The organism is Pseudonocardia spirodelae (assembly GCF_037727765.1).
GTDB lineage: Bacteria > Actinomycetota > Actinomycetes > Mycobacteriales > Pseudonocardiaceae > Pseudonocardia > Pseudonocardia spirodelae.
Map to the genome: position 1 here is coordinate 57343 of NZ_JBBJUP010000018.1, position 56460 is coordinate 113802.

Sequence of the window (56460 nt, forward strand, 5' to 3'; positions counted from 1 at the left end):
CGCGGGTGCATGCCCCCGGCGCCGCCGACCGGCAGAGTGGGGGCATGAGCACCGCCGCCCCGTCGTCGTCGCCGCTCCCGCTGCGCCCGCCCGCGAACCGGGTGGACCCGCGGGCGATCTGGTGGTGGCGGCTGTCCGCGCTGCCGGTCCCGGTGGTGCTGCTCGCCGGGCAGGTCGTGGCCTGGTTCCTGCTCCCGGCGACGCCGTGGCACGGCGTGCTCGTCGCGACGGGCGCGCTGACGGTGCTGTGGCTGCTGGCCGGGACGCTCGTCGTGCCCCCGCTGCGCTACCGGCTGCACCGCTGGGAGGTCACCGACGACGCGGTGTGGACCCGCTCGGGCTGGCTGGTGCGCGAGTGGCGCATCGCCCCGATCCCGCGGGTGCAGACCGTCGACACCGAGCACGGCCCGCTGCAGCAGGCGCTGCGGCTGGCCACGGTGACGGTCACGACGGCGTCCGCGCGCGGCCCCGTCCGCATCGCCGGCCTCGACGCCGCGCAGGCCGCGGAGCTGGCCCGCCGGCTCACCGAGACCACCGGCCGCCACGCCGGGGACGCGACGTGAGCGACCCGGCTCCGGTCACGGCGACCGGCCCCGCCCCGGCCCCGGATCCCGCCACCGACGGCTGGCGGCGCCTGCCGGGCCGGATGCTGCTGGTCGCCCCGGCCACCGCGCTGCTCCGGCTGGCCCCGGCGCTGGTCGTGCTCGTGCTGTTCGGCGCGGGCAGCGGCAACCGGACCCAGGTCCTGATCGCCGGGGCGGCCGTGGTCCTCGCCGTCGCCGCCGGGGTCGTGCGGTGGCGCACCACCCGCTACCGGATCACCGACGAGCGCGTCGAGCTGCACAGCGGCCTGCTGAACCGCCAGCGGCGCTCGGTGCCGCGCGACCGGATCCGCACCGTCGACCTCACCGCCCCGCTGCTGCACCGGCTGGTGGGGGTGTCGGTGGTGAAGGTCGGCTCGGGCCAGCACGGCTCGGACTCCGGCCTCGACCTCGACGCCGTCGCCACCGAGGAGGCCGAACGGCTGCGCCGCGAGCTCCTCGCCCGCCCCACCCCCGCGGCGGACGCGGCACCGCACCCGCCCGGGCACGCCCCGCACGACGTCACCGACGCCGCCGGGGAGGGCGCCGGTCGGGCGGCGGGCACCGAGCTCGACCGGCTCGACTGGTACTCCCTGCGCTTCGCGCCGCTGACCATCAGCTCGCTGGCCGCGATCGGCGCGCTCGCCGGCGCCTCCTGGAACGTGCTCAACGAGACCGGGGTCGACCCCCGCCGGCTGCCCGGCGCCGACACCGTCGCCGGGGAGCTGTCGGCGGCGCCGATCTGGGCGTCGGTGCTGGTCGCGGTGGGTGTGCTGCTGCTGGTGATGGTGGCGGGCAGCGTCGTGCTGTTCGTCGAGCGCTGGTGGGACTACCGCCTCACCCGCGAGCCCGACGGGACGCTGCGGGTGCGGCGCGGGCTGCTCACCAAGCGGTCGCTGTCGGTGTCGGAGCAGCGGCTGCGCGGCGTCACCGTGGCCGAGCCGCTGCTCGTGCGGGCCCTGGGCCGCGGCGCGCAGGCGGGGGCGCTGACCGTCGGGCCGGCCGGGGAGAGCGGCGGCTCCGGGGGCGGGGCGCTCGGACCGCCGGTGCGCCGCGCGCACGCGCACGCCGTCGCCGCGACGGCCGCCCGCGCCGACGGTCCGGTGACCGCGGGCCCGCTGCGGGCGCACCCGCCCCGGGCGCGGACGCGGCGGCTGGTGCGGGCGGCCGGGCCCGCGCTGGTGCTCCTGGCCGGGGCGGGCGCCGGGGTCGCGGCGGGCGGACCGGTGTGGACGGTCGTCGTCGCGGCCGTGCTCGTGCTGCTCGCCGTGCCGCTGGGGCTGGACCGCTACCGCGCACTCGGGCACCGCCTCGACGACCGCTACCTGCTGTCGCGGCACGGCTCGCTGCTGCGCACGACGACCGCGCTGCGCCGCGACGGCGTGATCGGCTGGCGGGTCCGCCAGAGCCTGTTCCAGCGTCGCGCCGGGGTCCTGACGCTGGAGGCGACGACCGCCGCCGGCGGCGGCGCGGTGCAGGTGCTCGACCTGTCCCCCGCCGACGCCGTGGCCCTCATGGCGGCCGTGACCCCCGAGGCGGTCGCGGACCTGCGGTCCTGACCCGGCGCGGGCCGCCGGGCCGCACCGGGCTCAGCGACGGCGGCGGGTGCCGAACAGGCTGCGGGTGATCTCGCGGGTCACGGTGTTGGTGATCTGCCGCCCGGTCGGCGACTGCAGGAACGCGCCGACCTTGGACAGGAAACCGCCGCCGCTGTCGTCCTGCGGCTGCGGCGGGGGCGGCGGGGCCTGCCCCGGCTCCGGCGCGGGGGCGGGCGCACCGACCGGCGTCGCCTCGCCGCCCGGCCCGGCCGCGATGCTCGCGGTCAGCTTCTCGTAGGCCGACTCGCGGTCCACCATCTGCCCGTACTTCGCCTGTAGCGCCGACGCGGCGGCCTCGGCCCGGACGTCGTCGACCGACAGGGCCGCCATCAGCGAGCGCGGGGCGCGCAGCCGGGTCCACGCCACCGGCGTCGGGGCGCCCCGCTCGGACAGCACCGTCACCACGGCCTCGCCGGTGCCCAGCGACGTCAGCGCCGACTCCAGGTCGTAGACCTGCGACTTCGGGTAGGTCCGCACGGTGCGGGCGAGCGCCTTCTGGTCGTCGGGGGTGAACGCGCGCAGGGCGTGCTGGATCCGGGCACCGAGCTGGGACAGCACCTCGTTCGGCACGTCGGTGGGCAGCTGGGTGCAGAAGAACACCCCGACGCCCTTGGACCGGATCAGCTTCACGGTCTGCTCGATGCGGTCGAGGAACGCCGTGGACGCGTCGGTGAACAGCAGGTGCGCCTCGTCGAAGAAGAACACCAGCTTCGGCCGGTCCAGGTCGCCGGCCTCGGGCAGCTCCTCGTAGAGCTCGGCCAGCAGCCACATCAGGAACGTGGAGAACAGCACCGGGTTCGCGGCGCGCTCGGCCAGCTCCAGCAGGGTGACGACGCCCTTGCCGTCGATCTGGTTCATCAGGTCCGCCGGCTCGAACTCCGGCTCCCCGAAGAAGGTGTCGCCGCCCTGGGCCTCCAGGTTCACCAGCGACCGCAGGATCACCCCGGCCGTGGCGGGCGAGACGCCGCCGATGCCCTTGAGGTCGGCCTTGCCCTCGTCGGAGGTCAGGTGGGTGATGACCGCGCGCAGGTCCTTGGTGTCGAGCAGCGGCAGCCCGCGCTGGTCGGCCCAGTGGAAGATCAGGCCGAGGGTGGACTCCTGGGTGGCGTTGAGCCCGAGGACCTTGGCCAGCAGGATCGGGCCGAACTGGGTGATCGTCGCCCGCACCGGGACGGCGACGCCGCCGTCGCCCAGCGACAGGAACTGCACCGGGTACGCCGTCGGCGTCCAGTCGTCCCCGGTGTCCGCGGCGCGCGCGGTGACCTTGTCGTTCGGCTCGCCGGGCCGCGCCATCCCGGACAGGTCGCCCTTGACGTCGGCGAGCAGGACGGGCACCCCGGCGTCGGACAGCTGCCCGGCCAGCGCCTGCAGCGTCTTCGTCTTGCCGGTACCGGTGGCGCCCGCGACCAGGCCGTGCCGGTTCAGGGTGGCCAGGGGGATGCGGACCCGCGCCTGCGGGTCGCACGTCCCGTCCACCAGGACGGTGCCGAGCTCGAGCGCGGCCCCGTCGGTGGCGTATCCGGCGGCGATGGTGCGGGCGGGTGTGTCGTCAGCCACGGGCGCGAGCCTAGGCCACTCCCCCGGCCGTGGCGGTGCAGCCACGCGCCGGGCCCGCGAGCGTCACCTAGGCTGGGGGGATGAGTGACCGGCTGGTGTGGATCGACTGCGAGATGACCGGGCTCGACCTGGGTTCCGACGCCCTCATCGAGATCGCGGCCCTGGTCACCGACGGCGACCTCAACATCCTGGGCGAGGGCGTCGACGTGGTGATCGCCTGCGACGACGCGAAGCTCGACGCCATGCCCGACGTCGTGCGCGACATGCACGCCCGCTCCGGTCTGACCGAGGAGGTCCGACGGGCCACCGTCACCCTCGAGCAGGCCGAGAAGATGGTGCTCGACTACGTCCGCGCGCACGTGCCCGACGCCCGCACCGCGCCGCTGGCCGGCAACTCGATCGCCACCGACCGCGGCTTCATCGCCCGCGACATGACCGAGCTCGACGGCTACCTGCACTACCGGATGATCGACGTCAGCTCGGTGAAGGAGCTGGCCCGGCGCTGGTTCCCGCGGGTGTTCTACGCCAAGCCCGAGAAGGGTCTCGCGCACCGCGCGCTGGCCGACATCCGCGAGTCCATCCGGGAGCTCGCCTACTACCGCCAGGCCCTGTTCGTCGCCCCGCCCGGCCCGACGACCGAGCAGGCGCAGGCCGCCGCGGCCGCGGTCGCGCACGTCGCGGCACCCCCGGACGGCGGTACGACCCCCGCCTGACACCGTCCGGAACGGGCGGGCTACAGTAGTCCAGCGCTTCCGGGAGTGCCCGGGAGAACGCATGGTGGGTGTAGCTCAGTTGGTAGAGCACCTGGTTGTGGTCCAGGGGGCCGCGGGTTCAAGTCCCGTCACTCACCCGGTCGCCGTCCCTGCAGCAGCAGAGGTGTGCGACGGACAAGTACACATGCGCCGTTAGCTCAATTGGCAGAGCAGCTGGCTCTTAACCAGCGGGTTCGGGGTTCGAGTCCCTGACGGCGCACGCACGACCACAACTGAAGACCTGCGCCGTTAGCTCAATTGGCAGAGCAGCTGGCTCTTAACCAGCGGGTTCGGGGTTCGAGTCCCTGACGGCGCACCACCACTGACCTGGCCGTTCTCCCCCTCGGGAGAGCGGCCGGAGTCGTCTCCGGCCCCGGCGGGGTCGGGCGTCCCCCGCGTGATCCGACCGTCGACCTCGAGGCTGTGGGCGCGAGCGCGATCGTCGTCCGGCGTCATCCGCCCACGCGGGCGCCACGGGCCGAGCGGGACGGGCGGGCGACCCCGGGCGCCGTGCGCGCACGGGCGACCAGCACCGCGACCAGGCCGACCGCGGAGAGCACCGGGAGGTCGACGACCCCGGACGCGTGGAGCCCGGTGTCGACCAGAGGCAGGCCGACCATCATCGCGAAGACCCACGTCGGGGCGGTCGGCAGCCGCCCCGAGGCCCGCCGCCCCCACCGTGTCCGGCCCCCCGGCTTGGCGACCGACAGCCAGACCTGCACGGCCAGGCCCGTCGCGACGAGCCCGAGACCGACGGCCACGGGGAGGGCGACCCCGTGGGCGCCCCGGCCGGCGTCCTCGGCGACTCCCGGCAGGGCCCGGCCGAGCACCGCGGTCCCGAGAGCGATCTGCCCGAGGGTGAGGACCACCTTCGCCGACACCCACCGGTGCTGGAACCACCCCCAGGCGGTGGCGGTGGACAACGCGAAGCCGCTCAGCGCCGCGATCATGGCGGAGAAGCCGAGCACGGTGACGTCGAGTTCGTGTGCCATCGCAGCCGCGGCGGTCCGGGTCCCGCCCGGCGGGGAGGAGAGACTCAGCCCGAGCAGGGCGACGAGTGCGACGGCCAGACCGAGCCAGCACACGGACGCGATGACGTGGATCGAGACGAGCAGCGATCGCCAGGACCGGGTCGACGGGAAGGACGGCGCGCGCAGGAATCCCATGCCGCGGACTACCCGGATAGCTAAGTTGTTTAACTACATTGCCCGTGACCGGAGGCCGACATGACCGACGAGGCGACTCCCCTGGACGCAGCGCTCGCCGCCCTCGACGACACCACGCTCGCGGTCCGCGACCTCATCAGCGCCTCGCAGGACCTCACCGCGCGGATGGCCCGGCGCATGGGGATGAACGTCAGCGACATGACCGCGATCCTGATGCTCTCCGAGCGCGGACCCATGGGCGGCACCGAGCTCGCCCGCCTGCTCGAGATCTCGACCGCGGCGGTCACGATCCTCGTCGACCGGCTCCAGCGCTCCGGCCACGTCGAGCGGTCCCGCGACCCCGGCGACGGGCGCCGGGTGCGGGTCTCGGGAACCACGGCCGCCCGCACCGCCGCCCTCCGCGCCTGGATGCCGGCGATCCAGGACCTCGACGAGGTCTGCCGATCGCTCTCCCCCTCCGAGCGCGCCGTGGCCCAGGACGTCCTCGGCCGCCTCCGCGCCGCGATGGCGCGAGGCGCACAGGCGTGACCGCGGTCTATCGTCGACCCCACTTCGTTAGCTCGGAACAAGGAGATGTCGTGGGGAACGACGTCGTCGTGCCGCCCGGTCCCGCGGGCCGGCGGCACCGGCTGCTGATCCTGGCCGTGCTGTGCACCAGCATCCTGGTCGTCTCGATGGACGTGACGATCATCAACGTGGCGCTGCCCGCGCTGGTCACCGACCTGCAGGCCTCGATCACCGAGCTGCAGTGGACCGTCGACGCCTACACCGTGGTGCTGGCCTGCTTCCTCATGCTCGCGGGCGCCACCGCGGACCGGATCGGACGGCGCCGGGTCTTCCGGGCCGGGCTCGTCCTGTTCGGCACCGGGTCGCTGCTGTGCAGCCTCGCCCCGACGGTCGGCTGGCTGATCGGGGCGCGGGTGGTGCAGGCGCTCGGCGGCGCGATGCTCAACCCGGTCGCCATGTCGATCATCACCAACGTCTTCACCGACCTGCGCGAGCGGGCGCGCGCGATCGGCGTCTGGGGCGCGATGGTCGGCATCTCCCTCGGCGTCGGGCCGGTGCTCGGCGGGCTGCTCGTGGACACCGTGGGCTGGCGGTCGGTCTTCTGGGTCAACGTGCCGGTCGTGGCCGTCGCGTGGGTGCTGACGACCCGGCTCGTCCCCGAGTCCCGCGCGGCCCGGCCGCGGCGCGCCGACCCGGTGGGGCAGCTGCTGGTGGTGGCCCTGCTCGGGTCGACGGTGGCCGCCGTGATCGAGGGGCCGCGGCTGGGCTGGACCTCGGGCGCCGTCACCGGGCTGGCGGTGACGGCGGTCGTCGCGCTCGCCGGCCTGCTCGTCTGGGAACGCCGCCACCCCGAGCCGCTGGTGGAGCTGCGGTTCTTCGGGAGCGTCCCCTTCACCTCGGCGACGGTGATCGCGGTCTGCGCGTTCGCCTCGTTCGGCTCGCTGCTGTTCCTGGCCGCGCTCTACCTGCAGGACGTGCGCGGGCTCAGCGCCCTGCAGGCCGGGCTGATGCTGCTGCCCGCCGCCGTCGCGACGACGGTCGTCGCGCCGCTGGCCGGGCGGATGGTCGCCACCCGCGGGGCGCGGCTGCCGCTCGTGCTGGGCGGGACGGCGATGGTGGCGGTCGCGCTGACCTTCTCCCAGCTCTCGGCCGGCACCCCGCTGTGGGTCGTCCTCGTCGCGCACGGGGTGTTCGGCTGCGGGTTCGCGCTGCTCAACCCGCCGATCACGAACACCGCGGTGAACGGCATGCCGCCCGAGCGCGCCGGGGTCGCCGCCGCGGTGGCCTCGACGAGCCGGCAGGCCGGGCAGTCCTTCGGCGTGGCGGTCAGCGGGACCGTGGTGGCGACGGCGGCGGGCACCGTGGCCGGGGTCGCGACGGCGTGGGCGGTGGTGGTGCCGCTGACCGTCGCCGTCGTGGTGCTGGGGCTGCTCGGGACGACCGCGCGGGCGCACGCCTCCGCGGCCCGGGTCGCGGCATCGTTCCCGCCCGCGGCGTCCCCCGCCCGCGCGGGCTGAGCGGGCCGTCGACGGAGGCACAGGGGGCCACGAACAGTCCGCCCTCGGCCATCGGCCGGGACGTGCCGGATGTCGGGCAGCCCGGCACGGAGGTCGGGAGCCGCGGTGAAATGCGCGGAGCCGACCCGCACGCGGGCGGCATCGGGCCGATGACCCCGGCCGCGGACCCGTCCACCGGACGGGCCGCGACGGCGTACGGGTCAGACGGCGAAGAGCTGCTCGGGGTCGGCGAAGGCCTTGAACTCGAGCGCGTTGCCCGCGGGGTCGAGGAAGAACATCGTCCACTGCTCGCCCGGCTCGCCCTCGAACCGCACGTACGGCTCGATGACGAACCGCGTGCCGGCGGCGGTGAGCCGCTCGGCCAGTGCCCGGAACTCGGGCACGGTCAGGACGAGACCGAAGTGCGGGACGGGCACGTCGTGGCCGTCGACGGGGTTGGTGCCGGCGACGCCCGCGCGCGGGGCGTCCGAGGGCTCGCCGACCTGGTGGGTGACGACCTGGTGGCCGGCGACGTTCCAGTCGGTCCAGCGCTCGGCGGAGCGCCCGCGGGAGAAGCCGAGCAGCGTGCCGTAGAACTCGCGGGCCGCCTCGATGTCGTCCACCGGGATCGCCAGGTGGAACGGCGGGCGCACGGAGGTGACGATCGCGGCGGATTCCGTGGTCGGTGCGGACACAGGGGTACCTCTCATCCTTCGGTGTCGCGCCCGGACGGGATGACGCCCGGACGCACGGGTCCCCGGGCCGGAGCCGGCCGAGGAGGTCGATGTCGGCGTCGGCGATCGAGCGGACGGGTCCACGATCCATCCTCGGGCGACGGCGGTCTCGGCGGGGTCCCGACAGGGGGCGTGGGCCCGACCGCCACTCCGCTCGCAGCACGTTCGTCGCGGGTGCGGTGCACGACGCCGGGGGCCAACGGCTCGGGGCCGCATGTGACGGCGGCCCCGAGCGCGATCACCGCGCGTCCCGCCCGGCCCAGAACGCCGACAGCTCGCCGCGGTCGGCCGACCAGGCGGCGTGCAGCCCGTCCTGCCCGCCGTCGATGTGGGCGAGCACGAGGCGGCGGAGCTCGTCGGCGTCGCCGTCGGCCAGCGCCTGGACCATCCCGCGGTGCTCGTCCTGCACACGGTCGTAGGCGCCGGTGCCGTGCACGTAGAAGCGCGAGTACGGCTCGAGCCGGTGGTAGAGCTGCGAGATCAGCTCGTAGCGCAGCGGCAGCCGGGCGAGCCGGTACATGTCCAGGTGGAACGCGAGGTTGGTGCGCGACCAGGCGGCGGCGCCGGTGTCGGCGACCCGGTCCATCTCGCCGGCCATGTCGTCGAACCGGGCGACGTCGCGGCGCGACACCCGCTCGGCGACGTGCGGGGCGAAGCTGGGCTCGACCATCCGGCGCAGGTCGTAGATCTCGTCGATCTCGGCCAGGTCCAGCTCGGTGACGAAGGTGCCCCGTCCGGCCTCGCTGCGCAGCAGGCCCTCGCCCACCAGGGTGCGCAGGGCCTCCCGCAACGGGATGCGGCTCACGCCGTAGCGGTCCGCCAGCTCCTCCTGCACCAGCCGGTGGCCCGGCGGGTACACGCCCTCCACGATCGCGCGACGCAGAGCGTCGACCAGCGCGTCATCCGATGCCATGGGTTCTGTATACGGTGGATACAGCGTGTACGGAACCCCCCACCGACGCGGTTTACCGGAATGACACCGGCGCACACACGGCCGTCGCCCGCCCCCCGGGGCGTGACCCCGGTCGCCCGGACAGGACCGATCGGACCCGACCCGCCACGATGGTCGGCATGGGCCGACCCGACCACGCCGTCTTCCTCAAGCGCTCGTTCTCGAAGATGGACCAGCTCGCCACCCCGTTCCTCACCGGACGCCGGCTCTGCCGCCAGCTCGCCGGGGTCGTTCCCCGCGGCACGAACGGCGTCGTCGTCGAGCTGGGTGCCGGGCCGGGGGTGCTGGCCGAGCCGATCCGCGAGCGCCTCGGACCGCACGCGCGCTACCTCGCGATCGAGATCGACGAGGAGCTGGTGGCACACCTGCGCCGGCACAAGCCGTGGCTGGAGGTCGTGCAGGGCGACGTCGCCGACCTCGACCGCATCCTCGACGACGCCGGCATCACCGAGGTCGACGCCTTCGTCTCCACCCTGCCGTGGGCGGTGTTCCCGCAGACCCTGCGCCTGTCGGTGATGGGCACGATCGCGCGCCGGCTCGTCCCGGGCGGCGTGATGAGCATGATCATCACCTGGATGGCGCTGCCGAACCGGGTCCGCGACCTGCGCGACCTGCTCGACACCCACTTCGACGAGGTCGTGGAGACCGCGACCGAGTGGCGCAACCCGCCGCCCGCGCGCACCTTCCTGTGCCGCCGCCCGCTCCCCCAGTTCAACTCCCTCGATGAGCGAGACACTCGCTCGGCGAGCTAATATGGCGGGGTGACCGAGGAACGGACGATCGTCGCGGGCGGCGGCCCCGGCGGCATGCTGCTCGCCTACCTGCTCGCGCGCGCCGGCCTGCCGGTGACGCTGCTGGAGAAGCACCAGGACTTCGACCGCGACTTCCGCGGCGACTCCCTGCACCCGTGGACCCTGGAGCTGCTGGACCGGCTCGGCCTGGCCGGGCGGCTGCTGGAGCTGCCGCACGTCCCGGCCCGCCAGTTCCGCTTCCGCACGCCGCGGGGCGTGGTCACGACCACCGACTACGGCCTGCTCGACACGCCCTACGACTACGTCGCCCTCATGCCGCAGGCCCGGTTCCTCGACTTCCTCGCCGCCGAGGCCGCCCGGTTGCCGTCCTTCGAGCTGCGCACCGGGGCGGCGGTGAACGGGCTGCTGGGCGCGGGCACCGAGGACGACCCCGTCCGCGGGGTGACGCTGCGCTCCGGGGAGACGCTGGAGGCCGGGCTCGTCGTCGCCGCCGACGGCCGGTTCTCCCGGGTCCGCGCCCTCGCCGGGCTGACCGCGGAGTCCCAGGGCGCGACCACCGACCTGCTGTGGTTCGCGCTCCCGCACCGCGACACCGACCCGGCCGACGCCGACGTCGACCTGTTCCTCGGCACCCGGCACTACGTCGGGCTGCTCGGCGGCCCCGGCCGCTGGCAGGTCGGGCTCTCGCTGCCCAAGGGCGGCTTCCCCGCGCTGCGCGAGGCCGGCGTCGGGTACGTCCGGCGCGAGGTCGCCGAGCGCGTCCCGTGGCTGGCCGACCGGGTCGGCCTGCTCACCGACCTCAACGAGGCCACCCTGCTCTCGGTGGACATCTCCCGCGTCCCGGCCTGGCACCGGCCGGGCCTGCTGCTCATCGGCGACGCGGCGCACGTCATCTCCCCGGTCGGCGGCAACGGCATCCTGATGGCGCTGCAGGACGCGCTGGCCGCGGCGAACCACCTGGTCCCGGCGCTGCGCGCGGGCGGGGTCCGCGACGCGGTGCTCGCCGCCGTGCAGGCCGAGCGGGAGCCCGCGATCGTCGCGGTGCAGCGCCAGCAGGTACGCATCGAGCGCTCGGTCGCCCGCGCCCGCGAGCGGGGCCGCACGATCGCCCCGCCCGCGTTCGTCCGGCTGCTGATGCGCCTGCCCGCGGTGCGGCGCCGCTCGGCCCGCGGCAACGCCTACGGGCCGGTCCCGGTGCGTCCGACCCCGGAGCTGGAACGCGCGCTGGCGCTCGGGCCCGCGCCGGTCGACGCCTGAGCCGGGCGGGGTCCGCCCCGGTGCGGGCGGGCCGCCCGACGTAGCGTCGGCGCGTGAGCACCCCCGCATCCGGGACCCGCGCGGCCACCGCCGCCGTCCCACCCGTCCTGGCCGCCACCGTCCCGCTCGCCGCCGTCGAGCGCGAGGGCACCGTCGAGTCGGTCCACCTCGGGACCCTCGCCGTGCGCGACGCCGCCGGCCCGGTTCCCGGCGCGGGCGACCCGGACGTGGCCTTCCTGCCCCGCTCCGCGCTCAAGCCGGTGCAGGCGGTCGCGATGGTGCGGGCCGGCCTCGACCTCGACGGGGAGCTGCTCGCGCTGGCCTGCGCCTCGCACTCGGGCGAGCCCGCGCACGTCGACGGGGTCCGCCGGATCCTCGCCGGGGCCGGGCTGACCGGGGCCGACCTGGACAACACCCCCGACCTGCCGCTCGACGACGCCGCCGCGGCCGCCGTCCGCGCCGCCGGGGACGGGCCGTCGCCGCTGCTGCAGAACTGCTCGGGCAAGCACGCCGCCATGCTCGCCACCTGCGTCGCCGCCGGCTGGCCGACGGCGGGCTACCGCGACCCCGGCCACCCGCTGCAGCGCGCGATCGCCGGCACCGTCGCGGAGCTGACCGGGGTCCCGGTCGGCGTCACGACCGTCGACGGCTGCGGCGCCCCGCTGTTCGGGTCCACCCCGGCCGGGCTGGCGCGCGCGTTCGCGGTGCTCGCCACGGCCGCGCCGGGCAGCCCGGAGGGCCGGGTCGCCGCCGCCGTGCGGGCCCACCCGTGGTGGGTCGGCGGCACCGGCCGGGCGGTGACCCGGCTGGCCGGGGCGGTGCCCGGGCTCATCGCGAAGGACGGCGCCGAGGGCGTGCTCGCCGCCGCGCTGCCGGACGGGCGGGCGTTCGCCGCGACCGTGCTGGACGGCTCGGCCCGGCCGCTGCCCGTCATCGCGCGGGTGGTGCTGGAACGCCTCGGCGCCGGGTCCGGCGCGCTGGACGCGGCGACCCGCACCGACGTGCTCGGCCACGGACGTCCGGTCGGCGCGGTCCGCGCGCTGTTCTGACCCCCCGCTCCGGACCCGGCCCGCCGCGCCTACCCGGCCGGGCGGGACCGGTCCGCCGCGCGCCCGAGCCGGGCGGCGACCGCGTCGAGGTGCCCGACCAGCTCGGGCGGCTCCACCACCTCGAAGTCGACGCCGAAGAAGCACAGCCACACCGCCAGCGACTCCAGCGTCCACGCGCCCGCGGCGAGCTCGCAGCGGCCGTCGCCGAGGTCGGTGACGATCCCCGACGCCGGGGTGACGTGCTCCGCGATCCGCTCGGCCGGGGCGTGGAACACGATCCGCGCCCGGTACGGGTAGGCGCCGGAGGAGATGCCGCGCTGGGCGAACGCGGCGATCCCGCCCTCGGGCTCCGGGCGCGGGACGAACCGCGGGCCGGCCGGCAGCTTCGGGCGCATCCGGTCCACCCGGAACGTGCGCCGGTCGTCGCGGCCGGTGTCCCACGCGACGAGGTACCAGCGGCGCCCGGTGTGCACGAGGCCCTCCGGCTCGGCGACGCGGCGGGTCTCGGTCCCGTCGGCGGCGACGTAGTCGAAGCGCAGCACCTCGTGGTCGCGGCAGGCCGCGGCGAGCGCGGACAGCACGTCGGCGTCCACGGTCGGGCCGCGCGCGGCGAGCGTCGAGGTGGCGGTGCCGAGCGCGGCGACGCGGCGGCGCAGCCGGTTCGGCAGGACCTGCTCCAGCTTCGCCAGTGCCCGGACCGAGGTCTCCTCGATCCCGGAGACGGAGCCGCCCGCGGCGGTCCGCAGCCCGACCGCGACGGCGACGGCCTCGTCGTCCTCGAGCAGCAGGGGTGGCAGGGCGGCGCCGGCGCCGAGCCGGTAGCCCCCGGTCACCCCGGGTGTGGAGTGCACCGGGTAGCCCAGGGTGCGCAGCTTGTCGACGTCGCGCCGGACGGTGCGCACGTCGACGTCGAGCCGCTCGGCCAGCGCCGGGCCGGTCCAGTCGCGCGGCACCTGCAGCAGCCCGAGCAGGCGCAGCAGCCGCGCCGAGGTCCCCATCACGACGGCCAGTGTGCCCGCCGTCGCGGACATCTCCGGTCCTGGATGCGGTCCGGGACCGCCCGGTCGAGCCGGACGGCGCCGCGCCGTCTACGGTCGCCGCCGTGGACACGAGCGAGCGGGTCGGCCGGTACGTGCGGATGGTGGCCGTCGAGGGGCAGGGCCCGGAGCTGGCGGGCGCGCTGCTGCGGGTCGCCGACGACATGGCCGCCCAGCCCGGCTGCCTCGCCTACGTCGTCAACGCCACCCCCGACGAGCCCGACGCGGTGTGGGTCACCGAGATGTGGACCGACGCCGCCTCCTCCGAGGCGGCGCTGAGCCGCGACATCGGCGAGAGCGGCCTCGGTGAGGTGCTGGCGCTGCTCACCGCCCCGCCGGACTACATCGAGGTCACCCCGCTCGGCGGTCCCGGCCTGCCCGCCTGACGGGCGGCCGGGCCCGCGGCGGGCTCAGTCGCGCTGCTCCGAGCGCTCCTTGCGGGCGCGCAGCGAGCCGGCGTGCGCGGTCATCGTCGGGTCGCCCTTGGTCTTGATCAGGCTGGCGACGGTGACGACCGCGAGGATCCCCAGGATCACCACGAGGCTGGCCATCGTCGGGATCTCCGGGACCGCCGGGTCGATGTCCACGTGCGCCCAGTGCAGCACCAGCTTCACGCCGATGAAGCCGAGGATGATCGCGAGCCCGGTCGACAGGTAGACCAGGCGGTCGAGCAGGCCCTTCACCAGGAAGAACAGCGCCCGCAGGCCGAGCAGGGCGAACGCGTTCGCCGCGAAGACGATGTAGGCCTCCTGCGTGACGCCGAAGACCGCGGGGATCGAGTCGAGCGCGAACAGCAGGTCGATGCCGCCGATCGAGACCAGCACGATGAACATCGGGGTCGCGACCCGGCGGCCGTTGTCGCGGGTGAACAGCCTGCCGCCGTCGTACTCCTCGGTGACCGGGAAGAGCTTGCGCGCGCCCTTCACGACCATGTTGTCCTCGATGTCGGGGTCCTCGTCCTTGTGCCGGTAGAGCTGGACCGCGGTCCAGAGCAGCAGCAGGCCGAAGACCAGGAACATGAAGGAGAACAGGTTCAGCAGCGTCGCCCCGACCGCGATGAAGATCGCGCGCATGATCAGGGCGAGCACGATGCCGAAGGTCAGCACCTTGTGCTGGTGCTCCTCGGGCACCGCGAACGTCGTCATGATGACGACGAAGACGAACAGGTTGTCGACCGAGAGGCTCTTCTCGACGATGTAGCCGGTGAAGTACTGGGTGCCGAAGTCCCAGCCGTGGACCATGGCGAAGACGAGCCCGAACGCGATGGCGACCGCGATGTAGAGGACCGACCAGGCGGTCGCCTCCGTGAAGCCCACCCGGTGCGGCCGCAACCAGCCCAGCACCAGGTCGAACGCGAGCAGCGCGAGGATCACGCCGATCGTGACGGCCCATTCGAGCCCGCTGATCTCCAGCACCGGGGGTCCTCCCGCAGGTCACCGCACCGGCCACGGCAGCCGGTTGCGTACCGCACCATATCGGGCACCGCGGACACCGCGCCCGTCCTGACGGGTCCCCCGGCCGGGGCTCAGCCCTTCGGACGCGCGGCGAACACCCCGTCGGACGGGAACGCGCCGTGGGCCAGGGCCGTCCGGACGAACGCGCCGCCCAGCTCCCCGAGCCGCGCGGCCCCGTCGGCCCCGAGCGCGGCCCAGGGGGCGGCGCCGAGACGGTGGGTGTCGTCCTCCAGCCGGCGGCGCAGCGCGACGCCCTGCTCGGTGAGCTCCGGGGTCACCGCCGCATCGGCGCCGTCGCCCGGGGCGGCGAGCAGGCCGCGGTCGGCGAGGCGGGCGACGCCGTCGTTCCACTCGGCCGCCGACCAGCCGCGGCTGGCGCGGGCGAACCCGACGGTGAACCCGGTGCCGGTCGCGGTGGCGGTCAGCAGCGCCTCCAGGCCGGACAGCCCGGCCTCGACCAGCAGCGCGATGTGCCCGTCGCCGCGGTGCTCGCGCAGGATCGACAGTGCGTGCCACAGGACCAGGTGCGGCTCCGACGGCCACGCGACGTCGAGGTGCCCGGCCGCGAGCGGCCGCCCGTCCGGGGTGACGGCCTCGGCGGCGGTGCGGGCCAGCGCGGCGGCCTCGGCCATCTCCGGGGAGGCGACGGCGTCGTCGCCGAGGGTGCGGCGCAGCGAGGCGTCGGCGACGGCGAACCGGACCTGGACCAGGTCCGGCGCGCTGACGAGCTCCCACGCCCTCGGGATCGAGGCGGCGACCAGGCGCGGGGAGAAGTTGTAGAACGTCGCGGTGACCACCGACGGTCCCACCGGGCCCATCGGGGCGGCGCGCGGGGCGAAGTAGACCATGCGGTCCGGCGCCAGCCCGGCGTCGACGTAGGCCCGCTCGCCCTCGGGGGCGAAGTAGACCTGGGCGTGCAGCGGCTCGAGCCCGCGGGCGAGGCGTCCGGCGGCGACAGCGGCGTCGTTCATGACCGCGACGCTAGTTCCCCCGCCCCGCTCACAGGATGCCGGGCAGGACCAGCAGGCCCCAGGCGAGCAGCGGACCGACCGCGACGACGACCCCGGCGTAGGCCAGCATCTGCCGGTAGAAGCGGTCCCGGTCGACGTCGTCGGGGGCGTTGGCCAGGATCAGCGCGCCGTTGGTGGAGAACGGGCTGACGTCGACGACCGTCGCCGCCACCGCGAGCGCGGCGACCATCCCGACCGCCGAGACCTCGCCCTGCTGCAGGAACGGCAGCGCCAGCGGGATCGCGACCCCGAGGATCGCCACCGAGGACGCGAACGCCGACAGCACCCCGCCGACGTAGCAGAGCAGCAGCGCCGCCAGCAGCGGCGCGCCGATCCCGGTGATCCCGGAGGAGACGAGGTCGACGGCGCCGGCGTCGAGCAGCACGCCGACGTAGGTGACGACGCCGCAGATCAGCAGGACCGTGGACCAGGAGATCCGGCCGACGACGTCCGGGCGGCCCGGGGCGAGCAGGCGCAGCAGGACCGCGACGGCGAGCCCGACGACGCCGACGTCCCAGCCGAACGCCGCCGCGCCGACGGCCATCACGAGGATCCCGGCGAGCGTGACGCCCTGCTCGAGCCCCACCCGCCCCGGCGCCGTCGCGGTGGTCGTCGTGGCGGCCGTCGCGGTGGCGGTGCCCGCCCGCGCGACGGGGGTCCCGTCGGCGGTCGCGTCGGCGGGGGTCCCGTCCGCGGCCGCGGGCGGCTCGACCGAGCGGCCCACCAGGGACCGGCCGCCGAGCAGCAGGAAGATCCCGACGGCGATGACCACGTTGACCAGCAGCGGGGTGAGGAACAGCGCCAGCGGGTCGCTGGGCAGCCCGACGCGGGCCATCGTCGTGTTCACGAACGCGCCGTAGACGGTGATCGGCGAGAACGCCCCGCCGAGCGCGCCGTGCACGACCATCATGCCCATGAGCAGCAGGTTGATGCCGTAGCGGCGGGCGAACGGCATCGCCAGCGGGGCGACGATCGCGACGGCGAACAGCGCGCCGACCGCGGACAGGCCGCACGAGATCGCGAAGAAGACGAACGGTGCGAGCGCGAGCTTCCCGCGCACCGACCGCATCGCCCAGTGCACGATGAGGTCGACCGTGCCGTTGGCCGTCGCGAGCGCGAACAGGTAGGTCAGCCCGACCAGGAGCAGGAACAGGTCCCCGGGGAACCCGCCGAGCACGTCGTCGAGGCTGAGCCCGAGCACCCCGATCCCGACACCGGCCGCGGCCACCAGGGCCAGGGCGCCGAGGTTGACCGGCATCGTCGTGGCGATCACGAACATGACCACCAGGACGGCGATCGCGATGATCTCGGGGCCCATCGGCCTCGCTCCTCTGCGTCGTCCGGCCCGGACGGCGGTGACCGGGCACGGGGCGACACGGTGACAGATGACCCACATCGTGAGCAAGTGCCCACATCGCAGACCGGCCGTCTCTGGTCAACCATTGACAGTCGACCGCCGGGACGCGCACGGTGCAACGGCCGGGGACGACGGGGTTCCCGGCGGGACCGCCACGGAGGGCGAGGCCGGATGGGTCTGTTCGAGACGATGCAGGGGCGTTCCACGCCGGTCCGGGCCGGGGTGATCGGCGCCGGGACGTTCGCGACGATGTTCCTGCACCAGGCCGCCCGGGTGCCGAACCTGCAGGTCAGCGCCGTCGTGGACCTGTCGGAGGACCGCGCCCGCGCTGCGCTCGGCACCGCCGGGCTCACCGGGGTCCGGGTCGCGACCACCGCCGACGCCGTGCTGGGCGCCGACGACGTGGACGTCGTCGTCGAGGCGACCGGGTCACCCGTCGCCGGTGCGGCGCACGCGCTCGCCGCGATCGAGGCCGGGCAGCACGTCGTGATGGTGACCGTCGAGGCCGACGTGCTCGTCGGGCCCGTCCTCGCCGCCCGCGCGGCCGAGCGCGGCGTCGTCTACACGATGGCCTCCGGCGACCAGCCCGGCCTGATCTGCGAGCTCGTCGACTGGGCCCGGACGAACGGCTTCGACGTCGTCGCCGCGGGCAAGGGCACCAAGTACCTGCCGGAGTACCACCGCTCCACCCCGGAGACCGTGTGGGGCCACTACGGCTTCACCCCGGAGCACGCGGCCGCCTCCGGGCTCAACCCGGTCATGTTCAACTCCTTCCTCGACGGCACCAAGTCCGCGATCGAGATGGCCGCGGTCGCCAACGCGACCGGCCTGCTCCCGCCCGGCGACGGCCTGGCCTTCCCGCCCGCGGGCACCGACGACCTGCAGTCGGTGTGCGTCCCGCGCGAGGCGGGCGGCGTGCTGGAGCGCGCCGGCACCGTCGAGGTGGTGTCGTCGCTGCACCGCGACGGCAGCCCGGTGCAGCGCGACCTGCGCTGGGGCGTCTACGTGACGCTGGAGGCACCGAGCGACTACGTCGCGACCTGCTTCGCGAACTACGGGCTGCGCACCGACCCGTCCGGGCGCTACACCGCGATGTACCGGCCGTACCACCTCATCGGCCTGGAGCTGGCGCAGAGCGTCTGCGCCGCGGGGGCGCGCGGGGCGGACTCGGGGTCGCCGCGGGGCTGGGTCGCCGACGTCGTCGCGACCGCGAAGCGCGACCTGTCCCCCGGCGACACCCTCGACGGCGAGGGCGGCTCGACCGTGTACGGCGTCGTCCGCCCGGCCGCGGCCTCGCGCGCCGGCGGGTTCCTGCCGATCGGCCTGGCCGAGGGGCTGGTGCTGCGCCGCGCGGTCGCGGCGGGCTCGCCGGTGTCGCGCGACGACGTCGGGCCGGCGACCGGCACCGGGGTCGCGCACCGGCTGCGGGCCGAGCTCGAGGCGCGGTGAGCACGCCCGCGTCGCTCGGCGGCGACCTCACGACCCATCCCGGTCTCGGCGACGCCGCGGCCGGCCGGATCCGCGACCTGATCCTGGCCGGCGAGCTGCGCGACGGCGACCGGCTCGTCGAGCGCGAGCTCGCCGACCGGCTCGGGACCAGCCGCGGCCCGGTCCGCGACGCCCTGCGCCGCCTCGACGCCGAGGGCCTGGTCGTGCTGCTGCCGCGGCGCGGCGCCCGGGTCGCGACGCTGACCGCCGACGACGCCGAGGAGATCATCGCCCTGCGCGCGGCCACCGAGCCGCTGGCCGTGCGGGCGCTGGCGACCGTCGGCTCGCCCGCGCACGCCCGCGAGCTGGGCCGCATCGTCGGGGACCTGCAGGCCGCCTGCGCCGCCCGGGACAGCGCGGCCGCGGTGTCGCTGGACTTCGCGCTGCACCGGCGGATCCACGAGCTCTGCGGGCGCCGGCGGCTGCTGCACACCTGGGAGACGATCTCGGCCCCGCTGCAGCACGTCTTCCGGCTCTCCCGCGACCTCTACGACGACCTGGGCGACATCGCCGACAGCCACCGCACGCTGCTCGACGACATCACCTCCGGCGACCCGGCCCGCGCCGAGGCCGCCGCGCGGGCCCACGTGACCCGCTTCGGACCGGAGCTGCTGCGGCGGATGCCGCGCGAGGAGGGGGACCAGTGACAGAGCCGTCACGCACCACCGGGCAGGGCGCCCCGGCCGCACCGACCATGTCGGCGCGCCGGATCGCCGTCGCGAGCTTCATCGGCACGGCCATCGAGTTCTACGACTTCTACATCTACGGCACCGCCGCGGCGCTGGTCTTCGGCTCGCTGTTCTTCCCCGACCTCGACCCGCTGACCGGCACGCTCGCCGCGTTCGCGACCTTCGGCGTCGGCTTCGTCGCCCGCCCGGTGGGCGCGGTCGCGTTCGGGCACTTCGGCGACCGGGTCGGGCGCAAGGCGACGCTGGTCGTCTCGCTGCTGACGATGGGGGTCGGCACCGTCGCGATCGGGCTGCTGCCCACCTACTCCTCGATCGGGCTGGCCGCGCCGCTGCTGCTGGTGCTGTGCCGGTTCCTGCAGGGCTTCGGCCTGGGCGGCGAGTGGGGCGGCGCCGTGCTGATGGCCACCGAGCACGCGCCCGCGGGCCGGCGCGGCCTGTACTCCAGCTTCCCGCAGGTCGGCCCGGCCGTCGGGTTCGTCGTCGCGAGCAGCGTCTTCCTCGCCCTGTCCGCGGGCCTGACCGACGAGCAGTTCGCGGCCTGGGGCTGGCGGGTGCCGTTCCTGGCCAGCGCGGCACTGGTGGTCGTCGGGCTCTACATCCGGCTGCGGATCGCCGAGACCCCGGTGTTCGAGAAGGCGATGCGCGAGCAGGAGCGGGAGAAGGCCCCGGTCGCCGAGGTCGTGCGCCGCCAGCCCCGCTCGCTGCTGCTGGCGACCGGCGGGATGGTCGTCACGCACACGATCTTCTACACGGTCACCACGTTCAGCCTGTCCTACGGCACCACCGAGCTCGGCCTGTCCCGCACGACGCTGCTGGTCGCGGCCATGGTCGCCGCCGCGGTGATGGGCGTGGCCACCCCGGTGCTGGCGGTCCTGTCCGACCGGGTCGGACGCCGGCGCGTCTGCCTGTGGGCCTGCGCGCTGGCCGTGCTGTGGGCGTTCCCGCTGTTCTGGCTGATCGGGACCGGCGACGGGATCCTGATCGCGGTCGGCTTCTCGGTCGCGATGATCGCCTTCGCCGGCGTCTTCGCCCCGATGGGCGCCTTCCTGCCCGAGCTGTTCGCGACGCGCTACCGCTACACCGGCGCCTCGATCGGCTACAACGCCTCCAGCATCGTCGGCGGCGGCATCACCCCGCTGCTGGCGACCAGCCTGGTCGCCTCGACCGGCGCGTCCTGGCCGGTCTCGCTGCTGATCGCGGGCCTGGCGGCGGTGTCCGGGCTGTGCGTGTGGGGCCTGCACGAGACCCGCACCGCCGACCTGGGCGACGCGGCGGCCTTCACCCGCTGAGCGCACCGGCCCGGCGACCGCGGGCCCCGCGCGGGCCCGCGGTGCCGGGTGCTCAGTCGCTGCGCGCCCACCCCGTGCTGCGCTGCACCGCCCGGCGCCAGTTGTCGTGCTCGCGGCGGCGCAGGGCGGGGTCCATCGCGGGCTCCCAGGCCGCGGCGCGGTGCCAGTTGCGGCGCAGGACCTCCGGGTCCGACCAGTACCCGACGGCGAGCCCGGCCGCGTAGGCCGCGCCGAGGGACACCGCCTCGGACCCCAGCGGCCGCTCCACCGTCAGGTCGAGCACGTCGGCGACGCACTGCATGAGCAGGTGGTTCGCCGTCATGCCGCCGTCGACCTTCAGCCGGGTCACGGGCAGGCCGGAGTCGGCGTTCATCGCGTCGAGGACCTCGCGGGTCTGCCAGGCCGTCGCCTCCAGCACGGCGCGGGCCAGGTGCCCGCGGTGGATGTAGGAGGTCAGCCCGACGATGACGCCGCGCGCGTCGGGGTACCAGTGCGGGGCGTAGAGCCCGGAGAAGGCGGGGACGACGTAGCAGCCTCCGTTGTCCGGGACGCTCGCCGCGAGGGTCTCGATCCGGGCCGCGCTGGAGATCATGCCGAGGGCGTCGCGGAACCACTGGACCAGCGATCCCGTCATCGCGATCGAGCCCTCCAGGGCGTACACCGGCTCGCTGCCGAGCAGGTAGCCGACGGTCGGGATCAGCCCGGCCTCCGAGCTCGCGATCCGCGAGCCCGTGTTCTTGAGCAGGAACGCGCCGGTGCCGTAGGTGCACTTCGCCTCGCCGGGCGCGAAGCAGGTCTGCCCCACCAGGGCCGCCTGCTGGTCACCGAGCGCCCCGGCGACCGGGACGCCGTCGAGGATGCCGACGCAGCGGCCGTACACCCGGGCGTTGGGCACGATCTGCGGCAGCATCGCCCGCGGGACCCGCAGCGCCGCGCAGAGCGCGTCGGACCACTCGCACGTGCGCAGGTCCATGAGCATCGTGCGGCTGGCGTTGGTGACGTCGGTGACGTGCACCCCGCCGTCGGGCCCGCCGGTCAGCTTCCAGATCAGCCAGGACTCCATCGTCCCGAACAGCACGTCGCCGCGCTCCGCGCCGTCGCGGGCCCCGGGCACGTGGTCGAGCAGCCACTGCAGGCGCGGCCCCGCGAAGTAGGTCGCCGGCCCGAGCCCGCTGACCCGGGCCCAGCGCGCGGCGTCGGCGTCGGCGGCGAGCCCCGCGACGATGTCGCCGGTGCGGGTGTCCTGCCAGGTGATCGCCCGGGCCAGCGGGGTGCCGGTGCGCCGGTCCCAGATCACCGTGGTCTCGCGCTGGTTGGCGATGCCGAGCGCCACGACGTTCTCCGGGCCCAGCCCGGCCCGGCGCAGCGCCGCCGGCACCACCCGGGTCACCGACCGCCAGATCTCCGACGCGTCGTGCTCGGCCCGCCCGGGGCTCGGGAAGTGCTGGCGGTGCTCGCGCTGGGCGACGGCCACCATCCGCCCGGAGCGGGTGAACAGCAGGCAGCGCGTCGACGTCGTCCCCTGGTCGATCGCGGCGACGACCCGTTCGTCGGGTCCCCCGTTCCTCACGTCAGCCCCTCCAGCCCGTCGGCGATCTCCGCCGCCGCCGCGACGAGCTCCACGACCTGCTCGGGCCGGGCGCGGCCGTCGGCGGTGAACAGCTCCTCGACCGGCGCCCCGATCCCCAGCGCCGCCACCGTCAGCCCGCCGCCGCTGCGCACCGGCACCGCGAGCCCCCCGGTGCCGGGCTCCCAGCCGCCGGTGTCCGAGGCCCAGCCGCGCCGCCGCGTCGCCGTGACCTCGCGCGCCAGCGCCGCCGGGTCGGTGACCGTCGCCCGCGTCCAGGCCTCCAGCGGGTCCGTCGCCCGCACCGACGCCGGCGCGAACGCCAGCAGGCACTTGCCCCACGCCGTGGCGTGCAGCGGCTGGGTGGTGTTGGTGCGCAGCCGCTGCGGGCTGTCGTCGGGCCGGAACACGTGGTGCACCAGGTCCACACCGGACCCGGTCGCCGACGGCACCCCGAGGTAGACCGCGCACCCGGTCGCCGCCGCCAGCGCGTCGGCCCAGTTCATCGCCCGGGCCCGCAGGTCGTGCCGGTCCCACGGGGTGCCGAGCCGGCCCAGGTCCTCGCCGAGCAGGTAGCGGCCCGACGACGGGTCCTGCGCGACCAGGCCCTCCTCGCGCAGCGTGCGCAGCAGCCCGTGCGCGGTCGGGCGCGGCAGGTCCAGCGCCGCCGCCAGCTCCGCCAGCGCCAGCGGCCGGCCCGCCCCGCCGAGCAGGCGCAGCAGCGCCGCCGCCCGTTCGACCGACTGGATGCCCCGTGCCACGCCGCCGATCCTAGGCCGGACGGAGCATCCGGGGATTCGATCATGGGTATTCCGACCCGCATCGTTCGACATCGTCGAACGCATCGCGTTGCCCAGCGGGATCGGTGTCCCTAGCGTCCCGGACCACGGCGGGGCCGCCCGGTCCCGTGAGGGGGACTCACCAGAAGGGGGTTCGATGACGAACTCCGAAGCGAGTACGGACCGGCCGGCGGCCACCGCGCGGTCGAAGGAGCCGTCGCTGTTCGGCGAGCTGAGCGCCGAGTTCGCCGGCACCTTGATCCTCATCCTGTTCGGTGTGGGCGTCGTGGCCCAGGTCGTGACGACACCGGACGGCTCCAAGGGCGCCTACGACTCGATCGCGTGGTCGTGGGGCTTCGGCGTGATGCTGGGCGTCTACGTCGCGGGCCGGATCTCCGGCGCGCACCTCAACCCGGCGGTCACCCTGGCCCTGGCCGTCTACGACGGGTTCCCGTGGCGCAAGGTCGGCCCGTTCGTCCTGGCCCAGACCCTCGGCGCGTTCGTGGCAGCGCTGATCGTGCGGGTCACCTACGCCGACAAGATCCGCGCGGTCGACCCCACGCTGACCGAGTCCAAGGGCATCTTCTCGACGTTCCCGGCCGACCCGGTCTCGATCCCGACCGCGTTCCTGGACCAGATCGTCGGTACCGCCATCCTGGTCTTCGTGATCATGGCGCTGGTCCACCCGCGCAACAAGGGCCCGCTGGCCAACATGACGCCGTTCATGATCGGCATCCTGGTCGTCGGCATCGGCATGGCATGGGGCGCGAACGCCGGCTACGCCATCAACCCCGCCCGTGACTTCGGCCCGCGCCTGGCGTCGTGGATCACCGGGTACGACGGCGCCTGGGTCACCGGCGACGGGACGCCGTACTGGTGGCTGCCGATCATCGCGCCGCTGATCGGCGGGCTCGTCGGCGGCGGGCTGTTCAAGCTGCTCATCGACCGCTACATCCCGGCCGAGGACGCACCTCAGGAGGTCGGGCGGGTCTGACCCGCTCCGGCACACGCACCTGCACCGACCCCCACTCCAAGGAGAGCTCAATGGCCGAGTTCGTCGGCGCCGTCGACCAGGGCACCACCTCCAGCCGCTTCATGATCTTCGATCACGGCGGCAACGAGGTCGGGCGCCACCAGCTGGAGCACGAGCAGATCCTGCCGCAGGCCGGCTGGGTCGAGCACGACCCGATCGAGATCATCGAGCGGACCAGCACCTGCCTGCAGCAGGCGCTCACCAAGACCGGCCTGTCCGCGTCGGACCTGGCCGCGCTGGGCATCACCAACCAGCGCGAGACCACCGTCGTGTGGAACCGGCGCACCGGGCGGCCGTACTACAACGCGATCGTCTGGCAGGACACCCGCACCGACCGGATCGCAACCGCACTGGACCGCGACGGCCGCGGCGACGTGATCCGCCGCAAGGCAGGCCTGCCGCCCGCCACGTACTTCTCCGGCGGAAAGATCCAGTGGATCCTGGAGAACGTCGACGGCGTCCGCGAGGCCGCCGAGAACGGCGACGCGGTGTTCGGCAACACCGACACCTGGGTCATCTGGAACCTGACCGGCGGCACGAACGGCGGCCTGCACGTCACCGACGTCACCAACGCCAGCCGCACCATGCTGATGGACCTCGAGACCCTGCAGTGGGACGACGAGCTGCTCGGCTTCTTCGGGATCCCGCGCCAGATGCTGCCCGAGATCAAGCCGTCGTCGTCGGCGACGGCCTTCGGGACGACGCTGGCGAACGGCCCGCTCGGCGGCGAGGTGCCGATCACCGGCGACCTGGGCGACCAGCAGGCGGCGACCGTCGGCCAGGTCTGCTTCGCCCCCGGCGAGGCGAAGAACACCTACGGCACCGGCAACTTCATGCTGCTCAACACGGGCACCGAGCTGGTCCGCTCGGAGTCAGGGCTGCTGACGACGCTGTGCTACCAGTTCGAGGGCGAGCGCCCGGTCTACGCGCTGGAGGGCTCGATCGCGGTCACCGGGTCGGCCGTGCAGTGGCTGCGCGACCAGCTGGGCATCATCTCCGGCGCCTCGCAGTCCGAGGCGCTGGCCCGCCAGGTCGAGGACAACGGCGGTGTCTACTTCGTGCCGGCGTTCTCCGGGCTGTTCGCCCCGTACTGGCGCTCCGACGCCCGCGGCGCGATCGTCGGGCTGTCGCGGTTCAACACCAACGCGCACCTGGCCCGGGCCACGCTGGAGGCGATCTGCTACCAGTCCCGCGACGTCAGCGACGCCATGACCAAGGACTCCGGGGTCACCCTGGAGACGCTGAAGGTCGACGGCGGCGTCACCGAGAACGAGCTGTGCATGCAGATCCAGGCCGACGTCCTGGGCGTGCCGGTCTCGCGTCCGGTGGTCGCCGAGACCACCGCGCTCGGTGCGGCCTACGCGGCCGGTCTGGCCGTCGGGTTCTGGAAGAACACCGACGAGCTGCGGGAGAACTGGAACGAGGCCCGCCGCTGGGAGCCGACCTGGTCGCAGGAGCAGCGCGACGAGGGCTACGCCCGCTGGAAGAAGGCGGTCGAGCGGACCCTGGACTGGGTCGACGTCGAGTGAGGCCGTCCCGGTGTCGCCCTCACCACACGTGGGGGCGACACCGGGCACACCCGCGCTCGGACGGGCGTTCACCGGGTAGTCCCCAGCACGAGCACGAACCACTCAGGAAGGTCTGATCATGAAATCGGTGGCGCTCTCCCCGGAGGCCCGTACCGCGGCGCTGCAGGCGATGGGCGACCGCGAGCTGGACGTGCTCGTCGTCGGCGGTGGCGTCGTCGGCGCCGGAGCCGCGCTCGACGCGGCCACCCGCGGCCTGTCGGTCGGCCTGGTCGAGGCCCGCGACTTCGCCTCGGGCACCTCCAGCCGTTCCTCCAAGCTCGTCCACGGCGGCCTGCGCTACCTGGAGATGCTCGACTTCCGGCTGGTCGCCGAGGCCCTGCAGGAGCGGGGCCTGCTGATCCAGCACCTGGCGCCGCACCTGGTGCGCCCGGTGCCGTTCGTCTACCCGCTGACCCACCACGTCTGGGAGCGGTTCTACGCCGGCGCCGGCGTCGCCCTCTACGACACCCTCGGGCTGCTGTCCGGCCGGGCCCGCGGCCTGCCGCACCACCGCCACCTGACCCGCCGCGGGGCGCGCCGGGTCGTGCCGTCGCTGCGCAAGGACGCCCTGGTCGGTGCCCTGGAGTACTACGACGCCCAGGTCGACGACGCCCGGCACACGATGGAGATCGCGCGCACCGCCGCGGCCTACGGCGCGCACGTGGCGACCCGGGCGCGGGTGGTCGGGCTGCTCAAGGACTCCGGGCGCGTGATCGGCGCGACCGTGCAGGACCTGGAGTCCGGCGAGCGGATCGACGTCCGCGCGAAGCAGGTCATCAACGCGACCGGCGTCTGGACCGACGAGACCCAGGGGTTCGCCGGCGAGCGCGGCAAGTTCAAGGTGCGCGCGTCCAAGGGCATCCACCTGGTCGTCCCGCGCGACCGCATCCGCGGCGACGCCGGCCTGATCCTGCGCACCGAGAAGTCCGTGCTGTTCGTCATCCCGTGGGGCCGGCACTGGATCATCGGCACCACCGACACCGACTGGGACCTGGACAAGGCGCACCCGGCGGCGAGCGCGGCCGACATCGAGTACCTGCTCGACCACGTCAACGCGGTGCTGGAGCAGCCGCTGACCCACGAGGACGTCGAGGGCGTCTACGCCGGTCTGCGCCCGCTGCTGCACGGCGAGTCCGAGGCCACCTCGAAGCTGTCGCGCGAGCACGCCGTCGCCACCCCGGTGCCGGGCCTGGTCGTCGTCGCGGGCGGGAAGTACACGACCTACCGCGTGATGGCCCGCGACGCCGTCGACGCGGCCGTGCACTCGCTCGACGCGAAGGTCCCGGCCTCGTGCACCGAGAACGTGCCGCTGCTCGGCGCGCAGGGCTACACCGCACTGCGCAACTCCACCCACCAGCTGGCCGCGCGCAGCGGGCTGCACCCGGTGCGGATCGAGCACCTGCTCGGCCGCTACGGGTCGCTGATCGACGAGGTCCTCGACCTGGTCGTCGAGGACCCGACGCTGGCCGAGCCGCTCACCGGCGCCGAGGACTACCTGCGGGCCGAGGTCGTCTACGGCGCCTCGCACGAGGGCGCCCGGCACCTCGAGGACATCCTCGCCCGCCGCACCCGGGTCTCGATCGAGACCTTCGACCGCGGCGTGGGGGCCGCCGAGGAGACCGCGAAGCTGGTCGCCCCGGTGCTCGGCTGGAACGACGAGCAGATCGCCCGCGAGGTCGACCACTACGTCAAGCGGGTCGAGGCCGAGCGGGAGAGCCAGAAGATGCCCGACGACGCCACCGCCGACGCCGCCCGCCTGGGCGCGCCGGACGTGGTCCCGGTCAGCGGCTGACACCCACCCCCGTGGGCGAACCCGAGCGGACCCCGGACGGGCGCTACATCGTCGTCCGGGGCCGCCGCTGGCGTGCCGCCGACCCCGAGCTGCCCGACGACGTCCGGGCCGAGCTGCAGCGCCACCTCGGCCGGGCGCGGGCGGAGGTGGGCGCCGGCCGGCGCACCGGCGACGACGACCGCGTCGCCGCCGCGCGCGAGCGGGTCGGCGTCGCCAAGCACGGCCTCGGCGAGCGCGGGACGCCGTGGTGGGAGCTCGACCCCGGCGAGCGCCGCGACCGCTGGGAACGGGCCCTGCGCGACCTGTCCTGAGATCCCGTCACCGACGAGGACCGGACCTGTCCGCATCCGCCCCTAGTGTCGTGGGTGTCGGACCGGGAGCAGCCCGGTCCGCGACACGCAGGAGGCGGAACCGGATGAACGCGACCCAGGACACCAGCACGCTCACCGGCGAGCGGGCGGAGCTGATCGCCACCCTGGAGCGCCACCGCGGCTTCCTGCTGCAGACCGCGCAGGGGCTCACCGAGGACCAGGCGCGCACCACGAGCACGGTGAGCGCGCTGACGATCGCCTCGCTGCTCAAGCACGTCGCGGACACCGAGGAGCAGTGGTTCCGCTTCGCGGTCGAGGGGGCGGGGGCGTTCGGCGGCACCGACGCCTACGACGGCTCCACCGACTGGGACGCCGTCGACGCCGAGGCCGAGGCGAACGGCGGCGACTGGGCCGCATCCGGCGAGGAGTGGGTCGACACCCGCTTCGTGCTCGCCGACCACGAGACGCTGGAGCACCTGCGGGCCCGGGTCGAGCAGGTCGCCGCCCGCACCGAGGAGGTCCTGCGCACCGCGGACCTGGACACCGCGCACGCGCTGCCGGTCGCCCCGTGGTTCGAGCCGGGCGTGTCCTGGTCGGTGCGCCGCGTCGCGATCCACATGCTCGCCGAGATCAGCCAGCACGCCGGGCACGCCGACATCATCCGCGAGGCGATCGACGGGCAGCGCACGATGGGCTGAACCGGGCACTAGCGTGGCGGGGGTGGTGACCCCGCTGCCGACCCGGCTCGTGACCCTGTCCGACATCGAGACGGCGGCGGAGCGGATCGCCGGAGGCGTCGTGCGCACCCCGACCGTCCCCTCCCCCGGGCTGTCCGCGGCCCTCGGCGCGCCGGTGCTGCTGAAGCTGGAGCACCTGCAGCGGGCCGGGTCGTTCAAGCCGCGCGGGGTGCTGGCCAAGCTCGCGTCGCTGACCGGGGCCGAGCGCGCCGCGGGCGTGGTCGCGGTGTCGGGCGGCAACCACGGCCTCGCCGTCGCCGAGGTGGCGGGGGCGGCGGGGGTGGACGCGGTCGTCGTCATGCCGGAGAACGCCCCGGTCCGGTCGGTCACCGCGGCCCGCGCCGCCGGCGCCGACGTGCGGCTCACCGCCGACATCGCGTCCGCGTTCGCGCTGGCCGGGGACCTGCAGCGGGCCGGCCGGACGCTGGTGCACCCGTTCGACGACCCGGTGATCGTCGCCGCGCAGGGCACCGTCGGGCTGGAGCTGGCCCGCGACGCCGTCGCCCTCGGCGAGCCGCCGACCGACGTGCTGGTCTCGATCGGCGGCGGCGCGCTGGTCTCCGGGGTCGCCGCCGCGGTCGGCGCGCTGCTGCCGGGCACCCGGGTGTGGGGCGTGGAGACCGTCGGCGCCGAGGCGATGTCCGCGGCGCTGGCCGCGGGGGGCCCGACGCCCGTCACGATCACCTCGGCGATCACCACGCTGTCCGCGCCGTCGGCGTCGCAGCTGACCCACGACCACGTCCGCGCCCTGGTGCACGAGGTCCTCGTCGTCGACGACGCCGAGGCCGTCCGCGGCACGCTCACCCTCGCCGAGCGCGCCGGGATCTGGGCCGAGCCGGCCGCGGGCTGCCTCGTCCCGGCCGCCCGCCGGGTCGTCGGGCGGCACCCCGGCGCCCGGCTCGCACTGGTCGTCTGCGGCGCGAACGCCGACGTCGGCGACGTGGTCCGCGCCGCCGCCCGGCCGTGATCACCGGTGGTGGAGCGCGGCGTCCGCGAGGCGGGCGTGTCGCTCCGCGACCGGCGATCACCGCGGGATGACCGGGTGCGGCCGGCGCGTTGACCCGGGTGTGGAGCGCACCGGGGTCGTGGTGGTCGGCGCGGGTCAGGCCGGCCTGTCCGCGGCGGCCGGGCTGCGGCGCGGCGGGCTGGAACCGGGCCCGGGCTTCGTGGTGCTCGACGGCGAGGACGGCCCCGGCGGGGCGTGGCGGCACCGCTGGCCGACGCTGCGGATGCGCACCGTCAACGGGATCCACGACGTCGCCGGGGTCCGCTCCGGCTTCGACGGGCCCGGTGCCGACCCCGACCGGCCCGCGCGCGACGCCGTCCCCGCCTACTTCGCCCGGATCGAGGACGAGCTGGACCTGCGGGTGCTGCGCCCGGTGCACGTCCGCCGGGTGTCCGACGCCGGCGGGCCGCTCGCCGTCGACACCGACCGCGGCACCTGGCTCACCGACCACCTGGTCAACGCCACCGGCACCTGGACCCGCCCCTTCCGGCCCACCCCGCCGGGGCTCGACACCTTCGCCGGGTGGAGCCTGCACGCCCGCGCCTACCCCGGCCCCGAGGCGATGGCCGGCCGGCGGGTCGTCGTGGTCGGCGGCGGGATCACCGCGGTGCAGCTGCTGCTGGAGATCGCCCCGTACGCGGCCGCCACGACGTGGGTGACACGGCGGCCCCCCGAGTGGCACTCCGGGCCCTTCGACGCGGCACGCGGGCGGGCGGCCGTCGCCCGTGTCGAGGAGCGCGTGCGCGCGGGGCTGCCGCCGCGCAGCGTCGTCGGCGTCACCGGGCTGGGGCTGACGCCCGAGGTGCGGGCCGGGATCGCGAGCGGCGTGCTGCACCGGCGCCCCGTGTTCGCCCGGGTCGTGCCGGACGGCGTCGTGTGGGACGACGGCACCCACGAGCCGGCGGACGTGCTGCTCTGGGCGACCGGCTGGCGTCCGGCGCTGGGCCACCTCGCGCCGCTGCGGCTGCGCGGGCCGGGCGGCGGGATCGTGCTGGGCCCGCCGCTCGACACCGGCGTCGTCGCGGACCCGCGGGTGCACCTGGTCGGCTACGGGCCGTCGGCGAGCACGATCGGGGCGGACCGGGCCGGTCGCGCGGCGGCCCGCGCGGTGCTGGCGCGGCTACCCGTCGCGGCCGGCGCCTGAGGGATCCGCGGCCTCCCGCCGCAGCAGCAGGTACTCCCGCACGACCATGACGATGATCGCGATGTCGAGCGCGGCGAGGAACGGCAGCACGACCGAGTGCGTGTGCCAGGCGTGCACGAGCTCGTAGACGACGAACACCGCCAGGATCAGCACGGCGGGCGGGTAGGCCGGGCGCCAGCGGGTCAGCAGCGCGGCGACCAGGCCGAGCTTGAGCACCCCGTGCAGCCCGAGGTAGACGATGACGAAGGTCCGGTCCCCACCGGCGAAGCGGTCGACGCCCTCGGTCAGGTGCCGGGCCAGCGTCCCGTCCGGCGGGCCGACCAGGTCGCGGGCGAGGATCTGCGCGACGACCCGGTGCAGCCAGTCCCCCGACACCAGCACCAGCGCGACGGCGCCGAGGAGCTCGGCCGCGCCGTCGATCCCCTTCACCACGAGCGCGAGCCGGAACAGCTGCTCGGTGCGGCGGGCGGCGGGCGTCGTCACCGTCGGGCCGGCGGTCACCGGGTGATCCCGGTGTGCCCGAGGGAGTACCGGCCGGGCTGCGGCCACACGCACAGCCCGTGCGGGCCGTCGCCGACGGGGATGCGCCGGATCAGGTGGCCGTCCGCGGTGGAGAGCACGTACACCTCCCGGTCGTAGCGCCCGGACAGCCACAGGGTCCGGCCGTCGGCCGAGACGTTACCCATGTCCGGGCTGGCCCTCCCGGGGATCGTCCAGAGCGCCCTGCTCGCGCCGGTGCGCGCGTCGAGCACCGACACGCTGCCGGCGTGCCGGTTGGTGACGTAGAGCTCGCGCGCGTCGCGGGACAGGTAGAGCCCGTGCGCCCCGGCTCCGGTCGGGATCTCGCGGAGCACCCGGGTCGCGGCGCCGTCGAGCACCCACAGGCCGTTCTCCTCGGAGTCGGCGATCCAGAACACCGACCCGTCCGGGGCGAGCTTGATGTCCTGCGGGCCCATCGTCGTGTGGCGCACCGGCATGTCGATCATGCGGAGCAGCCGCCGCCCCGGGACGTCGACGACGGCGACCCGCCCGGCGAACTCGCAGGTGAACACCGCCGTCCGGCCGTCGGGGGTGAAGTCGGCGTGGTCGATGCCTGCGCAGTCCGGCGTCGCGATCTCGGTCTGGCGGGCCCAGGTGTGCGGATCGTAGAAGACCAGCTTCCTGCGCTCCTCGGCGACCGAGATCGCCGAGACCCCGTCCGGGGTGAAGTACATGTTGTACGGGTCCTCGACCGGGATGTCCCGGCCGGGGAGCCCGGTCCGCGGGTCGAACGGGGTGATCTTGTTCGTGGTGTCGTCGGTCGCGTAGAGGGTGCGCATGTCCCAGGACGGGACGACGTGCTGCAGCTCCCCGCCGAGGCGGTGGGTCCCGACGGTCGCGTAGGTGGCCGGGTCGATGACGCGGACCTCGCCGGAGCGCGTGTGCGGCACGTAGACCAGGGGCTTCGCGGCGCGGGCGGCGTCGGACAGCATGTTCGCGCCGGCGGCGGCGTCGACGTTGCCGGGGTCGGTGACCGGCGGCATGCCGGGCAGGCCGGCGGGTACGGGCGACCCGCCCGGCGTCGCGCCCGGGGACCCGGTCGGCGCCGCGTCCGGGGCGGGGGCCGCCCCGCCACCGCCGGAGCAGCCGGAGACGAGCACGGTCACGAGGACGGCGACGACGGCCGTGAGGACGAGCAGCACGCGGCGCACGGGAGGCCTCCGGGTCGGGTGGGTCATGACGGGGCCAGCAGCCGGGTCGCGGTGACCGCGCGCAGACCGCGGGCGTCGAGGTCGTCGAGGACGGCGGGCAGCGCGGCGAGCGTGCCGGGGTGCCCGAGGTGCATGCTCACGACGCTGCCGGGCCCGGCCGTGCGCACCCGGGTCGCGACGGCGGTGGGCCCGGGGTCGGCGAAGTCGCGGGAGTCGACGTCGTAGGACAGGGTCACGGGGTACCCGGCGGCCGCGGCGAGCCGGCGCACCAGCGGGGTCGCGTGCCGGGCCTGCGAGGGCCGGAAGAACGCGCCGGGCCCGCCGGTGGCCGCGGCGATCGCGTCGCGGCAGCGTTCGATCTCGGCCCGGGCGGCGGCCTCGCCGAGCCCGTCGACGTCGCCGTGGGACCAGGTGTGGTTGCCGAGCTCGTGACCGAGCCCGGTGACGACCCGGGCGGCGTCGGGGTCGCCCGCCAGCCAGGTCCCGACGGCCAGCACGGTCACGGCGGCACCCCGGTCGTGCAGCAGCCCGAGGACCTGCCGGGCGAGCCCGGTGTCGCCCGCGCCGTGGAAGGTGAGCGCGACCTCGGGGCGGCCGGTCGCGGCGTGGTCCACCTCGGTGCCGTCCGGGTCCGCCGTCGCCGGGGCGGGCGGTGTGCGCGACGATGCGGGCTCCGGCGCGGCCGGCGCGGCCGGGCCGGACGGTGCCGGGGCGGGCGGGCCGGCGCACCCCCCGGCCGCGGCGAGCAGGGCCGCGGCGGCCGCCGCGCGCAGGACGTCGCGCCGGGTCGTCCCGGCGCCCGGACCGGGGTCCGGCGCTCCCGCTCGCCACCTCACGCGCCGGACTGTAGACCCCCTCCGAGCTGGGAATTCCTTTACCCGAGGGAGGATCGGGACGGACCGGACGACCCGGGCGGGACCGTGGCGCGAACCGTCGCCGCGGGACTATTCTCATTAGCGATGCTCAACAAATCGGAGACCGGCGACCGGTACAAGTGGGTCGCCCTGTCGAACACCACCATGGGCGTGCTGATCGTGACGATCAACATGTCGATCCTGCTGATCGCCCTGCCCGACATCTTCCGCGGCATCGGCATCGACCCGCTGGCGCCGCAGAACATCGACTACCTGCTGTGGCTGATCATGGGCTACCTGGTCGTCACCGCGGTGCTCGTCGTCAGCTTCGGACGCCTCGGCGACATGTACGGCCGCACCCGGATGTACAACCTGGGCTTCGCCGTGTTCACGGTGTTCTCGGTGCTGCTGGCCGCGACCTGGATGCAGGGCGACGCGGCGGCGGTGTGGCTGATCGCGATGCGGGTGCTGCAGGGTGTCGGCGGGGCGCTGCTGCTCGCGAACTCGACCGCGATCCTCACCGACGCCTTCCCCGTGCACCAGCGCGGTCTGGCCCTGGGCATCAACTCGGTCGCCGCGATCGCGGGCTCCTTCCTCGGGCTCGTCGTCGGCGGGGTGCTGGCCCCGGTGAACTGGCACCTGGTGTTCCTGGTGTCGGTGCCGGTCGGGGTGTTCGGCACCGCGTGGGCCTACGCCCGGCTGCGCGACACCGGCGAGCGCCGGGCCGCGCGGATCGACTGGTGGGGCAACGTCACGTTCGCGGTCGGGCTGGTCGCCGTCCTGATGGGCATCACCTACGGCATCCAGCCCTACGGCGGCGACGTCATGGCCTGGACCAGCCCGCTCGTCCTCGGCCTGATCGGCGGCGGGATCGTGGTGCTCGGGGTGTTCACCTGGATCGAGCGCCGCGTCCCGGACCCGATGTTCCACGTGTCGCTGTTCTCGATCCGCGCGTTCACCGCGGGCAACGTGGCCAGCCTGCTCGCCGCGCTCGGCCGCGGCGGCCTGCAGTTCATCCTGATCATCTGGCTGCAGGGCATCTGGCTGCCCGAGCACGGCTTCCCGTTCGAGACGACGCCGCTGTGGGCCGGCATCTACATGGTCCCGCTGACGATCGGGTTCCTCGTCGCCGGTCCGGTGTCGGGCATCCTGTCCGACCGCTACGGCGCCCGGGCCTTCGCCACCGTCGGGATGGTCGGGGCGGCCGCCACGTTCCTGGCGCTGCTGCTGCTCCCGGTCGACTTCGACTACCGCGCGTTCGCGGCGCTGCTGGCGCTCAACGGTCTGGCGATGGGCCTGTTCAGCTCCCCCAACCGCGCCGCGATCATGAACGCGCTGCCCGCGCACCAGCGCGGCGCCGGGGCGGGCATGACCTCGACCTTCCAGAACGCGGCGACCGTGCTCTCGATCGGGGTGTTCTTCTCGCTGCTCATCGCGGGCCTGTCGACGACGCTGCCCGGCGCCCTGCACGACGGGCTCGTCGCCCAGGGCGTGCCGGAGCTCGCGGCGGACCGCGTCGCGGCCCTGCCGCCGGTCGGCATCCTGTTCGCCGCGCTGCTGGGCTACAACCCGATCGCGACCCTGCTCGGCCCGCAGGTGCTGGGCACGCTGGCGCCCGCGCAGGCCGCCTACCTGACGGGGCGGCAGTTCTTCCCGCAGCTGATCTCCGGCCCGTTCGCCGACGGGCTGACCTTCGCGCTCGGGTTCGCGGCACTGGCCTGCCTGGTCGCCGCGGTCGCGAGCGCGCTGCGCGGCGGGAAGTACCACCACGTCGACGAACAGGCACCCGCGCCGCTGCCCGCCCGGGGCTGACCCCGGGCGGGCACGGCCGGGTCAGCCCGCGGCGACCTCGCTGCCGTCCTGGCTCCAGCGGGTGTGGAACTTCCCGTCGGCGTCGGTGCGGGCGTAGGTGTGCGCGCCGAAGTAGTCGCGCAGGCCCTGGATGAGGTTGGCCGGGCCGCGCTCGCGGCGGTAGCCGTCGTAGTAGGACAGGCTGGAGGAGAACGCGGGGATCGCGACGCCCTGCTCGGTCGCGGTCACCACGACCCGGCGCCACGCGTCCTGCGCGTTCGCGACGGCCTCGGTGAAGTACGGGACCATCAGCAGGTTGTCCAGGTCCGGGTGCGACTCGTAGGCCTCGGTGATCCGGTTGAGGAACTGCGCGCGGATGATGCAGCCGCCGCGCCAGATCCGGGCCATCGCGCCGAGGTCGAGGTCCCAGTCGTTGGCGCGGGAGGCGGCACGCATCTGCGCGAAGCCCTGGGCGTAGGCGACGACCTTGGACGCGTAGAGCGCCTGGCGGATGTCCTCGACGAGCTCGTCGCGGTTCGCCCCCGAGCCCGGGGTCGGGCCGCCCAGCGTGGTCGAGGCCTCCCTGCGCTCGTCGCGCAGGTTGGACAGCGTGCGGGCGAACACGGCCTCGGTGATCCCGGTCAGCGGGACGCCGAGGTCGAGGGCGTCGATGGCCGTCCAGCGGCCGGTGCCCTTCTGCTCGGCCTGGTCGACGATGACGTCGACCAGCGGCTTCCCGGTCCGCTCGTCGGTCTTGGCGAGCACGATGCCGGTGATCTCGATGAGGAACGACTCGAGGTCGCCGGTGTTCCACTCCTCGAAGATCTTCCCGATCTCCGGTGCGGAGAGCCCCGCGACGTGGGTGAGCAGGTCGTAGGCCTCGGCGATGAGCTGGATGTCGGCGTACTCGATGCCGTTGTGCACCATCTTCACGTAGTGCCCGGCGCCGCCGGGGCCGACGTGGGTGCAGCACGGGGTGCCGTCGACGTCCGCGGCGATCGCGGTGAGGATCTCCTCGACCTCGCCGTAGGCCTCCTGCGGGCCGCCGGGCATGATGCTCGGCCCGTTGAGGGCGCCCTCCTCGCCGCCGGACACGCCGATGCCCATGAAGCGCAGGCCTCGCTCCTCGCAGTACGCGGCGCGGCGGTCGGTGTCGGGGAAGTGCGAGTTCCCGGCGTCGATGATGATGTCGCCGCGGTCGAGCAGCGGCGCGAGCTCGTCGATGACGGCGTCGACCGGCTTGCCGGCCTTCACCATGACGACGATCTTGCGCGGGGTCTCCAGCGCGTCGACGAACTCCTGCAGCGACTCGGTGCCGGTGAAGGCGCCCTCGTCGCCGTAGTCCTTCATGAACTCGGTGGTCTTCGCGGTGGTGCGGTTGTGCACCGCCACCGGGAAGCCGCGGCGGGCCATGTTGCGGGCCAGGTTCGCGCCCATCACCGCCAGTCCGGTGACCCCGATCCGGCTCTTCTCCGCCATCGTGCGTCCTCCCTGTCCGGCGCCGTCGTCCGGCGCGCGCTGCTGTCCGGCCGTGGGCCGGCGTCCCCGGGGGGACGGTCCGACGACCATCCTGGCCCCCGGGTACCCGGCCCGCAGCGGGCGGTGCCTGTCCGGTCGGTCACCCCCGCGCGCGCTCAGCTCCCGAGGAAGTCGACGAGCAGCGCGCTCGCCGCCTCCGGTGCCTCCTCCGGGATCCAGTGCCCGGCACCGGCGACGACCTCGTAGCGGAAGTCGTCGACGAACTCGCCGGAGCGGCGCATCTGGGACTCGGTCAGCGCGAGGTCGCCGTCGCTCCACACGCCCATCACCGGCACCCGCACCGGCGGCAGCGTCGGGGCCGCGACCGGCACGAACGTGGCCGGGTCGATGTTGGCGCGGTACCAGTTCAGCGACGCCGTCAGCGCACCCGGGCGGGACAGGTCGGCGATCTGGCGGGCCGGCAGCGGGTGCCCCTCGGGGAACGGTGCGTGCATCCAGGAGCGCAGGAACGCCCAGTCGTCGGCGGGCATGACCTGCTCGGCGACGCCGGGGAACTGGAACCACAGCATGTACCAGGACATCGACTTCTGGCGCATGCCCGCCGTCGCGAAGGCCACCGGGTGCCCCACCGAGAACGCCGCGTAGCGCGACACCCGCGGCGAGGCCAGCGTCACCGCCCAACCCAGCGAGGCGCCCCAGTCGTGCCCGGCGAGGGCGAACCGGTCCACGCCGAGCGCGTCGGCCACGCCGAGGACGTCGGCGACCAGCGCGCGCATCCGGTAGTGCTCGGGCTCGGCGGGCCGGTCGGAGTCCCCGAACCCCCGCAGGTCCGGGACGATCACGCGGTGCCCGGCGGCGGCGAGCGCCGCGGCCTGGTGGGTCCACAGCGTCGCCCGGTCCGGCCAGCCGTGCAGCAGCAGGACGGGCGGACCGTCGCCGCCGGTGTCGTGGACGGACAGCGTGATCTCGGGCAGCGTCGTGCCGGGGACCGTGACGCGCTGCGGGGCGGGGAGGCTCATGGCCCGACCGTAGCCCCGTCCCGCCGGCTGGGACGGGCCGCACGCAGGGCCCGCGGCCGGGGTGACACTGGGCCGATGGCCCGCAGCGACGCGACGTCGACCCCCGCACCGCCGCGCGACGACCGGGACGGCCGCGCCGTGCCGGTCGGCGTGATCGGCCTGGTGGGCGGCGTGGTCGGCGGGCTGATCGGCGGCGGGAGCGGAGTGCTGTTCGTGCCCGCGCTCGACCGGTTCACCACGATGACCCGGGCCCGCATCCACGGCTCGTCGACGATCGCGAACATCGGGGTCTGCGTGGCCGGCGCGGCCGCCTACGCGGTCGGCGGCGGCGCGCTGGACCTGCGGACCGGGGCGGGGCTCATCGTCGGGGGCACGCTCGGCGGGTGGGTCGGGCCGAAGCTGCTCGCCCGGGCCCCGGAGACCCTGCTGCGTGCGCTGCTGGTCGCGATCCTGGTGCTGACGGCGGCCAAGCTGCTCGTCGACGCCCTGGGCCTGCCGCTGCTCGCCGGGGCGATCGTGCCGGCGTCGCTGGTCGGCGACCCGTGGTTCCTGTACCCGACGGCCACCGTCGTCGGGCTCGTGATCGGCGCCTGGGCGGGCGCGATGGGGCTCGGCGGCGGGCTGCTCGCGGTGCCGGCGATGGTGCTGCTGTTCGGCACCGACCTGCACGTCGCGGCGGGGACCTCGCTGCTGATGTTCATCCCGAACTCGATCGTCGGGACGGTGGTGCACCTGCGCCAGGGCACCGCGTCCGGGCGGTGGGGCACCGTGCTCGCGGTGACGGCGGCCCCGGGGACCGTCGCGGGGGCGGTGCTGGGCCTGTCGCTGGACGCGGTCGTGCTCGGCCTGGTCTTCGGGACGTTCGCGACGGCGATGGCCGTGCGCGAGACCGCGGGCCTGATCCGCCGCCGGCGGGGATGACAGGTGCGCAGGACCGCGGGGAGGCGCTACCCTGCGGGGTGCGCTCAGAACCCGAGAACGTAGGCCTGCACCTCAAGTATAGCACCATGGGCAAGACTCCGGACAGCCCCCGGTCCGGGTACGAGGCGGAGCTCGCCGCCGAGACCGGAACCCTCCGCCACCTGCACGCCCTGCTCGACGAGGAGCTCGCCGACGCCCGCGACCGCGTACGGGGCGCGCAGGCCGAGCGGGCCGGCGAGCAGCTCAGCGCCCGCTGGGAGCGCGACGTGACGGTGCACCGCGCCGCCGACCGGGTCCGGTCGCTGACCGCGGCGCGCGCCGGGCTCTGCTTCGGCCGCCTCGACCACGCCGACGGCGCCCCGCCCGTCCGGATCGGGCGGATCGGGCTGACCGACCCGGCCGACGGCGAGAGCGCGCTGCTCGACTGGCGGGCACCGGCCGCGCGGCCGTTCTACTGCGCGACGCCGGTGACCCCGCTCGGGGTCGTGCGCCGCCGGCACTACACCGTCGCCGGCACCGCGCCGCACGAGCGCGTCGCCGACTTCCACGACGACCTGCTCACCACCGACGTGCCGGACCCCGGCGACGGGCTGTCCGCCTCGGACCCGGCCCTGTACGCGGCGCTGACCGCGCCGCGCGGCACCCGGATGCGTGACATGGTCACGACCATCCAGGCCGAGCAGGACGAGATCATCCGGCTGCCGCTGGCCGGAACGGTGGTCATCGAGGGCGGCCCGGGGACGGGCAAGACCGCCGTCGCGCTGCACCGGGTGGCCTACCTGCTGCACACCCACCGCGACCGGCTGGCGCGCAGCGGGGTGCTCGTCGTCGGGCCGAGCGCCGGGTTCGTGCACCACGTGGGCGGCGTGCTGCCCGCGCTCGGGGAGTCCGCGGTCGTGTTCACCACCCCGGGGCGGCTGGCGCACGGCGTCGTCGCCACCGCCGCCGACCCGCCGGAACAGGCCCGGACCAAGGGCGGGGCGCACATGGTGGAGGTGCTGCGCCGCGCCGTCGCCGACCGCCAGGAGCTCCCCCGCCGGCCGATCGCGATCGCCCTGGACGACGTCACCGTCGAGATCGACCACGGGCTCGCGGCCGAGGCCCGCAGCCGGGCCCGGGCCGGCGGCCTGCCGCACAACGCCGCCCGCGCCACCTTCCGCGACACCCTCGGCCGCCTGCTCGTCGACCGGGGCCTGGAGCGCCTGGAGGCCGGGCTCGAGGACCCGCCGGAGCTGGCCGCGCTGCTCGCCGGGCTCGACCTGCCCGAGATCGAGCCGGCCGGCGCGGCCGAGGTGTCCTCGGAGATGCGCGCCGAGCTGCGCGACGCCGTGCGGACCGACCCGCGCTTCCACGCGGCCGTCGAGCGGCTGTGGCCGCTGCTGACCCCGCAGCGCGCGCTCGCCGAGCTCTACGCCGACCCGGACCTGCTGGCCTCCGCCGGCGGCGGGCGGGACCTCACGGCGCTGCACCGCACGCCGGGGGCGCCGTGGACGATCGCCGACGCCCCGCTGCTCGACGAGCTCGCCGAGCTGCTCGGACCGCTGCCCGACGAGGCCCCCGCCCCCGACGACGGGCCGGACAGCGCCTACGCCGCGGAGGTGCTGACCGTGCTGGAGTCCGCCGACCGCACCCTCGCCGGGGAGGACCCCGACGAGCTGCGCCCCACCGACTTCGTCACCGCGGACATGCTCGCGCAGCGCCACGTCGCGGGGGTGCCGCTGACCGTGGCCGAGCGGGCGGCGGCCGACCGGGACTGGCGCTACGGGCACCTCGTCGTCGACGAGGCGCAGGAGCTGTCGGCGATGGACTGGCACGTGCTGCTGCGGCGCTGCCCGTCGCGGTCGGTCACCGCGGTCGGCGACCTCGCCCAGCGCAGCGCGCCCGCCGGGGCCCGGGCCTGGGAGGACGTGCTCGCCGGGCACCTCGCCGAGCGCTGGACCCACCGCACGCTGACGGTGAACTACCGGACCCCGGCCGAGATCATGGACGCGGCGGCGCAGGTGCTCGCGTCCTACGCCCCGGACCGGCGCCCGCCGGAGTCGGTGCGCAGCACCGGGGAGCCGCCGCGGACTGTCGCCGTCGCCGACGGCGGGCTCGCCGCGGCCGTCCGGGACGCGACCGCGGCGGCGCGCGCGGCCGCCGGGCGCGGCACCGTCGCCGTCATCGCCCCGGACGGCACCGACGTCGGCGACCCCGGGGCACCGGTCCACACCCCGGTGTCGTCGAAGGGCCTAGAGTTCGACGCCGTCGTCATCGCCGCGCCGGAGCGCATCCGGGACACCGACCCGGCCGACCTCTACGTCGCGATGACCCGTGCGACGCAGCGGCTGTGGCTGGTGGGGTGAGTCAGAACGCCGGCCACGGGATCGCCGGGCCGTAGCCGTCCGGGCCGGGGAAGCGCGGCTCGGCGAGCAGGTGGTCGATCCGGGAGCGCAGCGCCGCGACCTCCCGGCGGGTGACGTGCTCGCCGAGGGTGTCGGCGAACTCGCCCGCCAGCCGGGCGCGCAGCTCCTTCAGCACGGCCGTGTGCTCCTCGCCGAGCTCGTCGCCGACCCAGCCCCACAGGACGGTGCGCAGCTTCGGCTCGGTGTGCAGGGTGAGACCGTGGTCGACGCCGTAGACCTCGCCGTCGCCGGCGAGGATCACGTGCCCGCCCTTGCGGTCGGCGTTGTTGACCACGACGTCGAACAGGGCCATCGCGCGCAGCTGCGGGTGGTCGGCGTGCACCAGCACGACCGGGTCCCCGGCGCCGTCGCGGGCGCGGAGCACCGGCAGCCAGCCGCCCGGGATCTCGTGCGGCTCGCACAGCTCGACCAGGGACTCGGTGGCGAGCCGGATGGTCTCCTCGGTGAGGTCGCCGTCCAGCTCGTCGCCGGTGTCCGCGGGGTCGGTGAGCGCGCTCTCGTCGCCGGAGGAGACCCAGGCCTGCACCATGCCGGGCCCGAACGGGGCCTCCTCGCGCAGCACCGTCGGGGGCACCACGTGCAGGCCCGAGGTCTCGGAGACCAGGTAGGCGCCGACCTCGCGCCCGGCCAGCGTGCCGTCCGGGAAGTCCCACAGCGGCCGCTCGCCGCGCACCGGCTTGTAGACGCAGCGCAGCTCGACGCCGTCGAGGGCGACGGTGCCGAACAGGGTGGCGTTGGAGGCGTCGACCATCCGCCCGGTGATGTCCATGCGGCCCCGGGTCAGGACCTCGGACACGGCGGGGTCGCGCAGGTCGAGCGTCACTCCGTCCCGGCCACGGGGTTGCGGTCGTGGTAGCCGTTGAGCCGCACGCAGACGTGACCCGCGGGGTCGAGCGGCTCGGCGCACAGCGGGCACGGGGCCCGGCCGGCGTCGACGACCTTCTCCGCGCGCTCGGCGAACGCCTTGGCCGCGGTCGGGGACAGGAACACGCGCAGCGCGTCCGGCCCCTCCTCGGTGTCGTCGAGGACGACGGACTCGTCGACCTCCTCCTCGGTCACCGCGAGCAGCTCGACGACGATCGAGCTGGAGTCGGCGTCCCAGCCCAGGCCCATCGTGCCGACCCGGAACTCCTCCTCCAGGGGCACGTCGAGCGGGTCCGCGTCGGGACCGCCGCCGGTCGTGCCCTCCAGCAGGTTGTCCTCGCCGAAGCGCTTGGACACCTCGCCGAGCAGCGCGGTGATGCGCTCGGCCAGCACCGAGACCTGCTGTTTCTCCAGCAGCACGCTGATCGTGCGCGAGCTCTCGATCGCCTGCAGGTAGAAGGCGCGATCGCCGGGCTCGCCGACGGTCCCGGCCACGAAGCGGTCGGGTCGGCGGAAGACGTGGATGACGCGTGCCATGACCCTTCCCAGGGTAGGCGAGTACGGCGACGGCGGCATCCCCGCGGTCCGCCGGCGGTGCCGCCACCAGCGACGATGCGAGGTGGATCACCTCACCTCACGCGTTGGTGGCGCCCCCGACCACGGCGTCGGAGGCGTGCGCCTGCTCGCCGTCCTGCTTCGGCTTCGGCACCAGGCTCGCCACGTCGCCGGACTGCTCGTTCATCCGGGCGACGAACGGGCGCAGCTCGGTGTAGCTCACGACGCTCACCGAGCAGGTGTCGACGACGATCCGCTGGAAGTTGTCCAGGTGGCAGGCCAGCGCGTCGGCCAGCACGGCCTTGATGACGTCGCCGTGGCTGCAGGCGAGCACGATCGCGTCCTCGCCGTGCTCGGCGCGGGCCGCGGCGACGTGGCGGCGCACCGCCGCGACCGCGCGGGCCTGCATCCCGGCCAGGGACTCGCCGTCGGGGAACGCGGCCGCCGACGGGTGCGCCTGGACCACCTTCCAGAGGTCCTCGCCGAGCAGGTCGGTGATCTTCCGCCCGGTCCAGGACCCGTAGTCGACCTCGGCCAGGTCCTGCTCGACGACCGGGGCCAGCCCGCGGGCCGCCGCCAGCGGGGCGACGGTCTGGCGGCAGCGCTCCATCGGCGAGGTCACGACCGCGGCGATCGGCAGCGCGGCGAGCCGCTCGACGACCGCCGCCGCCTGCTCGCGGCCGCGCTCGTCGAGCTCCACGCCCGGTGTGCGCCCGGCGAGGACGCCCGCGGTGTTCGCGGTGGACCGGCCGTGCCGCAGGAGGATCAAGGTCGTCACGCCGCCCGAGGCTACGTGAGCTAGTACGCGCTCACCGCTCCGAGGGACAGCGCGGCCAGCAGCGCGACGCCCAGCGCGATCCGGTAGGCGACGAACACGTAGACGGTGTTGTTCTCCACGAAGCGCAGCAGCCAGGCGATGACGGCGTAGCCGACGACGAACGCGACGAGCACCGCCACCAGCATCTGCACACCGGTGGGGCCGTCGCCGGCGAACACGTCGGGCAGCGTGAACAGCCCCGCGCCGAACACCGACGGGATGGCCAGCAGGAAGGAGAACCGCACGATCGCCGGGCGGGTCAGCCCCAGGAACAGGCCGGCGGTGATCGTGCCGCCGGACCGGGAGACGCCCGGGATCAGCGCCATGGCCTGCGCGAAGCCGAGCAGGATGCCGTCCTTCACCGAGATCTTGCCGATGGGGGTGACCTGGCGGCCGAACCGCTCGGCCAGGCCCAGCAGCACGCCGAAGACGATCAGCGTGGTCGCGACCAGCCACAGGTTGCGCGCGACGCCCTCGATCTGGTCCTTGAACAGCACACCGAGCACCGCGATCGGCACCGAGCCGATGATCACCAACCAGGCCAGCCGGTAGTCGTCGCTCGCGCGGACCTCGGCGTCGCGGAAGCCGCGCAGCCAGGTCGTGAACAGCGTCCAGATGTCGCGGGCGAAGTAGACGATCACCGCGGCCTCGGTCCCGAGCTGGGAGACGGCGGTGAACGCCGCACCCGGGTCGCGGCCGAAGAAGATCTCCGAGGCGATCCGCAGGTGCGCCGAGGACGACACCGGCAGGAACTCGGTCAGTCCCTGGATCAGTCCGAGGACGACGACCTCGAGCCAGCTCACGGTCGGCTCCCGTCGTCGTGCCGGCACCGGCTGCGCGGGTCCTGGTTGATCACGGGCCGTCACCGTACTCGCCGAGACGGGCGTCACTCTGCGCGCCCTCACGGGTCCCGGCCGGCGGCGCGCCTAGGCTCGGTGACCGTGCAACGCAGACCGGTGGGCGGCAGCGGCCTCGAGGTGTCACGGGTCGGCCTGGGCACCATGACCTGGGGGGAGGACACCTCCCCGGCCGAGGCCCGCGAGCAGCTGCGTTCGTTCGTCGACGCGGGCGGCACGCTCGTCGAGACCGCCGACGACTACGGCGGCGGCGCCGCCCAGCAGGTGCTCGGCGGGCTGCTGCGGGGCACCGTCCGGCGCGACGGCGTCGTCCTCGCCGGGCGCGGGGCGGCCGCCGGGACCGCCGACGGCGAGCGGGCCTCGCGGGCGTCGCTGCTGCGCTCGCTGGACCGCACGCTGCGCCGCCTGGGCGTCGAGCACCTGGACCTGTGGCAGTTCCCCGGGTGGGAGCCGCGGGTCCCGCTGGACGAGACGCTGTCCGCGGTGCAGGTGGCCGTCTACTCCGGGCGGGTGCGCTACGCCGGCCTGGTCGCCCCCGCCGGCTGGCAGCTGGCGACGGTCGCGGGTAGCGCGGCCGCGGGACCGGACCCGGCCGTGTGCCGCCCGGTGTCGGCGCAGGTGGAGTACTCGCTGCTGGCCCGCGAGCCGGAGGCCGAGCTGCTGCCCGCCGCGCGCCACCACGGACTCGGGCTGCTGGCCTGGGCGCCGCTGGGGCGCGGGGTGCTCACCGGCAAGTACACCGACGGCACCCCGGCCGACTCGCGTGGCGCGAGCGCGCTGCTGGCCTCCTACGTCGAGGCCCGCCGCACCGAGCACTCGGCCCGGATCGTGCAGTCGGTGCTCACCGCCGCCGACGGGCTCGGGACCTCCCCGCTGTCGGTGGCGCTGACCTGGGTGCGGGACCGTCCCGGGGTCGCCTCGGCGGTCGTCGGGGCGCGCGACGCGGCGCAGCTGCGGGCCTCGCTCGCGGCCGAGGACCTGACCCTGCCGGCCGAGATCCGCACCGCGCTGGACGACGTCAGCGACCCCGTCTGAGGCGGCGGGTCGCCTAGACTGGGAATGCCGGACGCGTCACCCGCCGTTCACCGGGGCGACGTACACCCACCACCGGGAGGCATGCATGACCCAGGGCGCCGGGAGCGATGCGGAGGATGCCGCCGCCGGGAATCGGGTGGCCGGGACTCGGGACGGCGACGGCTGGACCGACGACCGGTACGAGTACCGCCCGGTGCGCATCGAGGGGGACGTGTCCCGCCTGACCGCCTCGGTGCGCCTGGCGATCCAGGCCGAGTTCTCCGGGTGGGAGCTGTCGCGGCTGCGCCTCTACCCCGGCGGGGTCCGCAAGGTCGTGCTGCGCCGCCGCCTCGGCGCCCGGCAGGGACTGCTCCCCGAGCCGACGTTCTGAGCCGGGCCGCCGGGCCGGTCAGGACCACCCGCCGTAGGGGACGGTCAGGAGCTCCATGCGGTGCCCGGAGGGGTCGTCGAAGTAGACCCCGCGCCCGCCGTCGTCGGTGTTGATCTCGCCGGGACGGGCACCGTGGGGGTCGGCCCAGTACTGCTGCCCGCGCGCGGTGATCCGCCCGAACGCGGCGTCGAACTCGTCCTCGGAGACGAGGAACGCGTAGTGCGCGACGGCGATGTCCTCCCCCTCGCGCACGTCGGCGTAGTCGAGGTCGACGCCGTTGGCGACGTGCACCACCCGGAACGGCCCGAACGACGTGGGCTCGGGCAGCCCCAGGATCTCCGCGAGGTACGCGGCCCCGGCGTGCTTGTCACGGGACGCGACGATGGTGTGGTTCAGCTCGGCCATGTCCCCAGCGTGCGACCTGCACCGGGGTACAGGTCAAGGGCCGGCTCAGGCGCCCTGCCACCCGACCTCGGGCGGCGTGCCCGCCCCGCGCGGGCTGGGCACCCCGCGGAAGCCGTACGGCGCGGGCTCGCGGCCCGGCTGGACGTACCAGCACTCCCCCGGCTCGCCGCGCTGCAGGATCTGCTCGATCCCGGCGGCCACCTCGTCGGCGGTGAGCAGCGGGAAGTCGCCGAACTGGTCGCGGACACCGCCGATCAGCGGGGTGTCGGCGAACCCGGGGCACACCGCGGTGACCGTGATGCCCTGGCCGGCCAGGGCCGGGCCCGCGGCCCGCACGTACCCGACGACGGCGTGCTTGGTCGCGGTGTAGAGCGCGTCGCCGGGCAGGCCGATCAGCCCGGCCAGCGACGCCGTCGCGACGACCCGCCCGCCGCCGGCGCGGCGCAGCGCCGGCACCGCGGCGGTGAGCCCGAACACGACGTGGTCGAGGTTGACGCCGAGGATGCGCCGGTAGCCGTCGAGGTCGAGGTCCTCCACACCGGACTGGCCCGCGGTGACGCCCGCGTTGAGCAGCACGACGTCGAGCCGTCCGAAGCGTTCCTCGGCGGCGGCGACCGCGGCGGTCATCGCCGCCGGGTCGGTGACGTCGGCCGGGTGGGCGAGCCCGACGGCCCTCCCGGCGACGGCCGCGGCGCCGTCGGCGTCCCGGTCCACCACGACCACCTGTGCACCCGCCGCCACCAGCCGGTCCACCGCGGCCGCGCCGATGCCCGACGCGCCCCCGGTGACCAGGGCGACCTTGCCCGAGAGATCCATGCCGCCACCCTGCCACCCGCCGCCCCGTCCCGTCACGGCGACGGGGCCGGGGCTCACGCGGTGCGCAGGAACCGGTCCAGCACCCGGGTGCCGAAGGTCAGCGCGTCCACCGGGACCCGCTCGTCGATGCCGTGGAACAGCGAGGCGAAGTCCAGCTCCGGGGGCAGGCGCAGCGGGGCGAAGCCGTAGCAGCGCATCCCCAGCGAGGCGAAGGACTTCGCGTCGGTGCCGCCGGAGAGCATGTAGGGCACGATCTCCGCGGTCGGGTCCTCGGTGCGCAGCGCGGCCTGCATGGCCTCGGTGAGCGCCCCCTCGAACGGCGTCTCCACCGGCGGGAGCTCGGTGACCCACTCGCGCTCGACGTCCGGCCCGAGCAGCTCGTCGACCTCGCGCAGGAACGCCTCCTCGCGCCCGGGCAGCACCCGGCAGTCGACGACCGCCTCGGCCGTCGACGGGATGACGTTGGCCTTGTAGCCGGCGCTGAGCATCGTCGGGTTCGCGGTGTCGCGGACGGTGGCGCCGATGATCCGCGAGATCGGGCCGAGCTTGGCCAGCGCGCCCTCCAGGTCGTCCTCCGGGTACTCGACGCCGGTCAGCTCGGTCATCCGGTCCAGGAACGCCTGCACGGTGTCGGTCACGACCAGCGGGAACGTGTGGTTCCCGAGCCGGGCGACCGCCTCGGCGAGGATGGTGACGGCGTTGTCGTCGTGCAGGAAGGACCCGTGGCCGGGCCTGCCCTTCGCCCGCAGCCGCATCCAGGCGATGCCCTTCTCGGCGGCCTCGATCAGGTACGCGCGCTGGTCCTCACCCAGGGTGAGGGAGAAGCCGCCGACCTCGCCGACGGCCTCGGTGCAGCCCTCGAACAGGTCCGGCCGGTTCTCCACCAGCCACTGCGCGCCCCACTTCCCGCCGGCCTCCTCGTCGGCGACGAAGGCCCACACGATGTCGCGCGGCGGGACGACGCCCTCACGCTTGAAGCGGCGGGCGACCGCCAGCATCATCGCGTCCATGTCCTTCATGTCCACCGCGCCGCGGCCCCAGACGTAGCCGTCCTGCACCGCGCCGGAGAACGGGTGCACCGACCACTCGGACGGGTCGGCCGGCACGACGTCGAGGTGGCCGTGCATCAGCAGCGCGCCGCGGGAGCGGTCGGCGCCCTGGAGGCGGGCGAACACGTTCATCCGCTTCGGCATCCCGGACTCGACGACCTCGACCTCGTAGCCGACCTCGCGCAGCTTGTCCGCGACGTAGTCGGCCGCCTCCGCCTCACCGGCCAGCGTCTCGGGGTCGGCGGTGTTGGTCGTGTCGATCCGGATCAGCTCCGAACACAGCTGCACGACCTCGGCCTCGGCGCTGCTCGGATCGTCGTGCTGGGAAGCGGTCATGGCCGTGTTCTACCACCGGCGCCCGGCGGCGGCCGGGGCCGCCGGAGCCGCCCGACCCCGCCGCGGGCCCCGGCGCGGGGCTCGGTTATGCTTCCCCCATCGACGCGGTCGCGAGACCGCGACGTCCGAGTGGCGGAATGGCAGACGCGCTAGCTTGAGGTGCTAGTCCCCGTATAAGGGGGTGGGGGTTCAAGTCCCCCCTCGGACACACACCACACGACACCGGTCACGGCCCCGCGCCGTGGCCGGTGTCGTGTTTCCCGCCCCGGACACCCTGCCCGACGTGACGCAGCCGACCCCGCTCCCCCGTCGATTGACGACTTACGATAATCGTCAAACAGGGAGGTGGGGGCCCGTGTCGACCGACGACCGACGGACCGAACCGCTGTACCGGATCAAGGCCGAGCTGTTCAAGTGCCTGGCGCACCCGGTCCGCATCCGCGTCCTGGAGGAGCTCGCCGCGGCCGGGGACGACGGCGTCGCCGTGTCCACGCTGCTCGCCGTCACCGGGTACGAGGCCTCGCAGCTGTCCCAGCACCTCGCCGTCCTGCGCCGGGCCGGGCTCGTCTCCTCCACCCGCAGCGGGAACGCCGTCGACTACCGGCTAGCCCAGCCGCTGGTGGCCGAGCTGCTGGTCGTGGCCCGGGCGTTCCTGCTGGCCGACCTGGCCCGCGACGACGAGCGGCTCGCCGCCGCCCGGGCACTGCCCCCGCTGCCGGGGGCCAGCGTCCGCGCCCTGCTCGAGGTGGGCGACCCGCTCGCGGCGGGCACCGGGACCACCTCGTGAGGGTGGCCGACCTGCTCCCCCGCCGCGACGACTACGACCTGCGGCCCCGCGCGCTGCGCGCCGACCTGGCCGCCGGGGTGACCGTCGGCGTCGTCGCCCTGCCGCTCGCGCTGGCGTTCGGCGCGAGCGCCGGGGTCGGACCGGCCGCGGGGCTGGTGACCGCGGTCGTCGCCGGGGTCGTCGCCGCCGTGGCTGGCGGGTCGCACGTCCAGGTGTCCGGCCCGACCGGCGCGATGGCCGTGATCCTCGCGCCGATCGTCGCCACCCACGGCACCGCCGCGGTCGCGCTGGTCAGCGTGCTCGCCGGGCTGATCGTCCTGGTCGCGGGCGTGGCCCGGCTGGGGCGGCTGGCCGGTCTCCTGCCGTGGCCGGTCGTGGAGGGCTTCACGCTGGGGATCGCCTGCATCATCGCGCTCCAGCAGGTCCCGGCCGCGCTCGGCGTGCCCGCCGCGGCCGGGCACGACACCGTCGGCACCGCCGTGCGCGCCGCCGTCGCCGCCGTGTCCGACGCCGGGCCGCGGACGGCCTGGACGCTCGGGGTGGTGGCCGCGGTGGTGGTGCTCGTCGCGGTCCTGCCGCGGCTGCACCCGGGCATCCCCGCCTCGCTCGTCGCGGTCGTCGTCGTCACCGTCGTCACCGAGCTCGCCGGTGCCCCGGTGCCGCGGATCGGTGCGCTGCCCGGCTCGCTGCCGCTGCCGGTCGTCCCCGACCTCGACCCCGCGACGGTGCGCGCCCTCGCCGGGCCCGCGCTGGCCGTCGCCGCGCTGGCCGCGGTCGAGTCGCTGCTGTCGGCCCGGGTCGCGGCGTCGATGACCCGCACCGGGTACCGCGCGGACCGCGAGCTGGTCGGGCAGGGGCTCGCCTCGGTCGCGAGCGGGCTGTTCGGCGGGATGCCGGCCACCGGCGCGATCGCCCGCACCGCGGTCAACGTGCGCGCCGGCGCCCGGACCCGGCTCTCGGCCGTGGTGCACGCGCTCGTCGTGCTGGGGGTGCTCTGTCTCGCCGCCGGCCCGGTCGGCCGGATCCCGCTCGCCGCCCTGGCCGGGGTCCTGCTCGTGACCAGCACGCGGATGATCCCGGCCCGGACGGTGCGCACGGTGCTGGGCGCGGGCCGCGCCGCGGCCGTCACCTTCGCCGTCACCGCGGTGCTCACCGTCGCCGTCGACCTCGTCGTCGCCATCGAGATCGGGATCGCGGTCGCCGCGTTCTTCGCGCTGCGGCGACTGGCCCGCGACGCCGTGGTGCACCGGGAGGCGCTCCCGGGCCCCGCCACGGGCGGCGACGAGCACATCGCGCTGTTCCGGCTGCAGGGCGCCCTGTTCTTCGGCGCGGCCGACCGGATCCTCACCGCCGTGCTGGAGGGCGCCGCCGGCGCGCAGGTCGTCGTGCTGCGGCTGTCCGGGCTCGGGATCCTCGACGCGACCGGCGCCCGCGCCCTCGGGGAGATCGTCGACACGCTCGAGGCACGCGGGCTCACCGTGATCGTCAAGGGGGTCCGTGCGGAACACCGCGACGTGCTGAGCGGGGTCGGCGCGCTGGCCGGGCTCCGGCACCCGTCGCACCTGCACTCCGACCTCGACGCGGCCCTCGCCCACGCGCGCACCCACGTCCGGCGCCCCGTGCCCGGCGGGCCGCCGGCCGGGTGACACCGCGGCGCGGCCCGCGGTCGCGCCCGTGCCGCGCCCGGTCAGCGGCCGGCGCCGGCCCGGGTGCCCAGCGCGAGCACCGCGCCGAACGCCGCCGCCCCGGCCAGGACCACGAACAGCTCCGCGTAGCCGCCCAGCGGACCGGCGAGCGCCGCCCCCGCCCACGGCGACACCGCGACCGCGACGGTCGCGGGCGCCGACAGCACCCCGTTCAGCCGCCCGTAGAACTTCGACGGCCAGCGGTCGGACACGGCGGTGGCCTGCAGCAGCGTCGTGATGCCGCGGGCGGCGCCGGTGAGCACGGCGGCGGCCACGAGTAGCCAGGCCGGGCCGGGGAGCAGGCCGAGCAGCGCCGTCGTCGCGGCCAGGAGCGCGAGCACGACGACCGCACGGCCCGCCGGCGCGAGCCGCCCGACCGCGCGGGTGTAGACGGCGCGCCCGGCGACCTGGCCGAGCCCGCCGAGGCCGAGCGCCCAGGCCGCGGTCTGCACGTCCAGCCCGCGCTCGATGAGCAGCGGGACCTGGTTGACCGCGACGGCGAACCCGCAGAACGTCCCGAGGAACACCGCGGCCACGGTGAGCAGGAACGGTCGGCTGCGCGCGATGGCGCCGGGGTCCGCGCGCTCCGGCGGTGCGGGCGCCTCCGGCCACGGGCCGCGCAGCCCGGCCAGGTGCGCGGGCACCGTCACCACCAGCAGGACTACGGCGAGCACCAGGTAGGTGCCGCGCCAGCCGTACCCGCCGAGCAGGGCCGCCGACAGCGGCGCGAACACCGTGCTGGCCAGGCCCGCGACCAGCGTCAGACCGGTCAGGGCGCGGACCCGGTCCGGGCCCCACCAGCGGGTCAGCGCCGCGAACGCGGGCGGGTAGAGCGTCGCCGACTGGGCGAGCCCGGCCAGCAGCCAGGCCCCGAGGAACAGCGGCCAGGTCGGGGCGCAGGCGATGGCGACGACCGCGGGCACCCCCAGCAGCGACCCCGCCGTCATCACCCAGCGCGGGCCCCAGCGGTCCAGCAGCCGGCCGACGCCGATGCCCGCGACCGCGGACACCCCGAGCCCGGCCGAGAAGGCACCGGTCACCGCGCCGACCGACCAGCCGGTGTCGGCGGAGACGGCCGGGGCCAGCACGGGGAAGGCGTAGTACAGGACGCCCCAGCTGGTGATCTCGGTCAGGCAGAGCACGACGAGCACGCGGCGGCGGAACGCCGCTCCCGGGACCGTCCGGACGTCGTGCACCCCGTCACCTCGCACCGTCGCCTGGGGCGACCGTAACCTCCCGGGCGTGCGACTGGACCCCACGACGGCAGCCGGCAGCGACTCCCCGATCGGCGCGGCCCTGGCCCTGGCCGGTGAGCGCGACCCCGCGCGGGACGCGACCCACCCGCTGCTGGACATGTCGCAGGCGGCGCCGCCCTACCCGCCGGCCCCGGAGATCGTCGAGCGGGTGGTGGAGGTCGCGCGCGACCCCGCCGCGATCGGCTACTCCCCCGTCCCCGGCATCCCGGCGCTGCGCCGCGCGATCGCCGACGAGCTGGTCCGCGACCACGCCCGGGCGGGCGCGGTGGACCTCACACCCGACGACGTCGTGGTCACCGCGGGGTGCAACCAGGCGTTCGCGGTGGTGGCCGACGCGCTGGCCGGGCCGGGCGACGAGGTGATCTCGCCGCTGCCGTACTACTTCAACCACGACATGTGGCTGCGGATGCGCGGTGTCACGCCGGTGTACCTGGAGCCCGACGCCGGGCTCGTCCCCCGCGCCGCCGACGCCGAGGCGCTGGTCACCCCGCGCACCCGCGCGATCGTGCTGGTCACCCCGGGCAACCCGAGCGGGCTCACGGTGCCGCCGGAGGAGATCGTCGCGTTCGCCGAGCTGGCGCGGCGCCACGACCTGGCGCTGGTCGTGGACGAGACCTACCGGTCCTTCCGCGACGACGCGGGCGCGCCGTCGCACCCGCTGTTCTCCGACCCGGACTGGCGCTCGACGGTGGTCGCGCTGCACTCCTACTCCAAGGACCTCGCGATCCCCGGCCACCGCGTCGGCTCGCTGGTCGCCGGGCCGGAGCTGCGCCGCCAGGTGCTGAAGCTGCTCGACTGCATCGCGATCTGCGCCCCGCGCACCGGGCAGGAGGGTGCGGTGGCCGGGCTGACCCGCGCCGGGGCCTGGCGGGCCGGGCGGGTCGCGGACATCGCGCGGCGCCGCGCGCTGGTCGGCACCGCGCTGGACGGCGCCCCGGGCGGGTTCGAGGTCGTCTCGCTCGGCGGGTTCTTCGCCTGGGTCCGCCACCCGTTCCCCGAGCGGCCCACCCTCGACGTGGTGCGCACCCTGCTGCTCGACCACGACGTGCTGACCATCCCCGGCACCGCGTTCCTGCCCGACGACCGGCAGATGCTGCGGATGTCGGTCGGGCGGATCGACGACGACGGCGCCGCCCTGCTGCGCCGGCGGCTCGTCGCGGCGGGGGCCGGTCGCTGACGGGAAGACGGCGCCGCGCCGCGGCGTTCGCGCCGACATGACCTCCGACCTGCGCCTCGGCACGGCCTCCGGCCGCTGGGTCGTCGCCGCCTGCGTCCTCGGCTCGGGCATGGCGATGCTCGACAACACCGTCGTCACCATCGCCCTGCCGCGGATCGCCGAGGACCTCGGCGCCGGGTTCGCGGGGCTGCAGTGGACGGTCAACGGCTACACCCTCACCCTGGCCGGGCTGATCCTGCTCGGCGGGTCGCTGGGCGACCGGTTCGGCCGGCGGCGGATCTTCGTGACCGGCGCGGTCTGGTTCGCGCTCGCGTCGCTGCTGTGCGCGCTCGCGCCGACCGTCGAGGTGCTGGCGGCGGCCCGCGCGCTGCAGGGCGTGGGCGGCGCCCTGCTGACCCCGGGCAGCCTGGCGCTGATCTCGGCGTCGTTCCACGGGGCGGACCGCGCGGCGGCGATCGGCGCCTGGTCCGGGCTCGGCGGGGTCGCCGGGGCACTCGGCCCGTTCGTCGGGGGGATGCTCGTCGAGTGGTCGTGGCGGGCGGTGTTCCTGGTGAACCTGCCGCTCGCGGCCGTCGTCGTGGTGGTCGCGCTGCGCCACGTCCCGGAGTCGCGCGACCCGGACGCGGCGCAGCGGCTCGACGTCCCGGGCAGCCTGCTCGCCGTCGCCGGGCTGGGCCTGCTGACCTGGGCGGGGACGGCCGCGGGCAGCGGCCCGGCCCCGGGACCGGCGGTCTGGGGCACGGGCGCGGCCGGGGTGGCGGCGCTGGTCGCGTTCGCCGTCGCCGAGCGGCGCAGCCGGTCCCCGCTGGTCCCGCCGGAGCTGTTCACCGCGGCCGGGGACGGGCGCCGCTTCACCGGGGCGAACCTGGTGACCGTCGCGGTGTACGCGGCGCTGTCGCTGCTGTTCGTGCTGCTGGCCGTGCAGCTGCAGGTGGTCGCCGGGTTCTCGCCGCTGCTCGCCGGGACCGCGACGCTGCCGGTGACCGTGCTGATGCTGCTGCTCTCCCCGCGCGCGGGGCGCCTGGCCACCCGCACCGGGCCGGCGCCGCTGGTGACCGTCGGGCTGCTGCTCGCCGCGGGCGGGCTGCTGCTCGCGTCGCGGATCGGGCCCGGCGCCGGGTGGGTCACCGACGTGCTGCCGGCGACCGCGCTGGTCGGGCTGGGGCTCTCGGCCGCGGTCGCGCCGCTGACCACCGCCGTGCTGGACGCGGCCGCCGACCGGCACGCCGGCGTCGCGTCCGGGGTGAACAACGCGATCGCCCGCGCCGCCGGGCTGCTCGCGGTGGCGACGGTGCCCGCCGTCGCCGGGATCCGCGGCGACGCCCCCGCCGACCCCGCGTCGTTCGGCCCCGGGTTCGGGGTGGCGATGACGATAGGTTCGGCACTCCTCGTGATCGGCGCGGCACTCGCTGCGGGTCTGTTACGGGGTACACCTGCGAGATGAGCCACATCCGACCGACCCGTTTCTCCACTCAACGTATACATTGACGTACAAGCGTTACTGCATGCGAGTGAGGTGAGGGTGGACGGTGCGTGGTCGAGCCCCGCAACCGCAGCCGCCGCCGCGGACCGCCCCTCACGCACGGTCACGAAACCGTTGCTGGACGCTCTGGGGCACGCGGCCGCGGAGTTCGCCCTGGCGCCGTCGCGGGACCGGCCGATGGCCGTCGTCGGGATGGCCCAGCGCGCGGAGTACCTGACGCCCCTGCTCGACACCTGGTCACAGCTGGCCGCGCTCTGCGGCGACGGCGCCGTCGTCGCCACCGCCGGGCCGCCGCCCGACGGCCTGCCGGCCGGCCTCGGCCACGTCCGGCTCACCGACGGCGAGGACGCGGCGCGCGAGTGGAGCGTCACCGTGCTCACCCCGCGGTCCGGGACGACGGTCGTCGCGCACGACCTGGAGGCGGTCGACGGCGCGGCCCGCTCACTGGAGCGCGGGCGGCTGTTCCGTGCCCGCTGGTCCTTCCGCCACGTCGACGCCCACTCCGAGCTGCTGCGCCTGCGCCACCAGCTCGGACCCCGGCTCGGCGCCCGGCACACCGGCGGGCTCGACGAGGTGCTCTCGCGGGTCGTCCCGATCCCGGGCACGGCCACCGACCACCGCTACGACGCCGCCGCAGACGCCCTCGCCCGGTACCTGTCCGAGGAGCGCCGCCGCGCCGACACCGCCCAGCACCGGCTCGACGACCTGGAGCCCGGCGCCGAGCGTGATCCGCGCAGCGGCCTGCGCACCCGGGCCTTCCTCGACCGCTGGCTCGCCGGTTCCGCACCGGGGACACTGCCGCTGGGCCTGGTCCTGCTGCGTGTGCACGGCCTGGGCTCGGTGACCCGCCGGCACGGCTTCCGCGCCGAGACCTCGGTCCTGCGCGGGGTCGCGCGCCTGCTGGAGGGCCACACCGGCTCGGCGGGCCGGCCCGTCCGCGTCGGGCGCGAGGAGTTCCTGCTCGTGCTGCCGGGCAGCGACGTCGGCTCGCTCGCGGTCGGCGCCCGGCGGCTGTGCGAGAGCGTCGCCGGGCTGTCCGCGGCCTTCCCGTTCGTCCCGACGCCGTGCCACGCGGTGATCACCCGGACCCGGCACCGCCCGCTCCCGCTGGACGCGATGTGGGCCGCGCTCGACGGCGCCGGGGCCGGGACCGGGGTGACCCTGCTGCGCGGCTGAGCGGAGCCGGGCCGGGCTCAGCCGCGGACCTCGGACGCGATCAGCTCGGCGGTGCGGCAGGCCAGCGCGACCAGGGCCAGCGTCGGGCCGACCGCGCCCGCCGACGGGAACACCGCGCTGGAGGCGATGTGCACGTTCGGGGTGCCGTGCACCCGGCACCACGGGTCGACGACGCCCGTGCGCGGCGACGCCGACATGCGCAGCAGGCCCATCTGGTGGGTGCCGTCGGTCATGTCCAGGTCGTGCACCCGGTCGACGTCGGACAGGTCCACCTGCGCCAGGCCGGTGCGCTCGATCTCCTTGCCGATCAGCGACAGCGACGTCGCGATCGCCTCCCGGTCCGCCGGCGACACCCGGTAGTCCACCCGCAGCCGGTGCTGGCCCAGCGCGTCGCGCTCGCGGTCGAGGGTGACCCGGTTGGCGGGGTCCGGGGTCTGCTCGGCGTCGAACCGCAGCCGGCAGTGCGCCGAGTCCAGCGGCATGAACGACGGCACCCGCCGCTCGCCGGTGATCCGCGGCCGGACCCAGCCGCGGGCGAAGCGGGCGACGCGCAGCGGGTCGGCGGCGACGTTGCGCACGTGGTGGCCGATGTCGGTGGTGCGGCTGTACTGGGCGTGGGTGCCCGCGGCCTTGAACCCGGTGCGCAGCTTGCCCATGCCCCAGTAGGTCAGCGCGAAGGTCGACAGCAGGGCGTCGCCGTGCCCGGCGTCCTTCGGGTCGGCGAACCACAGCGCGGCCTTGAGGTTGCCGAGGCGGTGCTCGGCCTGCACGCGCGGGGCCAGCGAGAGCATCCGGCGGGCGTAGACGCCGTCGTCGGTGGGCAGGTAGCCGAGCCCCAGCTCGCGCCCGGCCGGGGTGAGCCGCAGCCGTCCGACCTCGCCGACCGGGTGGGTCATGTAGTGCCGGCCGACCTGGCCGTACTCGTCGCCGATGCCGGCCCCGGTGCCGGTGCCGCCGTAGCCGTCGGAGG

General features: G+C 75.4%; 53 protein-coding genes and 4 tRNA genes (1 of these 57 only partly in view). 33 read left to right on the forward strand and 24 right to left on the reverse strand.

Annotated features, from left to right (window positions below):
- Positions 1 to 44 precede the first annotated feature (44 nt).
- Positions 45 to 563 carry a PH domain-containing protein gene (locus WJX68_RS20190; protein ID WP_340293335.1) on the forward strand — a complete coding sequence of 173 codons (519 nt, stop codon included), beginning with the start codon at positions 45 to 47 and terminating at the stop codon, positions 561 to 563.
- A complete protein-coding gene (locus WJX68_RS20195) occupies positions 560 to 2140 on the forward strand; it encodes a PH domain-containing protein (RefSeq protein ID WP_340293337.1) in 1581 nt (526 codons plus the stop codon). Before WJX68_RS20190 ends, WJX68_RS20195 begins: the two co-directional genes overlap by 4 nt.
- A gap of 30 nt (positions 2141 to 2170) precedes the next feature.
- Here the strand turns inward: WJX68_RS20195 and WJX68_RS20200 are convergent, their stop codons facing one another.
- Positions 2171 to 3736: a helicase HerA-like domain-containing protein gene (locus tag WJX68_RS20200; RefSeq protein WP_340293339.1), complete on the reverse strand. Its 1566-nt coding sequence runs from the start codon at positions 3734 to 3736 to the stop codon at positions 2171 to 2173.
- Between the two features lie 80 nt (positions 3737 to 3816).
- On the opposite strand from WJX68_RS20200, the gene orn reads away from it, so the two are divergent.
- From orn to WJX68_RS20220, 4 genes are all read left to right on the forward strand, one after another.
- Positions 3817 to 4449, forward strand: a complete 633-nt coding sequence (orn, locus tag WJX68_RS20205; RefSeq protein WP_340293341.1) for an oligoribonuclease — start codon at positions 3817 to 3819, stop codon at positions 4447 to 4449.
- A gap of 64 nt (positions 4450 to 4513) precedes the next feature.
- Positions 4514 to 4586, forward strand: a tRNA-His gene (locus WJX68_RS20210).
- Between the two features lie 49 nt (positions 4587 to 4635).
- A tRNA-Lys gene (locus tag WJX68_RS20215) sits at positions 4636 to 4708 on the forward strand.
- Between the two features lie 23 nt (positions 4709 to 4731).
- A tRNA-Lys gene (locus WJX68_RS20220) sits at positions 4732 to 4807 on the forward strand.
- Positions 4808 to 4940: 133 nt separating this feature from the next.
- Here WJX68_RS20220 and WJX68_RS20225 read toward each other — a convergent pair.
- Positions 4941 to 5654, reverse strand: a complete 714-nt coding sequence (locus WJX68_RS20225) for a hypothetical protein (RefSeq protein ID WP_340293344.1) — start codon at positions 5652 to 5654, stop codon at positions 4941 to 4943.
- A gap of 60 nt (positions 5655 to 5714) precedes the next feature.
- Here WJX68_RS20225 and WJX68_RS20230 point away from each other — a divergent pair, with 60 nt between their 5' ends.
- Both WJX68_RS20230 and WJX68_RS20235 read left to right on the forward strand, forming a co-directional pair.
- A complete protein-coding gene (locus WJX68_RS20230; protein WP_340293346.1) occupies positions 5715 to 6182 on the forward strand; it encodes a MarR family winged helix-turn-helix transcriptional regulator in 468 nt (155 codons plus the stop codon).
- 50 nt (positions 6183 to 6232) lie between these two features.
- A complete protein-coding gene (locus WJX68_RS20235) occupies positions 6233 to 7678 on the forward strand; it encodes an MFS transporter (protein WP_340293349.1) in 1446 nt (481 codons plus the stop codon).
- Positions 7679 to 7878: 200 nt separating this feature from the next.
- On the opposite strand, the gene WJX68_RS20240 is transcribed toward WJX68_RS20235, so the two are convergent.
- Positions 7879 to 8367: a VOC family protein gene (locus WJX68_RS20240; RefSeq protein WP_340293351.1), complete on the reverse strand. Its 489-nt coding sequence runs from the start codon at positions 8365 to 8367 to the stop codon at positions 7879 to 7881.
- A 262-nt stretch (positions 8368 to 8629) separates the two neighbouring features.
- A complete protein-coding gene (locus WJX68_RS20245; RefSeq protein ID WP_340293353.1) occupies positions 8630 to 9304 on the reverse strand; it encodes a GntR family transcriptional regulator in 675 nt (224 codons plus the stop codon).
- Positions 9305 to 9462: 158 nt separating this feature from the next.
- On the opposite strand from WJX68_RS20245, the gene WJX68_RS20250 reads away from it, so the two are divergent.
- From WJX68_RS20250 to WJX68_RS20260, 3 genes are read left to right on the forward strand one after another with little or no spacing between them, the layout of a single operon-like run.
- Positions 9463 to 10095 (forward strand): class I SAM-dependent methyltransferase, encoded by a 633-nt coding sequence (locus WJX68_RS20250; protein ID WP_340293355.1) that lies wholly within the window; start codon positions 9463 to 9465, stop codon positions 10093 to 10095.
- A 54-nt stretch (positions 10096 to 10149) separates the two neighbouring features.
- Positions 10150 to 11352, forward strand: coding sequence for an FAD-dependent oxidoreductase (locus WJX68_RS20255; protein ID WP_422785745.1), 1203 nt, complete (start codon positions 10150 to 10152; stop codon positions 11350 to 11352).
- Between the two features lie 53 nt (positions 11353 to 11405).
- Positions 11406 to 12401: an asparaginase gene (locus WJX68_RS20260; protein WP_340293360.1), complete on the forward strand. Its 996-nt coding sequence runs from the start codon at positions 11406 to 11408 to the stop codon at positions 12399 to 12401.
- Positions 12402 to 12430: 29 nt separating this feature from the next.
- On the opposite strand, the gene WJX68_RS20265 is transcribed toward WJX68_RS20260, so the two are convergent.
- On the reverse strand, positions 12431 to 13402 hold the full coding sequence (locus tag WJX68_RS20265; RefSeq protein WP_340293474.1) for a helix-turn-helix transcriptional regulator: 972 nt from the start codon (positions 13400 to 13402) through the stop codon (positions 12431 to 12433).
- Positions 13403 to 13503: 101 nt separating this feature from the next.
- Between WJX68_RS20265 and WJX68_RS20270 the strand changes: the two genes are divergently transcribed.
- On the forward strand, positions 13504 to 13824 hold the full coding sequence (locus WJX68_RS20270; protein ID WP_340293363.1) for a putative quinol monooxygenase: 321 nt from the start codon (positions 13504 to 13506) through the stop codon (positions 13822 to 13824).
- Positions 13825 to 13848: 24 nt separating this feature from the next.
- On the opposite strand, the gene WJX68_RS20275 is transcribed toward WJX68_RS20270, so the two are convergent.
- The 3 genes from WJX68_RS20275 to WJX68_RS20285 all read right to left on the reverse strand — a co-directional run bounded on the left by WJX68_RS20275 (position 13849) and on the right by WJX68_RS20285 (position 17220).
- The gene (locus WJX68_RS20275) at positions 13849 to 14853 is read right to left on the reverse strand and encodes a TerC family protein (RefSeq protein ID WP_340293366.1); all 1005 of its coding nucleotides are present in this window, start codon (positions 14851 to 14853) and stop codon (positions 13849 to 13851) included.
- A gap of 110 nt (positions 14854 to 14963) precedes the next feature.
- A complete protein-coding gene (locus WJX68_RS20280; protein ID WP_340293368.1) occupies positions 14964 to 15863 on the reverse strand; it encodes an SCO6745 family protein in 900 nt (299 codons plus the stop codon).
- 28 nt (positions 15864 to 15891) lie between these two features.
- Positions 15892 to 17220: an SLC13 family permease gene (locus WJX68_RS20285; protein WP_340293371.1), complete on the reverse strand. Its 1329-nt coding sequence runs from the start codon at positions 17218 to 17220 to the stop codon at positions 15892 to 15894.
- Between the two features lie 210 nt (positions 17221 to 17430).
- Between WJX68_RS20285 and WJX68_RS20290 the strand changes: the two genes are divergently transcribed.
- Genes WJX68_RS20290 through WJX68_RS20300 form a run of 3 tightly spaced genes read left to right on the forward strand, consistent with a single transcriptional unit; the run spans position 17431 to position 20725 of the window.
- Positions 17431 to 18708 carry an NAD(P)H-dependent oxidoreductase gene (locus tag WJX68_RS20290; RefSeq protein WP_340293374.1) on the forward strand — a complete coding sequence of 426 codons (1278 nt, stop codon included), beginning with the start codon at positions 17431 to 17433 and terminating at the stop codon, positions 18706 to 18708.
- Positions 18705 to 19394, forward strand: a complete 690-nt coding sequence (locus tag WJX68_RS20295; RefSeq protein WP_340293376.1) for a GntR family transcriptional regulator — start codon at positions 18705 to 18707, stop codon at positions 19392 to 19394. Before WJX68_RS20290 ends, WJX68_RS20295 begins: the two co-directional genes overlap by 4 nt.
- 47 nt (positions 19395 to 19441) lie before the next feature.
- Positions 19442 to 20725, forward strand: a complete 1284-nt coding sequence (locus WJX68_RS20300) for an MFS transporter (protein ID WP_340293477.1) — start codon at positions 19442 to 19444, stop codon at positions 20723 to 20725.
- Between the two features lie 52 nt (positions 20726 to 20777).
- Here the strand turns inward: WJX68_RS20300 and glpK (WJX68_RS20305) are convergent, their stop codons facing one another.
- On the reverse strand, positions 20778 to 22295 hold the full coding sequence (gene glpK / locus WJX68_RS20305; protein WP_340293378.1) for a glycerol kinase GlpK: 1518 nt from the start codon (positions 22293 to 22295) through the stop codon (positions 20778 to 20780).
- Positions 22292 to 23053 (reverse strand): IclR family transcriptional regulator, encoded by a 762-nt coding sequence (locus tag WJX68_RS20310; RefSeq protein WP_340293380.1) that lies wholly within the window; start codon positions 23051 to 23053, stop codon positions 22292 to 22294. Before WJX68_RS20310 ends, glpK (WJX68_RS20305) begins: the two co-directional genes overlap by 4 nt.
- A gap of 175 nt (positions 23054 to 23228) precedes the next feature.
- Here WJX68_RS20310 and WJX68_RS20315 point away from each other — a divergent pair, with 175 nt between their 5' ends.
- The 7 genes from WJX68_RS20315 (at position 23229) to WJX68_RS20345 (ending at position 30662) form a co-directional block, all read left to right on the forward strand.
- The gene (locus WJX68_RS20315) at positions 23229 to 24065 is read left to right on the forward strand and encodes an MIP/aquaporin family protein (protein ID WP_340293382.1); all 837 of its coding nucleotides are present in this window, start codon (positions 23229 to 23231) and stop codon (positions 24063 to 24065) included.
- 50 nt (positions 24066 to 24115) lie between these two features.
- A complete protein-coding gene (glpK, locus tag WJX68_RS20320) occupies positions 24116 to 25633 on the forward strand; it encodes a glycerol kinase GlpK (protein WP_340293383.1) in 1518 nt (505 codons plus the stop codon).
- Between the two features lie 118 nt (positions 25634 to 25751).
- Positions 25752 to 27464 carry a glycerol-3-phosphate dehydrogenase/oxidase gene (locus tag WJX68_RS20325; RefSeq protein WP_340293385.1) on the forward strand — a complete coding sequence of 571 codons (1713 nt, stop codon included), beginning with the start codon at positions 25752 to 25754 and terminating at the stop codon, positions 27462 to 27464.
- Positions 27465 to 27475: 11 nt separating this feature from the next.
- Positions 27476 to 27775 carry a hypothetical protein gene (locus WJX68_RS20330; RefSeq protein ID WP_340293387.1) on the forward strand — a complete coding sequence of 100 codons (300 nt, stop codon included), beginning with the start codon at positions 27476 to 27478 and terminating at the stop codon, positions 27773 to 27775.
- Between the two features lie 104 nt (positions 27776 to 27879).
- The gene (locus tag WJX68_RS20335) at positions 27880 to 28473 is read left to right on the forward strand and encodes a DinB family protein (protein ID WP_340293389.1); all 594 of its coding nucleotides are present in this window, start codon (positions 27880 to 27882) and stop codon (positions 28471 to 28473) included.
- Positions 28474 to 28495: 22 nt separating this feature from the next.
- On the forward strand, positions 28496 to 29479 hold the full coding sequence (locus tag WJX68_RS20340; RefSeq protein WP_340293392.1) for a pyridoxal-phosphate dependent enzyme: 984 nt from the start codon (positions 28496 to 28498) through the stop codon (positions 29477 to 29479).
- A gap of 67 nt (positions 29480 to 29546) precedes the next feature.
- Entirely contained in the window at positions 29547 to 30662 is a 1116-nt protein-coding gene (locus WJX68_RS20345; RefSeq protein WP_422785743.1) for a flavin-containing monooxygenase, read from the forward strand.
- Here WJX68_RS20345 and WJX68_RS20350 read toward each other — a convergent pair.
- The 3 genes from WJX68_RS20350 to WJX68_RS20360 are packed head-to-tail and all read right to left on the reverse strand — an operon-like array spanning position 30639 to position 33189.
- The gene (locus tag WJX68_RS20350) at positions 30639 to 31163 is read right to left on the reverse strand and encodes a DUF2127 domain-containing protein (RefSeq protein ID WP_340293398.1); all 525 of its coding nucleotides are present in this window, start codon (positions 31161 to 31163) and stop codon (positions 30639 to 30641) included. The two genes, WJX68_RS20345 and WJX68_RS20350, sit on opposite strands and share 24 nt — an antisense overlap.
- Positions 31160 to 32344: a YncE family protein gene (locus WJX68_RS20355; RefSeq protein WP_340293401.1), complete on the reverse strand. Its 1185-nt coding sequence runs from the start codon at positions 32342 to 32344 to the stop codon at positions 31160 to 31162. The genes WJX68_RS20350 and WJX68_RS20355 overlap by 4 nt, the downstream gene beginning before the upstream one ends.
- Positions 32345 to 32376: 32 nt before the next feature.
- Positions 32377 to 33189, reverse strand: a complete 813-nt coding sequence (locus WJX68_RS20360) for a polysaccharide deacetylase family protein (protein ID WP_340293404.1) — start codon at positions 33187 to 33189, stop codon at positions 32377 to 32379.
- Between the two features lie 123 nt (positions 33190 to 33312).
- On the opposite strand from WJX68_RS20360, the gene WJX68_RS20365 reads away from it, so the two are divergent.
- A complete protein-coding gene (locus WJX68_RS20365; protein ID WP_340293407.1) occupies positions 33313 to 35019 on the forward strand; it encodes an MFS transporter in 1707 nt (568 codons plus the stop codon).
- A gap of 21 nt (positions 35020 to 35040) precedes the next feature.
- Here the strand turns inward: WJX68_RS20365 and gndA are convergent, their stop codons facing one another.
- Positions 35041 to 36477, reverse strand: coding sequence for an NADP-dependent phosphogluconate dehydrogenase (gene gndA, locus WJX68_RS20370; RefSeq protein ID WP_340293409.1), 1437 nt, complete (start codon positions 36475 to 36477; stop codon positions 35041 to 35043).
- Positions 36478 to 36632: 155 nt separating this feature from the next.
- The gene (locus WJX68_RS20375; RefSeq protein WP_340293411.1) at positions 36633 to 37496 is read right to left on the reverse strand and encodes an alpha/beta fold hydrolase; all 864 of its coding nucleotides are present in this window, start codon (positions 37494 to 37496) and stop codon (positions 36633 to 36635) included.
- Between the two features lie 75 nt (positions 37497 to 37571).
- Here WJX68_RS20375 and WJX68_RS20380 point away from each other — a divergent pair, with 75 nt between their 5' ends.
- Positions 37572 to 38417: a sulfite exporter TauE/SafE family protein gene (locus tag WJX68_RS20380; protein WP_340293414.1), complete on the forward strand. Its 846-nt coding sequence runs from the start codon at positions 37572 to 37574 to the stop codon at positions 38415 to 38417.
- Between the two features lie 86 nt (positions 38418 to 38503).
- Entirely contained in the window at positions 38504 to 40762 is a 2259-nt protein-coding gene (locus WJX68_RS20385; RefSeq protein ID WP_340293417.1) for a UvrD-helicase domain-containing protein, read from the forward strand.
- Position 40763: 1 nt separating this feature from the next.
- On the opposite strand, the gene WJX68_RS20390 is transcribed toward WJX68_RS20385, so the two are convergent.
- From WJX68_RS20390 to WJX68_RS20405, 4 genes are all read right to left on the reverse strand, one after another.
- A complete protein-coding gene (locus WJX68_RS20390) occupies positions 40764 to 41645 on the reverse strand; it encodes an SCO1664 family protein (RefSeq protein WP_422785744.1) in 882 nt (293 codons plus the stop codon).
- On the reverse strand, positions 41642 to 42223 hold the full coding sequence (locus WJX68_RS20395; protein ID WP_340293419.1) for a DUF3090 domain-containing protein: 582 nt from the start codon (positions 42221 to 42223) through the stop codon (positions 41642 to 41644). The genes WJX68_RS20390 and WJX68_RS20395 overlap by 4 nt, the downstream gene beginning before the upstream one ends.
- 97 nt (positions 42224 to 42320) lie before the next feature.
- Entirely contained in the window at positions 42321 to 43019 is a 699-nt protein-coding gene (locus tag WJX68_RS20400; RefSeq protein ID WP_340293421.1) for a histidine phosphatase family protein, read from the reverse strand.
- Positions 43020 to 43039: 20 nt separating this feature from the next.
- Positions 43040 to 43861, reverse strand: a complete 822-nt coding sequence (locus WJX68_RS20405; RefSeq protein WP_340293424.1) for an undecaprenyl-diphosphate phosphatase — start codon at positions 43859 to 43861, stop codon at positions 43040 to 43042.
- 138 nt (positions 43862 to 43999) lie between these two features.
- On the opposite strand from WJX68_RS20405, the gene WJX68_RS20410 reads away from it, so the two are divergent.
- Together WJX68_RS20410 and WJX68_RS20415 are read left to right on the forward strand one after the other, a co-directional pair.
- Complete coding sequence (locus WJX68_RS20410; protein WP_340293427.1) at positions 44000 to 44950, forward strand: aldo/keto reductase; 951 nt, start codon at positions 44000 to 44002, stop codon at positions 44948 to 44950.
- Positions 44951 to 45086: 136 nt separating this feature from the next.
- Positions 45087 to 45320 carry a DUF5703 family protein gene (locus WJX68_RS20415; RefSeq protein WP_340293430.1) on the forward strand — a complete coding sequence of 78 codons (234 nt, stop codon included), beginning with the start codon at positions 45087 to 45089 and terminating at the stop codon, positions 45318 to 45320.
- Positions 45321 to 45338: 18 nt separating this feature from the next.
- Here the strand turns inward: WJX68_RS20415 and WJX68_RS20420 are convergent, their stop codons facing one another.
- From WJX68_RS20420 to WJX68_RS20430, 3 genes are read right to left on the reverse strand one after another with little or no spacing between them, the layout of a single operon-like run.
- Complete coding sequence (locus WJX68_RS20420; RefSeq protein WP_340293433.1) at positions 45339 to 45725, reverse strand: VOC family protein; 387 nt, start codon at positions 45723 to 45725, stop codon at positions 45339 to 45341.
- 45 nt (positions 45726 to 45770) lie between these two features.
- On the reverse strand, positions 45771 to 46541 hold the full coding sequence (locus tag WJX68_RS20425; RefSeq protein WP_340293436.1) for an SDR family NAD(P)-dependent oxidoreductase: 771 nt from the start codon (positions 46539 to 46541) through the stop codon (positions 45771 to 45773).
- A 53-nt stretch (positions 46542 to 46594) separates the two neighbouring features.
- Complete coding sequence (locus tag WJX68_RS20430; RefSeq protein ID WP_340293439.1) at positions 46595 to 47926, reverse strand: M20/M25/M40 family metallo-hydrolase; 1332 nt, start codon at positions 47924 to 47926, stop codon at positions 46595 to 46597.
- 123 nt (positions 47927 to 48049) lie between these two features.
- On the opposite strand from WJX68_RS20430, the gene WJX68_RS20435 reads away from it, so the two are divergent.
- The 3 genes from WJX68_RS20435 (at position 48050) to WJX68_RS20445 (ending at position 50359) form a co-directional block, all read left to right on the forward strand.
- Positions 48050 to 48134, forward strand: a tRNA-Leu gene (locus tag WJX68_RS20435).
- 147 nt (positions 48135 to 48281) lie between these two features.
- A complete protein-coding gene (locus WJX68_RS20440; protein WP_340293442.1) occupies positions 48282 to 48713 on the forward strand; it encodes an ArsR/SmtB family transcription factor in 432 nt (143 codons plus the stop codon).
- Entirely contained in the window at positions 48710 to 50359 is a 1650-nt protein-coding gene (locus WJX68_RS20445; RefSeq protein ID WP_340293444.1) for a SulP family inorganic anion transporter, read from the forward strand. Before WJX68_RS20440 ends, WJX68_RS20445 begins: the two co-directional genes overlap by 4 nt.
- A 41-nt stretch (positions 50360 to 50400) precedes the next feature.
- On the opposite strand, the gene WJX68_RS20450 is transcribed toward WJX68_RS20445, so the two are convergent.
- Entirely contained in the window at positions 50401 to 51594 is a 1194-nt protein-coding gene (locus WJX68_RS20450; protein WP_340293446.1) for an MFS transporter, read from the reverse strand.
- Between the two features lie 46 nt (positions 51595 to 51640).
- On the opposite strand from WJX68_RS20450, the gene WJX68_RS20455 reads away from it, so the two are divergent.
- From WJX68_RS20455 to WJX68_RS20465, 3 genes are all read left to right on the forward strand, one after another.
- Positions 51641 to 52831 carry an aminotransferase gene (locus WJX68_RS20455; RefSeq protein WP_340293448.1) on the forward strand — a complete coding sequence of 397 codons (1191 nt, stop codon included), beginning with the start codon at positions 51641 to 51643 and terminating at the stop codon, positions 52829 to 52831.
- A 37-nt stretch (positions 52832 to 52868) separates the two neighbouring features.
- Positions 52869 to 54275 carry an MFS transporter gene (locus WJX68_RS20460; RefSeq protein WP_340293449.1) on the forward strand — a complete coding sequence of 469 codons (1407 nt, stop codon included), beginning with the start codon at positions 52869 to 52871 and terminating at the stop codon, positions 54273 to 54275.
- A 153-nt stretch (positions 54276 to 54428) separates the two neighbouring features.
- Positions 54429 to 55490, forward strand: a complete 1062-nt coding sequence (locus WJX68_RS20465) for a GGDEF domain-containing protein (protein WP_340293452.1) — start codon at positions 54429 to 54431, stop codon at positions 55488 to 55490.
- Positions 55491 to 55507: 17 nt separating this feature from the next.
- On the opposite strand, the gene WJX68_RS20470 is transcribed toward WJX68_RS20465, so the two are convergent.
- Positions 55508 to 56460, reverse strand: the 3' portion of a protein-coding gene (locus tag WJX68_RS20470) for an FAD-dependent oxidoreductase (protein WP_340293455.1). Its footprint extends 703 nt past the window's final position; 953 of the gene's 1656 nt are visible here — the last part of the coding sequence; the start codon falls outside the window, past its right edge — the gene reads right to left on this strand; the stop codon is at positions 55508 to 55510.

Coding starts and splice junctions, on each gene's coding strand:
- WJX68_RS20190 (WP_340293335.1), top strand. CDS start 45: ATGAGCACCGCCGCCCCGTCGTCGTCGCCGCTCCCGCTGCGCCCGCCC.
- orn (WP_340293341.1), top strand. CDS start 3,817: ATGAGTGACCGGCTGGTGTGGATCGACTGCGAGATGACCGGGCTCGAC.
- WJX68_RS20225 (WP_340293344.1), bottom strand. CDS start 5,654: ATGGGATTCCTGCGCGCGCCGTCCTTCCCGTCGACCCGGTCCTGGCGA.
- WJX68_RS20230 (WP_340293346.1), top strand. CDS start 5,715: ATGACCGACGAGGCGACTCCCCTGGACGCAGCGCTCGCCGCCCTCGAC.
- WJX68_RS20240 (WP_340293351.1), bottom strand. CDS start 8,367: ATGAGAGGTACCCCTGTGTCCGCACCGACCACGGAATCCGCCGCGATC.
- WJX68_RS20245 (WP_340293353.1), bottom strand. CDS start 9,304: ATGGCATCGGATGACGCGCTGGTCGACGCTCTGCGTCGCGCGATCGTG.
- WJX68_RS20250 (WP_340293355.1), top strand. CDS start 9,463: ATGGGCCGACCCGACCACGCCGTCTTCCTCAAGCGCTCGTTCTCGAAG.
- WJX68_RS20255 (WP_422785745.1), top strand. CDS start 10,150: ATGCTGCTCGCCTACCTGCTCGCGCGCGCCGGCCTGCCGGTGACGCTG.
- WJX68_RS20280 (WP_340293368.1), bottom strand. CDS start 15,863: ATGAACGACGCCGCTGTCGCCGCCGGACGCCTCGCCCGCGGGCTCGAG.
- WJX68_RS20285 (WP_340293371.1), bottom strand. CDS start 17,220: ATGGGCCCCGAGATCATCGCGATCGCCGTCCTGGTGGTCATGTTCGTG.
- WJX68_RS20290 (WP_340293374.1), top strand. CDS start 17,431: ATGGGTCTGTTCGAGACGATGCAGGGGCGTTCCACGCCGGTCCGGGCC.
- WJX68_RS20300 (WP_340293477.1), top strand. CDS start 19,442: ATGTCGGCGCGCCGGATCGCCGTCGCGAGCTTCATCGGCACGGCCATC.
- WJX68_RS20315 (WP_340293382.1), top strand. CDS start 23,229: ATGACGAACTCCGAAGCGAGTACGGACCGGCCGGCGGCCACCGCGCGG.
- glpK (WP_340293383.1), top strand. CDS start 24,116: ATGGCCGAGTTCGTCGGCGCCGTCGACCAGGGCACCACCTCCAGCCGC.
- WJX68_RS20325 (WP_340293385.1), top strand. CDS start 25,752: ATGAAATCGGTGGCGCTCTCCCCGGAGGCCCGTACCGCGGCGCTGCAG.
- WJX68_RS20335 (WP_340293389.1), top strand. CDS start 27,880: ATGAACGCGACCCAGGACACCAGCACGCTCACCGGCGAGCGGGCGGAG.
- WJX68_RS20345 (WP_422785743.1), top strand. CDS start 29,547: ATGACCGGGTGCGGCCGGCGCGTTGACCCGGGTGTGGAGCGCACCGGG.
- WJX68_RS20365 (WP_340293407.1), top strand. CDS start 33,313: ATGCTCAACAAATCGGAGACCGGCGACCGGTACAAGTGGGTCGCCCTG.
- gndA (WP_340293409.1), bottom strand. CDS start 36,477: ATGGCGGAGAAGAGCCGGATCGGGGTCACCGGACTGGCGGTGATGGGC.
- WJX68_RS20375 (WP_340293411.1), bottom strand. CDS start 37,496: ATGAGCCTCCCCGCCCCGCAGCGCGTCACGGTCCCCGGCACGACGCTG.
- WJX68_RS20380 (WP_340293414.1), top strand. CDS start 37,572: ATGGCCCGCAGCGACGCGACGTCGACCCCCGCACCGCCGCGCGACGAC.
- WJX68_RS20385 (WP_340293417.1), top strand. CDS start 38,504: ATGGGCAAGACTCCGGACAGCCCCCGGTCCGGGTACGAGGCGGAGCTC.
- WJX68_RS20395 (WP_340293419.1), bottom strand. CDS start 42,223: ATGGCACGCGTCATCCACGTCTTCCGCCGACCCGACCGCTTCGTGGCC.
- WJX68_RS20420 (WP_340293433.1), bottom strand. CDS start 45,725: ATGGCCGAGCTGAACCACACCATCGTCGCGTCCCGTGACAAGCACGCC.
- WJX68_RS20425 (WP_340293436.1), bottom strand. CDS start 46,541: ATGGATCTCTCGGGCAAGGTCGCCCTGGTCACCGGGGGCGCGTCGGGC.
- WJX68_RS20430 (WP_340293439.1), bottom strand. CDS start 47,926: ATGACCGCTTCCCAGCACGACGATCCGAGCAGCGCCGAGGCCGAGGTC.
- WJX68_RS20460 (WP_340293449.1), top strand. CDS start 52,869: ATGACCTCCGACCTGCGCCTCGGCACGGCCTCCGGCCGCTGGGTCGTC.